Here is a 42,748-nt window from a genome sequence, read left to right on the forward strand (position 1 = left end):
GCCACATGGAGTGGGTTTGTTTATGTCGCTTTCGTGATAGATGTTTTTTCACGATACATTGTAGGTTGGCGTGTATCAACGACAATGCACACAGAGCTTATTCTTGATGCGTTAGAGCAAGCTATTTGGCATCGTGGCAACCCCGAAGGGTTAATTCACCACAGCGACAGAGGCAGCCAATATTTGTCTATACGATACACTGAGCGACTTGCTGAAGCTGGAATTCAAGCGTCTGTAGGCAGTGTGGGTGACTCTTATGACAATGCATTGGCTGAAACAATAAATGGATTATTTAAAACAGAGATTATTCGCAGAAATGGCCCGTGGAAGAATGTTGATGCTGTTGAATACGCAACGTTAGAGTGGGTCAATTGGTTTAATAATCAACGCTTATTATCTTCAATTGGGTATATTTCACCAGCTCAATATGAAACAGACTACTATGATAATTTAAACGAGTCAGGTAAAGTGGCCTGACTTAAACAAACTGGTCTCCGATGAACTCGGGGCGATTCAAAGTTTAAATCGTTTTCTGCATCTGCTTCACCAATAGACATATGCTTCTTAAATATAAAATCTTGTTTAGGACTTTTCGCCATTCTATTTCCATATAAACCTAAGAACCTTCAACCTATATACTTTCACATGTTGAGTAAAACTTAAACTATGTTGATTAAAATAGCTTTAAAATTTGAATTTTTAAAATGAGGCATCATGAGCAATTGTCTCCTCTTTTCTGGGCTTCGCCCATACCCCGCTATGTAGAAGCCTAAAACAGGCTTGCACATAGCGGGGTATGGGCTCTTGAGCATCTTACACGCAGATTTTTATTTGCAGATTGAAATATTAATTAAAGCTGCTAATCTAAATGTTAATCAAGCCTTACGGGCAAGAAAAAAACAGGCGCTTTTCTGCTGCCTTCAACACGATGTTACATTCTCTGTAACCCCCATTTCAGAAGCTTTCAGCTTCATCATAAAACCAAGTCTTTTGATTTTTAGGCGCGATCAGTCCGAGCCTTACGCATGCGTAAAACAGGGGCGAATAGGCGTTAGCCGCTGAGCTTTATCAGCCAGTTTTTCTTACAATCACACCGGAGAATAACTATGACCTTTAATGCTAAAGCAGAAGCATTGCGCCTAAAAAATGAGAAAAAATTGATCAGTAAAAAACGATTTAAGCCATCCAAGCTCGATAAACATAAACAACGACTCCTAGCTCTTTACGAAGAAGATACGAATATAGCCAACCTACAAAGATGGCTCTTGCGTAAAGGAGTGAGAGTACATTGGACAACTGTAAAACGGTGGGTACAAAAGAATGGCTAAGTTCGCAAAACCAGAAACGCAAGCGGAGAAGCTGGCTAAAAACTTATACAAGCACAAAATTATTAAATCTCTAGGTACCGCTCGAAGCTATAAAACAGCACTTATAAAAATAGCTCGGTGGTCAAAGGATATTGGCATTAATGGTGTGCAAGGCATGAGTATTCAGGATGCTTATAAATACCTTGATTATCGCAGTGAGTTTGCAGGCCAAAAAACGTTAGATATGGAACGGCAAGCAATTCAAGCTATGTTTAAACTCAACGGCAAGCTTGGTCCTAAAGAAACACTGACTGTAATAAAATCCGAAAAAGAGATAATCGAAAAGTCTCGCGCCTACACTCCTGCTCAAGCTCATGCTATTAGTGAACATCAAACTAGAAAATATAATTTATCTACACAAATAGCCTACGCAGCAGGATTAAGAGCCCATGAGCTATTAACTATAGCCAGAGTATCAGAGCGAAAAGCAGATAGCCGTCCAGCGCTAGACAGCAAATGGCTTGGTCGAGAAGGTAGTATTTATACAGTGAAAGGCAAAGGTGGCCTAATCCGTGATGTACTAATACCTAACGCACTGGCTTCACAGCTAGAACAAAGGCGCTTAGCACAGTCTATTACCGTTCGTGATAGGGAAATTAACTACTTGCAACGTTATGATATTGGCGGTGGTCATAAATGGTCATGCTCATTCTCAAAAGCATCTAGTCGTACACTATTTTTTTCTAATGGCGGTCATGGCCTTAGGCATAGTTACGCACAAGAGAGAATGAATGAACTAAAAAACTTAGACTTTAATAGGGCAACAGCTCTCGAAACTGTGTCGCAAGAGCTAGGCCATTTCAGGGCTGAGATTACTGAGGTTTACTTGAGATAGAAATTCAGACCGTTAAATACACTTTTGTTTCGTTAAGTTTTGCAGAATTTTAAGTCTTTAAAATCTATTTCCTTTTTTTTCATTACTTTTGCTGACTCAAAGAAAATAAATAGTTTTTTCGATTTATTACTATCAAGAAGTTCCTTTTGCCCCTTCAAACTGAGAAAAGCAACTGATGTAGAATTAGGCTTTACCTCTCTATCTTCGTGCAAGAGATTAAATTTTTGGTTTGTGGCTGTAAAGCCACTCAGCGTATTGCCTTTAAAATCAGCTTGTAGCCTCCGATTCACTTGAGAAATCAGTTCCAAATCTAAAAATTTTCCATCTTCACCAACTACACCAAACCCCTCCACAAAACAACTGGTCTGTCCCGTATTTAAAATAGTAAGCTTTAATGCATCGGCTGGCCCATCTGCTAAAGCCATTAAAACAACACTGTAGTCAATTTCAAATTTAGGCTTACCCCGCCTGTAAGTAAAAGTTGCAAGGGTTGCTCCATACAGCGCAATTGTAAACATTAATATGTCTTTGATTAAAATAGTATCCATACCTGTCCATCCATTTAAAAATTAATTGTTCATTTCTAGCTTAAAACTTATAACACATCTTATATAAAAATTATCAACATGAAATAAAACTTAAGATTCAAGATAAACAATCCATCTGCTATAGTGAAAAGTAGCACAGAGGTAGCACAGGGTAATTTCGGTTAGTAGGTATTTACTTGGAAAGCTTGTAAAAGTGGTGGCCCCTCCCAGACTCGAACTGGGGACCTAACGATTATGAGTCGTGTGCTCTAACCAACTGAGCTAAGGGGCCATTTTATTAGTGTTTTCAGCTATTGAAAAACCAAATTTTGAAGCGTTTAATCTTTATATCGATTAAAGCGGACTGCAGTATAAAAAGTTTTTATCGCCTTGTCACTAGCAAAAACCTTTATTTTAGCAATCAACAAGCTAACTGCTTAAATAGTAATCGCAATGTGGCCAATAATGGAAAAAGAACCTCGCTAAAGGGGGCGATAATAAATCCTAGACAATCACTGAAATTAATAAATTCACTGTAGAAGCCACTTATTCCCTATAGAAACTATAATAAAAGCCTTTTATAAGTAATAATCATTGTATAAATATTTTACGAAATGAAGGAACATATTAGCATGCTATATTTTTGGTACAAGGAGCTCCAAAAGTACCCAAAAGATCACAAAGACTTTTGGCGCACAAAGTTAATAGCCCACACATTATTGGTGGCAACTTGCTATTTTGTAATTTTAACTCTACTAAATATCTTTTACTTTGCAAATTACGATATCGCTTTATTTGATGCTATAGGCCTTTGTATCACATTAAGTATTTATTCATGGTTTAAAAAAACAGATAAAGTAGATTTAGCTGCATGGGCTATTACGCTTATAATATTTAGTTTAATTATGATGTTTGTTATTTCTGCTGGCGGACGTGCACATACTTTATTTTGGGCAACCTTAATTCCCCCTTTAGCATTCTTTTTAGTAGGTAGAAGTTGGGGCAGTACTTTGAGTGGCATTGCTTTTTGTATTTGTGCTTACCTCACATATAAACAACAACAACTAATTATTACCATAGGGCCTGGCTCATTATTTAATGTGATTGAAGTAAGTATTGCTCATATTTTAATTTTTAGATTTTACGAAAAAACCCGCTTTTCAGCCTATCAGCATCTATCCACTCGCAATATTGAAATTCAGTACCTAGCAGAGACAGATAAATTAACGGGCCTTTATAATAGACAAAAATTCGATCATGAACTATCGCAATTATTAGCTAAAAGTGAGGAGCCTAAAACCTCAAATTGCCTAATGATTTGCGATATAGATCACTTTAAAAATATTAATGATACATATGGCCATTTAGTCGGTGATAGTATTTTGACCGAGTTTGCCAACGTACTCAAAAATAAAATGCCAAATAGTTCGCTGATAGCACGTTGGGGAGGAGAAGAATTTACTATTATTTTATCCGAGACTGATTTAACAAATGCAGCAGCACAAGCCTACGAACTAAAAAAATATATTAGCGGACAAAGGTTTGAAGGTTCATCTTTCACTATTAGTATAGGTTTAACAGACGTTCGCTCTGATGATACGGTAAAAAGCATACTAGAACGGGCAGATACTGCACTATTCAAAGCTAAAAATAATGGTCGTAACGCAGTCTATTTTAGCGATAATAACTGTAATATTTCTGTTTACCCGAGCACATAAAACAAGTTTCAGCCAAAAATTATTTAGAGACTTACTCACAAAGTAACTATGAGGCACTACGCTTTAGATAAGAAAATAGAAATAACCTAATGTTGTGCATTTTTACTAGCAATACTGCCCTGCTGCAAAACCACAGCTCCACGAATATTGAAAATTATACCCCCCGAGCCAACCGGTCACATCAGTAACTTCACCAATAAAATACAACCCTTGAGCTTTTTTAGCTTCAAAAGTTTTGGAGCTAAGCTCGTCGGTGTCTACACCGCCTAAGGTAACCTCAGCCGTGCGATAACCCTCAGTACCATTAGGTTTAATTTGCCAGTTATGAATGTAATTAGCGAGCTCATTTATTTGGCTGTGACTAAGCTGGTTTACATTGCAATCAGGAATTGCTTGGCTGTCGTGAAGTATTTCAGTAAAGCGTTTTGGTAAAATAGTCGCGAGACTATTTTTTAAAGATTTTTGCGCTTGGGTTGCTCGCCATTGGGCTATTTGCTCTTTCAAATCAAGATCTGGTAATAAGTTAATAGTAACTGCCTGCCCTGCTCGCCAAAATGAACTGATCTGTAAAATTGCGGGGCCTGATAAACCACGATGGGTAAATAGGATATTTTCTTTAAACTGAGTACCGTCTTCACTACTAACAAGACAAGGAATACTAATACCTGATAATCCTGCAAAGCGGTCTTTATCGTGCTGATGTAAGGTAAAAGGCACAAGTGCTGCCATAGTCGGTAAAACGTTTAAGCCAAACTGCTCAGCAATTTTATAGCCAATTGGAGTTGCCCCAAGTTTTGGCATCGTTAAGCCACCCGATGCAATTACCAGCGACTTGCAAGTAAATAACTCTTGTTCGGTTGTAACCTGATAACCATTTTCGATTTTTTTTACACTTAGCACTTCACTACGAAGCGCAACATTCACGCTTGCCCATTCGCACTCTGCTAATAAAATATCTACGATATCTTGTGCATTATTATCACAAAATAACTGGCCCAGTGTTTTATGGTGATAAGCTAAGCCGTGTCTGTCCACCAGCTCGATAAAGTCATGCTGGGTATAACGACTTAAGCACGATTTAACAAAGTGGGGATTACCACATAGGTAGTTTTCTGGACTGGCATTTTCATTAGTAAAATTACAGCGCCCACCACCGCTAATGAGAATTTTACGACCCGGTTTTTTACCCATATCAAGCACCGTGACATTGCGTCCTCGATACCCTGCTTGTGCTGCACACATTAAACCTGCGGCACCCGCACCGATCACAATTACATCTACTTGGGTCATTTAATATTCTCATCAAAAAATTTTTTAGATTATAACAAAATTTCTTTATTTCATCGTGTGTCAGCACTAATGATAAACCTAAAAAACAAAATAAATAAAATTATCCGCTTGATAAAAGCAATCCTTTAATATTAAAAAAAGGAAGTTGCAACAGAATTTATGCGTATTTAGCCATATACACATCTTGTTATAACCAAAGTAAATTCCAGTAGAAGTAAACGTTACTTCAACAGACTTAACATTTATTTTACATTCACTTACTTCCAGACATTCATCTAGAAGAACATATAACAATCTAGGGATAATTATTATGACAACAAGAAAAAGCTTAAAAAAGTGCGCCGTTGCGTTGGCAATGAGTTCATTATTTGCAACCGATTCTGGTATGGCTAATCCAAATCTAACCCCAACTATGATGGAAACAAGCGCGAAGCTTGAAGGCCAAAATGCTATCGGCACTCAGTTTATTATTAAATATAAAAATAATAATACTGAAATAATGACGCTCTCTGCAACAGAGCAACAACCTACTATGATGAACAAAAAAGCACAGAGCTTTGTTAAAAGCTTTAGCGGTAAAAAAAGCAACGTTAAAGCAAAGTATGTCCGCGCTATGGCTCTCAATAATCATCACGTTATGCGTGCAGACAAAAAGCTAACTGCAGAACAAGCACAAGAGTTCATGCAAGAAATGATTGACTCAGGTAACGTTGAGTACATTGAAATTGACCAAATGCTAAAACCTTTTTCAACACCAAATGATCCACGCTTTGATGACCAATGGCATTATTATGAGCAAGCTGGCGGCTTAAATTTACCTACAGCTTGGAATAGCGCAACAGGCAATGGTGTTGTAGTTGCGGTGCTTGATACAGGTTACCGCCCACATGCTGATTTAAATGCGAATATTTTACCGGGCTACGATATGATTTCAGATCTGTCGGTTGCCAACGACGGTAATGGTCGTGATAGCGATGCTCAAGACCCTGGTGATGCAGTTACAGCCGGAGAGTGTGGTAATAATGGCGCACAGAACTCAAGCTGGCATGGCACTCATGTTGCCGGTACTGTAGCTGCAGTAACCAATAATGGGGAAGGTGTTGCAGGCGTTGCTTATGACGCAAAAGTGGTTCCTGTCCGTGTGCTGGGTAAATGCGGGGGATTAACCTCTGATATTGCAGATGGCATTATTTGGGCATCTGGTGGCTCGGTTACTGGCACATCTGCCAATGCAAACCCTGCTGACGTTATTAATATGAGCTTAGGCGGTAGCGGCTCATGTGGTTCAACAACCCAAAACGCAATAAGCCAAGCACGTAACAATGGCACTGTGGTTGTTATTGCAGCAGGTAACGATAATGACAATTCAGCCAACTATAATCCGGGTAACTGTAATGGCGTGATTAATGTTGCATCGGTTGCTCGTAATGGTGGTCGCGCATATTACTCAAACTACGGCAATAATATTGATGTTGCAGCCCCAGGCGGCGCGCAAAGCTTTGCCAATGACTCTGAAGGTGTTTTATCAACTTACAACTCAGGTTCATCTTCACCTTCAAGTGATAGCTATGCCTTTTCACAAGGTACTTCAATGGCAGCTCCCCATGTTGCGGGTGTAGCTGCGCTTATTAAACAAGCGAAACCTGACGCAACACCTGACGAAATTGAAAGTATTTTAAAATCAACAACACGTTCCTTCCCCGCAGCGTGTGATAACTGCGGCACTGGTATTGTTGATGCAGCTGCTGCGGTAAACGCAGCTTTGGGCACTACAGTACCTCCAACAGGTAATGAACTCACTACTGGTCAAGCTAAAACGGGCTTAAGTGGCGCAACAAACAGTAAAACATTTTATACCATGCAGGTTCCTGCTGGCGCAAAAAATGTCACTTTTACTATGAGCGGCGGCTCAGGTGATGCTGATTTATACGTTCGCGCAGGTAGTGCTCCAACCACATCAAGCTATGATTGTCGTCCATATAAAAATGGCAATGACGAAGTGTGCTCAATCGATAATCCCGCTGCGGGCACTTACCATGTCATGTTAAATGCTTATCAAGCTTACTCTAACGCAAGTTTAATTGGTAATTTAACGTCATCAGGTGAGATAGGTTCCCCTCAAGCCGGCGGTACCACAATTGAAAATATCACCGCAAATACAGGCCAATGGAAACATTTTACTCTTGACGTACCCGCTGGAATGGCAAGCTTTACAGTGACTACATCTGGTGGCTCAGGGGATTCAGATTTATTCGTTAAAGTGGGGAGTCAAGCAACCGCGTCAAGCTATGATTGTCGTCCATATAAAAATGGTAATTCAGAAGCCTGTACATTCAGTAACCCACAAGCAGGGACATGGCATTTAAGTTTAAATGCTTATCAGACATTTTCAGGTGTCACACTTGATGCACAATACCAACCATAAATAAGGGCATTATTTAATTATACTTCCTTAGACCCTTTTATATTTTAGCCGAACAAGAGTTCGGCTAAAATATAGCCCTTAGCCTATAGCTTTTCTAAAATAGCTTCCGCACGACTCACTGCAAACTCTTTATCTTGTTCTATAAATAAACCAGTAACGGTTTGATCCTCAACAATCATAGCGTAACGAGCTGAGCGAATACCACCAAACCCACCAGTGTCTTTATCAAGCCCTAATGCTTTAGTAAAACTGGCATCGCCATCACCTAGCATAGCTATATGTTCAGCATTTTGTGCTTCGCCCCACGCTTTCATCACAAAAGCATCGTTTACTGATACGCAGTAAATAGCATCAATACCTTTTGCTTTTATTTTATCCGCAAGCGCCACATATTCTGGTAAATGAGCATTAGAACAAGTGGGTGTAAATGCACCGGGTACTGCAAATAGCACAACTTTTTTGTCACTGAATAAGTCTTCCGTGGTGTGTGTTTGCATGCCATCATCGGTTAGCTGGCTTAATTTAGCGACTGGTAATTTTTGATCTTGAGCAATCATATTATTTCCTCTTAGAGTAGTTAACGATGATAGATCAGTGTAATGCGGATAAGGCATTAACGCGATGCCTTTTAGATAAAGTAAAAAGTCACAATATAAAATCGCACCCACGATTAACCTGGTAGGAGATAGTTTTAACCAAGAAATGTATTGCGCTTGAGCTTTAAATTATAAAACTCTTCGCGACTAAAGCCACTCCTACAAGCGCCTATACAAAGATTTAGTAAAACATACTTCTTAAATGATTACCCTTTTGCGTGCTTTGCTAAGCGTTGTAATTTTTCTTTTAATGAAGGCGGTGCATCGGCTGCAATGGCATTGAGGTGTTCGGCTGTTTTTTCGCTCATTTTCCGCTTTTTAGGGGCAGCCGCTTGCGCTCCTTTAACACTCATTTCGGGTGCTAAACGTTGCGTAGCTTGTGGGTTAGCGGTAATTTTAACTTGCGCCAACTCCACCATACCTTGGCTGCGAAAGTGCGAAAGTATATCCATTTTTAAGTAATTTAAGCGCAGCGCAATAGGCGCTGATATCGCTTCAATCATTAACGTGCCATCTTGATATTGGCTAACACGACACTTTTTAGACAAGTTTGGTCCTAAAAAATCAGCAAGGGTATTTTGCGGCATATTCAACGCTTCGCTTTTACCTGCGTACGAAGCTAAACGACCCGTTAAGCCCGATATAATATCGTTAAGTGGCTTAGGCGCATATCTATCTTTAGCCATAACTCTCCCCTATTAAAAACGATTTAACCTAAATACACTCAGCTTATTAAGCCACCGTTTGCAAACCAAAAAAATGAGCGATACCATCTAATATATTAGTCACAGCTACTGAGCTTAATATTAATCCCATAATTCGGCTAACAATACTTGCGCCACTATCGCCAATTACTTTATGAACATGAGTCGCTAAAAGTAAAAGCACCAACACAACTAACAGCACTCCTAACATTATTGATGAGGTAATCGCTTGTTCAACCCACGTAAATTCATTATTACTAGTCATCAGTACAGCACCTAACATTGCACCAGGACTAGCAATAGAAGGAATCGCTAACGGAAAAACGGCTGTTTCGGTACTGTCGCGAACACTTTTAATTTCACTTTCAGGTTTACTTTCACCAAATATCATTGACAGCGCAAAAAGTAATAAAACAATACCACCAGCAATTTGAAATGCTGATAAAGGCGTTTTAATCGCGTTAAGCAGAAACTCTCCCGCAAGTACAAAAAACAATAACAACAAAGCCGAAACCGCTACCGCCTTGAGAGCAACTTTACGCTTAAACTTTTCATCATCACCGCGGGTTGCCGCTATAAATACAGGCACCGTCCCGATAGGGTCAATAACAGCAAAAAAAAAGATAAAAATGGCAATTAATTCGTTCATAATATTCCAAGTAAACGCTGCTTAATAAAAACACTGCAACTAGAATACAGTATGTTACCATATCCCCGTAACGTAAAGGATAAGAGAAGATGAATATAGAATCACTCGTTAGTAAGGCCAAAAATGTTTGCGACAATCGCGGTGCGCGGTTTACACCTATTCGTGAAAAAGTTTTCCGCTTACTTGCCAGCGCGCAAGGCGGTGTAGGCGCATACGATTTATTAGAGCAGTTAAAATTAACTGAAGCGGGCGCAAAACCTGCAACCATTTATCGAGCACTCGACTTTTTAGCTGAACTAGGATTTATCCACAAAATTGAAAGCACCAATGCATTTATGCTGTGCCATCACTTTGATCATATACATCCGGTGCAACTGCTTATTTGCGATGACTGCGGTTATATAAAAGAGCTGCATTCTACGGTTATTTCTCATGAGCTAAATAGTTTAGCGGCAGAAAGTGGCTTTATTGTTTCAGGGCAAACAATTGAAGCACACGGCAAATGTGGGAAGTGTAAAGATTAAGAGTTAGGTTTATAGTTAAACGAATATGCATAACAATGCAAAAGTAAGGGAAAAGATTTAATGAATGTAGAATTCATCAATCTTTTTTGTCACCTTTGTTAAACGTGCTTAGTACAATGGCACAAACCAGGTTAAAGCCTGGTAAGCCAAGAATAAAAAAAGATGAAATCGCTTGTGGCAACACATAAGGAGTAATAGGTATGGTAACCGACGGTGCAAAAACTTTAAGTCCATTCACTTCTGATGTAGGTAACGCCAATATAGAAGTAAGCTTCGATAAACTATGAGTTGGCATCAGCAAACCCTACAATTAAAACCTCGCTCACGGGGTTTTCACATTATTGATGATGAAATAATAGCTGCACTACCTGAAATAAAAAATTATAAGGTAGGTTTATTGCATTTATTTATTCAACATACCTCTGCTAGTTTAACAATTAACGAAAATGCCGATCCCACCGTCCGTATGGATATGGAAAGTCATTTTAACCACTTTATACCCGAGCGGCAAAGCTACTATCGCCATGATTACGAAGGTGATGACGACATGCCCGCACACATTAAAACCAGCACATTAGGTTGTGAGTTAAGTATTCCTATCACGAATGGCCGCTTAGCACTTGGTATATGGCAAGGGGTTTATTTAGGTGAACACCGCGACCATGGCACAGCTCGGCTGTATTATAGCTACTTTACAAGGGCAGGTATAAGCCTGCCTTAATAAAGAACAACCTTAACCTCGTAGGAGCGGCTTCAGCCGCGAAGCACTTTATGAAATGTATCAGATGTTACTTAAAATTGCTTTTAGGGTGCTTTTTTTGGCTATAATATCACGGTATAACGTGAGCTGGTTTTGTGCCCGTTGTAGGTTGTGTTTGGGATGCTTAATGGCGAAATAATTGTCGCCATCAATATAATCGGTTAAAAAACGCAGGCCAATCATAAAAGTCATTACTTTGGCGCCTAACCAAAAGCTTTGCTTTTCTTGCTCGGTGATCAACCCCTTTAATGGCTCAACATAGCCTTTTACAATCGCTTCAAAAATCTCTTCGCGAACTTTTACGTTATCAAGATTGGTTGAGTCTTCCTGCTCTGGCGAACAGAAGGTACGCACCATATCACCAAAGTCATAAAGCCAATAACCTGGCATGCATGTGTCTAAGTCAATCACTGCTTTTGCATCATGTGATTTATTACAAAACAACATATTATTGATTTTAGTATCGTTATGGCATGGTCTAACCGGCACATTGCCTTGCAATGCGTTAAGTTCATCAATTAAATCAAACTGCGATAAACAAAAATCAACATCCGCTTGGCAACTTGCTAAACGATTAGCAGGGTCTTGTTTAATAACGTCTTTAAACTTACTGGCACGCATAGCAAGATTATGAAAATCAGGTATAACATGATGAAGCTGCTTAGCGTCAAAATCCTCTAAGGCTACTGCAAATTGGCCAAATGCATTAGCCGCAGTTTGTGCTTGTGAAATGTTTGCTACTACGTCTTCACTATAACTACCGCCAATAAATTCGAGTGCGCGCCACACGCCGTTATCACATTCAACTAAAAAGTTATTATTAAGGGTTGGCACATGACGAATAATATCCAAATTATACTGACCAGCTTTTAACTTTCGGCTAAGGTGGCGTTCAATTAAGCAGGCATTACTAACTAACTGTTCAGGCTTCGGAAATACTTCGGTATTGAGTTTTTGCACAACTAACGATTTTTTAGGCGCACTTAACAACATAGTACAATTTATATGGCCATTACCAATGGGCTTCATACTGACTTGTTCATTACCAAGACCAAACTGCTGTGATAAATAAACCGCAGTTAGATTTGATTTCATATCTACTTCGCTATTACTTTGCCCAACGAGATCTGTTAAAGGCGTTTTTGGTGTAATTTCATCCATGGCGTAACTCATAAAGTTTACTTGCAACTTCCTGTAATTCTGACTTGTAAGTCACTCCATACCATGGCTCTTGAGCGGTATAAACAGTAACCGATTGATTATTATTTTTGATCGCATATTGAATTTGATTAGGTAAATAATACTCTTCTTTGACAGCGGTATCATACTTTTGCAAGAATTCATTAAAACCTGTAGTTAATAATTCAAAAAATTTAGGGGTTAACCCCCAAAAGCTCATAGAGCCTAATGCCCTTTGTGAAATAACTTTGCGTGAACTTGTCGGGCTATCGCCTATAATAATACCGTTTTCATTTTGAATAGCTAAATATTCAACCACGTCAACCAATAAGTTATTTTCGATTTGGCACACGCCACGGTTTACTCCACCTTGAAGTGATAACGTATCTAGAATCGGGTAGCCAACCATTGCCCAGTTACTGTGTTTTTTAAAGTGCTCGCTCAACAGTTTAAATGAGCTTGCACCATAATAATCATCAGCGGTTATAACAATAAATGGGTTATTTATCTGCGTTTTAGCACTAAGTAAAGCATGGCCGGTGCCCCAAGGCTTTGCGCGTTCAGCAACTAAATAACTAAACTCGGCGGGTACGTCAGCAATACGCTGCTCAACTAAAGTAACCTCAAGGTTAGCCGGTAAACGAGGTAAAATGGTTTGCTCAATCTCTGCTCGTACAGCTTGGTTGATTACTAAAACAACTTGAGTCACACCCGCTTTGTAAGCATCTGTAATACTCAGCTCCATAATAGTAAAGCCAAGACCTGGAATTTCAGCTATTTGCTTGTTGCCACCAAAACGGCTTCCTAACCCACCAGCTAGCACCACTAAGCTTAATTTATGCATTATGAACCGAATCGTTATTTAACTAAGAGAAATATTTTATCAGCTTTAATTTGAGTTATCAGTATTAACCGCTAATTCAAAAATCACTAAAGCTGATAATGGATTACATGATAGCGCCTTTAAGGTACTGAAATAATTCTCTATAGCCTCTGGCTGGTTTTTCAGCTTTAACTTCTTTGGCGGCGTTGCGCACTAATTGGCGCATTTTTTGTCGTTCAAGTGTTGGGTATTGCTCAATAGTTTGATTAATTAAATCATCACCCTGCTCAATTAAATCACTACGCAGCTGCTCAATTTTTTTAATTATCACTTCCGCTTGATTATTTTTATTCAGCATTATATCGATAAGCGCTTTAATTTCGTCGATGTTTTCAACAGTACGCAGAGTTTTAGCTATGTAATTTAAGTGGCGACGATAAGCATCGCTTTTGTTGCTAATTTTGTCAGCAACCACCATAGCCTCTTGTAAATCGTCATTAAGGGGTAAACGCTCACGCTGTTTTTTACCCATTTTTGCGATATCAGAACCTAACTGATGCAACTCTTGCGCGTCGCGCTTAAGTTCACTTTTTGATACATAGATAATTTCTTCTTCAATTTCAGCAGGTTTGCCTTTTTTCTTGGCCATGGGGCACTCTTATAATAACGTTAACTACAGCTATTATACGTTATTATTTTACTGATTAATATTAGCTGATGCTAAGCGTTTACTGTGTTAGCATTTACTTAAATTGCACGCAAGATTCGCCTAGGAAAGAATATGACCAGCCACCAGCAAGATCCTATTTATAATCAAATTAGCCAAGTAAAAGATGCCGTAGCCGAAGTACTTGAGCACGCAAAAAAACTGGGGGCAACAGGCGCAGAAGCCGCTATGTCTAGCACTTCGGGGCTCTCGGTTAGTACCCGTATGGGCGAAGTTGAAACAATAGAATTTAATCAAGACGGTGGTTTAGGTATAAGTGTGTATGTGGGTAACCATAAAGGCTCGGCATCAACAGCTGATTTAAACCCTAAAACACTGCGCACCGTGGTCGAAAAAGCCATAGATATCGCAAAGTTCACCTCTGATGACCCACATAATGGCATTGCTGATAAAGAGCTACTTGAGTTTGCTCCACTTGATTTAGATTTATATCACCCTTGGGATGTAACTCCTGAACAAGGTATGGAGTTTTGTCACCAAGCAGAGCAAGCAGCACTTAATGCCGATGACAGAATTGTAAACTCAGATGGCGCAGGCTTTTCATCGCACCAGGGGTTACGTGTTTATGGTAATAGCCACGGCCAAATAGTCGGCTTTCCGCGCACTCGTCATAGTATTAGCACCATGGTAATTGGTAAAGAAGGCGAAAACATGCAGCGCGACTCTGCTTATACTATATCGCGTGAGAAAAGTGATTTAAAAGATGCCGCGGCAGTCGGCCTTGAAGCCGCAACCGAAACACTTGCCAAGCTAAATAGTCAAAAGCTAGGCACAATGAAAGTGCCCGTTATTTTTAGAGCTGATATCGCCAACTCATTATTTGGCCATTTAGTGTCAGCCATTGGCGGTGGCGCATTATACCGTAAATCAAGCTTTTTACTTGATAGCCTATACAAACCCGTATTTAACCCCTGCGTTAATATTACCGAGCGTCCGCATTTATTAAAAGGTTTAGCTTCCTCTCCTTTTGATGCCGAAGGCGTAAAAACGCGTGATTGCGATATTATCAGCGGCGGGGAACTACGCACATACTTATTAGCGAGCTATGCTGGGCGAAAAATGAATATGACCCCAACTGGCCACGCTGGCGGTATTCATAACTGGCTCGTAGAACAAACTCATAACGATTTAACCGCCTTACTTAAAACGATGGGTACTGGATTATTAGTGACAGAGCTAATGGGTCAAGGCGTTAACACCGTAACAGGTGATTACTCGCGTGGCGCAGCTGGTTTTTGGGTTGAAAATGGTGAAATTCAATACCCGGTTAGCGAAATAACCATCGCTGGTAATTTAAAAGATATGTTTAAAGCAGTTGCAGGTATAGGCGGTGATATAGAACGCCGTGGCGGCATTCAAACCGGCTCAGTATTAATAGAACAGATGCAAATAGCGGGCTCGTAAGATATAACACTAAACACATTCTTGGCTAAAGCCATTTCCGACGGGTAACATAAACCACATAGGAGCGGCTTTATCCGTGAAAGAGTTACTCCATCCAGCCTTATTTAAGCGACCCTACATGGGTCGCCACTTTAATCAAGACGCACAAGACACCAAAAAAATTACCCCGTGAGCAAGTGATTCATAACATTGCCGATAAAGACAAACAGTGTGACTGCTATGGTAATGAACTGCATAAAATAAGTGAAGGTATCATCCAAAAGTACGTATTCATATCGCCAAAGGTAAGAGTCATTGAGCATATTAGCCCAAATTACGCCTGCCGTGAATGTGATAAGTCAGGTACGAATAAAAGTATCAAACAAGCCAAAATACCAAACATGCCAGAGTTACTACAGAGGGTGATTTTGATACTATTTTTGCACAACAAGGACAGATGAAAAATGAAACGTAATAAGCCTTGGTCTGATGAGAACCGCTTTCTTGGAGCACGCCCAGCGCTTTGGTTATGTACATTGATTGTTGCCATTTTCATTATTTGGGCTGCGTTTGCAGAAATTGACGAGGTCACTCGTGGAGAAGGTAAGGTAGTTCCTTCTAGTCGCTTACAGAAAATTCAAAGCCTTGAAGGTGGTATCGTCGAAGAACTACTGGTCTCAGAAGGACAATTGGTTAAACAGGGCGAACCCTTACTTCGTCTTGATAAAACACGTTTTTTAGCAGCATATCGTGAGGGGAAGAGCCAAGCATCGTCATTACTAGCATCTATCACTCGTTTGGAGGCTGAAGTGCGTGATAGCCCCACTTTAACCTTTCCTAGCGATTTAGAAATTGACGAAAAAGACCGCTTATTCGAACAAGCTTTATTTGCCGCTCGGCGCAACAACAAACAAGAAACAATTTCCGGATTAGAAAGACACATGCGTATTGTTGAAGATCAACTTAGTATCTTGCAACCCATGATTTCCTCCGAGTCAGTCAGTCAGATGGAGTTATTAAAGGTTGAGAAAGAACTGGAAGATCTGAAAGGGAAGATTATCGAAGTCAGTAACAATTATATGCAAGATGCGTACACCGAACTGACTCAAAAAAAGGCAGAACTCAATGCTCTGAACGAGTCATTGGTTCAACGACAGGATCAACTGACACGCACACAAATTACTTCACCTGTTAAAGGAATGGTAAATGATATTTTGGTAACCACTCGCGGAGGAGTGGTACAGCCCGGAGAAGCAATTCTATACATATTACCTATTGACGAGCAATTGCTGATCGAAGCTAAAATAGCTCCCAAGGACATCGCATTTTTAGCACCAGGAATGAAAGCTAAAGTCAAAATTACCGCGTATGATTTCTCTATTTACGGTGATCTCGAAGGCGAAGTGGTTCAAATCAGTGCTGATACCATTGAGGAAGAAACAGCGCAGGGCAAAGAATATTTCTATCAGATCCTCATTGCTACACAAGGCAATAACTTAGTCAAAAATGGTAAGAGCTACCCTATTCGTCCCGGCATGATTGCGAAAGTCGATGTGTTAGGAGGTAAGCGTACAGTATTAAGTTACTTATTAAATCCGCTCTTAAAAGCTAAACTAAACTAATCAACCTGAATTTGGTTTTAGAAATTGAACTAAATGTCAGCTCCAACCTTTTACGACGTGGTTTAATGGATTCGACTACTCCAGTTAAGAGCTAATCAACTTAACTGGAGGATCTCCACCTAGATATTGATGTTCCAGGGCAATAAGCGTTCAATGTCTCTGCCTCAGACTAAAAAAGCTCGTAAAGGAAATGCATGATGTAATCAAATGGCGTTAAGTCGTTGGACTTCGCAGTTTCAATTTCGCAGTTTCAATGATGCTGTATAGGTCACACACGCTATTGCGCCGCGCAAGGTTTAATTAAACACCCAGTTATTATTACAGCCAGTAATAAATGGTTTACTATCTTTAAAATAAGAGAGAAAACAACAGTAACCTTTAGCTGCCTTTCATCATAGTCGTTTGCAATATTTGATGTAATTGATAATGCATATCGTGTAGTTTGACTTTTAAAGCAAACTTCTACTTTGTTAAAGAAAATAAAAACCTTACAGCCTAAATTAGCTGAGCATTGCCACACTTTTAAACCTTAAAGTTGCACAACGCTCCCAATATAAAGTAACTTTAGCCTTTAGCTTCTTATGTCTAACGCTTTTTATTAAAACTTTATTCGTTAATCACTACCAAACAAATCACGTGTATAAACTTTCTCTGCAATATCGCTGAGCTCGTCAACCATACGGTTTGAAACCACCACATCAGATATTTGCTTAAATTCGTTAAAGTCTTTAATTACCCGAGAATGGTAAAACTCACCTTCATCAAGTACTGGCTCATATACCACAACTTCAATGCCTTTCGCTTTAATACGCTTCATAATACCTTGAATGGATGAGGCTCTAAAGTTATCAGAACCAGACTTCATCACTAATCGGTATATACCCACAACTTTAGGACCTCGTTTTAGGATAGAAGCTGCAATGAAATCTTTACGAGTGGTATTAGCGTCAACGATGGCACCGATAATATTGTTAGGTACATCGGCATAATTTGCGCGAAGTTGTTTAGTGTCTTTTGGTAAACAGTAGCCGCCATAACCAAATGAAGGGTTATTGTAGTGGTTACCTATACGCGGATCTAAACTAACACCTTGTATAATTTGCTTGCTGTTTAAGCCATGCGCTTCAGCGTAGCTGTCTAACTCATTAAAGTAAGCAACACGCATTGCTAAATAAGTATTTGAGAACAACTTAATAGCTTCAGCTTCTGTTGAGTCGGTGAACAGTATTTCAATATCGTCTTTGATTGCGCCTTGCTTTAATAAATTAGCAAATACAATCGCTCTCTCACTCTGTTCGCCCACAACAATACGTGAAGGATACAAGTTATCGTGCAGTGCTTTACCTTCACGTAAGAACTCTGGTGAAAATATTAAATTATCAATATGGAGTCGTTCTTTAATATCCTTTGTAAAGCCTACAGGAATAGTCGATTTAATTATCATGACAGCGTTTGGGTTATGTGTACCCGCATCTTTAATAACAGCCTCTACCGAGCTTGTATTAAAATAATTATTTTCTACATCGTAATCAGTTGGTGTGGCTATAATTATAAAGTCGGCGTTGGTATAAGCCACCATCTTATCTGTAGTAGCTGTGAAATTTAAATCACTACGCGTTAAAAAGTCACTAATTTCGATATCCACTATGGGGGATTTTTTATTATTTAAAAGCGCTATCTTATGTTCATCAATATCCAGCGCAACAACTTCATTATGTTGTGCTAATAACATAGCGTTAGAGAGGCCCACATATCCTGTGCCAACTACTGCAATTTTCATTCTATTCCCTAAAACCACTGGTTTCATTATCATTGAGTTTTCAACTTTAATCACTATCGGATCTCTATTTATACTTGATAGCCGACATCTGACACTTTTTCTTTATTATTTACTTAAATTAACAACATTGCTTACGCTTTCAATATTATCTTTAGATTCATTTTCAAGTCTGGCATTCCATACTAAATCACAAATACCATCAGTGGGGTTAAAGCCAGTTGGTGCATCGAGTAATAGCTGACGTATCTTTTCATGTTCAAAGTTATGACAAGCAATATCAAGCGCATCAATAAATACATTAAGCTCAGTGAGCGGCAGCATTACTTCATGTGCGGTCATTATACGTTCATGCGGTGTTTGCTCTACGTTATCGCCAATTAATAGCTCTTCATACAGCTTTTCACCTGGGCGAAGGCCTGTACATTTTATTTCAATATCACCATGCGGGGTATCATCTGTTTTAATTTCGAGGCCCGACAATCTAACCATTTTAGTTGCCAAATCACTTATTTTTACCGAGTCGCCCATATCAAGTACGAATACATCACCGCCCTTGCCCATAGCGCCTGCTTGTATTACAAGCTGTGCCGCTTCAGGGATGGTCATAAAATAGCGAGTAATATCGGGGTGAGTTAATGTTATTGGACCGCCTTCTTTTATTTGGCGGCGAAATAATGGTACTACTGATCCACTTGAACCAAGCACATTACCGAAGCGTACCATACAAAAACGTGTTTGGTGTTTGGCTCCTTGCTCTTGTGCTAAGCCTTGCAACACTAGCTCGGCCATACGTTTAGTCGCGCCCATTACATTTGTCGGGCGTACGGCTTTATCAGTAGAAATCAATACAAAGGTATCTACGTTAGCCTCAACAGCGGCCTTTGCGGCGTAGTAGGTACCAAATACATTATTACGAACACCTTCTACTACATTGTGCTCAACTAATGGCACATGCTTATAAGCAGCGGCGTGGTAGATGGTTTGCACACCAAAAGTTCTCATTACCGTTTCAAGGCGGTTTACACGTTGTACTGAGCCCATAATGGGGATGAGTTGAATATTTAGTGTATTGTTAGTTATGTATTCACCCAATTCTTTTTCAATTGAATAAAGGGCGATTTCACTGCGCTCAAACAACACTAACTTAGTCGGTTTGAGTTTCACTATTTGTCTGCATAGTTCAGAGCCTATTGATCCACCCGCACCAGTAACCATAACCACTTTATTTTCAATATTCGCAGTCATTAAATCAATATTTGGTTCCACAGGGTCGCGACCAAGTAAATCTTCAACACCCACTTCTGCTATTTCTGCAAGCTTTGCTTTGCCTTCAACAACGTCAGCCATGCCAGGCATTGAAAGTACATTAATAGTTAAAGGCTCTAATTGAGAGAGTATTTCTTTTCGGCGGGAGCGAGTTGCACTTGGGAGCGCTAATAACACTTTACTTACTTTACGCTTATTTACTAACTCGTAAATATCTTTGAAGCACACGACAGGTATGCCCTGAATTATTGAGCCATGCTTAGTTAGGTCGTCGTCAATAAAGGCCTTCACAAAATACTCAGGGCCAGCACCTAAGGCCGTTGCTAGTTGTCGCCCAGCAGAGCCTGCGCCATAAATAATAACAGACTCTTTATTACTGGTTGTCATTTTGCCAATCATCGCGCGAACCAATACACGTGATCCGCCAACGGTTAACAAACATAACCACGCAAATATAAACGGCATTGTACGTGGTATATCAATACCAATAAAAAAAGCGATTAAAACCAAGCTGATAGTTGTTATTACAGTCCCGAGTACAATAGCCCAGATCGCTTGCGAGTTCATGTACCTAAGTACAGCACGATACAGACCTAAACTTATAAATGTATATAAGCTAACCGGTATTAACACTGCTAATAAAAGCCAATTATCTAAACGCTGGAGTGGTTCAAAGCTATCAAGCCTCACAATAAGCGCTAGCCAAAACGCCAATACAATAAATAACGAATCAATACACAATGTAATAATGCGTTTTTTTGCACGCGATGCGTTTAAAATAGAGCGAATGAAACTATCCATAACACGTTCCTTTGTGGTGTAAATACTAGGTCAACCCTGTATCATGTGGGAATTAACAATATGGTAACTATACCAAATAACAAACTAGTGTAATTAGCTTTAAATAAGTTTATTTGCTGAGTAAATAGAAAAAATAAAATAGTAGCGCTTAATAGCAGCGGTTAAAAATTCCATAAATATCATTATTGGTGTAATAAATGATGGTGAAATGTGTCTCATAAATGTCTCAGCATGAGACACATTTTCAAATAACTACTTTTGGATTAGTAAGTTAAAAAATAGAAAAAAACCTCCCCAATATAATATACGATTGGAGAGATTGCGCTTACGCGCTGTAGAACTCTTTATACCAAGTAATAAACTCAGCAACGCCCTTTTTAATGCCTACTTGTGGTTTGTAACCCGTTGCGGCAAATAAGTCTTGGGTATCAGCATAGGTTTGGTATACATCGCCGGGCTGCATTTCACGGAAGTTTTTCTTCGCTTCTATACCCAACTCATCTTCAATCGCTTTCACAAAATCCATCAAGCTAATAGGTGAGCCATGACCTATGTTATATACAGCGTAAGGTGCTGAACTTGAAGCCGGCGTGCCTTGCTCTACAGTCCATTGTTCATCACGACCCGGTACTACATCAGCGATACGTACTACGCCTTCAACAATGTCATCTACGTGGGTAAAGTCACGCCACATATCACCATTGTTATTAATATCAATGGTGTCGCCATCTAATATCTTTTTAGTAAAGATAAACGGTGCCATATCTGGACGGCCCCACGAGCCATACACGGTAAAGAAGCGCAGGCCAGTTGTTGGAATATCGTATAAATGCGAGTAGCTGTGCGACATCAACTCATTGGCTTTTTTAGTCGCTGCATACAACGAAACTGGGTGGTCAACTGAGTCAGAAGTCTCAAAAGGAACTTTAGCATTTAAGCCGTAAACTGAACTCGATGAAGCGTAGATTAAATGCTTCACTTTTGCTTGGCGACAACCTTCAAGAATATTCAGATGGCCAACTAAGTTAGAATCAGCGTAAGCATGTGGGTTTTCAATTGAATAACGTACACCCGCTTGTGCCGCAAGATGAATGACACGGTCAAAATGCTCTTGCTCAAATAAATTAGCCATTGCTGGACGATCTGCTAAATCAACCTTTTTGCATTCGAACAACTCATGCTTAATACGTTCAAGGCGTGCAAGCTTAAGGTTAACGTCATAGTAATCATTTAAGTTATCAATACCGACAACTTGATGTCCTGCAGCAGTTAGTTTCTCTACAACCGCACTACCAATGAAGCCAGCTGCGCCTGTTACTAAATATTTCATAATAATCCTTTATATGTAAAAGGGTAAAGAGGTATCGAACGTCAAAGCAATAAAAACTAGTTACTAGCGAAGAGGCATTTAATTACGTAATAAGCTATGACTGATACATAAAACTGTATATCCAATTTATATAGCTAAGTAACTAATTAGTCACTACCAAATAAGTCGCGCGTATATACTTTATCTGCAATATCATTCAGCTCTTCTACCATACGGTTAGATACCACTACATCTGATATTAGCTTAAATTCGTTTAAGTCTTTAATTACGCGTGAATGATAAAATTCATTTTCTTCAAGTACAGGCTCGTACACGACAACTTCAATACCTTTAGCCTTAATACGTTTCATAATACCTTGGATTGCAGAGGCTCTAAAATTATCAGAGCCAGTTTTCATTACCAAGCGGTAAACACCTACTATTTTAGGTTCACGCTTAATAATTGAATCGGCAATAAAATCTTTACGAGTAGTGTTAGCGTCAACAATGGCACCAATAATATTATTTGGTACATCGGCATAATTTGCGCGAAGTTGTTTAGTGTCTTTAGGTAAGCAATAACCGCCATAACCAAACGACGGGTTATTATAATGGTTACCTATACGTGGGTCTAAACTTACCCCTTGTATAATTTGCTTGCTGTTCAAACCATGCGCTTCAGCGTAGCTGTCGAGCTCATTGAAGTAAGCAACACGCATTGCTAAGTATGTGTTAGAGAATAACTTAATAGCTTCAGCTTCTGTTGAGTCAGTAAACAGTACTTCAATGTCTTGTTTTATAGCGCCTTGCTTTAACAAATTAGCAAATACTTCAGCACGTTCACTTTGCTCACCAACTACAATACGTGAGGGGTGTAAGTTATCGTGCAAAGCTTTACCTTCACGTAAAAACTCTGGTGAAAATATTAAATTATCTACATTTAACTCTGTTTTAATATTTAGAGTAAAGCCGACGGGTACTGTCGATTTAATTACTAAAACTGCATTTGGATTATGTGATACTGCATCTTTAATAACAGCTTCAACTGAGCTGGTATTAAAATAGTTATTTTCTACATCATAATCAGTCGGGGTGGCAATAATGACATAGTCAGCATTTTTATACGCTGCATTTTTATCAGTAGTAGCAGTAAAGCTTAAATCACTACGTGTTAAAAACTCACTAATCTCGGTATCAACAATTGGAGATTTTTTATTATTTAAAAGCGCTATCTTTTGTTCATCAATATCGAGCGCAACAACTTCATTATGCTGTGCTAATAACATAGCGTTAGAGAGGCCTACATATCCTGTGCCAACTACTGCAATTTTCATTTTATTTCCCTAAAACCACTGGTTTCATTATCATTGAGTTTTCAACTTTAATCACTATCGGATCTCTATTTATACTTGATAGCTAACATCTAACAATTATTGTTTACTATTGCATAAAATCCCTTATACCTAGCTTAAGTCCTTTAACTTTAAAACTTGTATTTTTGCCTAAAAGCTTTTCCATTGATGATCTGACCTCGCATCTACTTTATAGGGGGTCTGATCACTTTTATCTTTAATCTTTTACCTTTCACCTTGTACCTTTAAACTTTTACCTCGCACCTATTTGATGCGATCCCCACTACCACTTCCGGTTACTGTCATTAATATATATTTAAAGTAGTTGCTGATAGTTAACGTATCGATCATCTCGCGATCTGTTTTTGCAAGTAACTCTGGGGTAGACATGTCAATTTCATTTACTTGAGCAAGGCCGGTTATTCCTGGGCGTACAGTAAATACATTTTTCGCGTCACGAGCTTGAGTTAACTCATCTTGGTTAAATAAACCAGGGCGAGGGCCTACTAAGCTCATTTCACCTTTTAGTACATTCCAAAGTTGTGGTAGTTCATCAAGCTTAGTTTTACGTAAAAAACCACCAAAAGGGGTTATTGATGCTGTACTTGCTAAGTGGCTCGCAACTGATGCTGTATCAACAGTCATAGTCCTAAACTTAACTAACGTGAATGGCTTTTTATTACGACCAACACGCTCTTGTGTAAATATAGGTGAGCCCGTATCAAACAAACCAATAATGTATAAAATCACTAAAAATGGTAAGGCAAACAACAAACCAAAAAGTGAAAACAAAAAGTCGAGTAAACGTATCATGTATAAATCCATTAATTATTTTGTTGAAGGTTTTTTAGCAGCCAATTTAAAACCATGTTCAACTGAGTATGGCGGTTTCCAGTCAAGGGTATTTTTTGTATGAGTAATGTCTAACTGTAATGAGCCAGTCAACCTATCGATAACATCGCTCTTGTTAAGCAATTTACCTGCTAATTTAAAGCACCAAACTGGCACTGGCAAAGCTAAATTTTTCTTGCCTTGCACTTTTGCCATTAAAGCAACCATTTCAGCGGTTGATAAGTCATGGTCATCACTGGCTAAAAACACTTGGTTCGCCGCCTTAGGGTGAGTAATACATACTTTAATTAAATCAACCAAATTATAAACTGACACTAAACTACGTTTGTTATTTTTCATTAACCTTAATGGTAGTGGCAAGCCTTTGCCCACAAAACGCATAAGTGAAGCAAAATTGGCTTTTACACCTTCACCGTAAACCAACGGTGGCCTAATAATCACAACTTCCATTCCTGTCTGTTTACCAAGCTCTAATAATTGCTGCTCGGCTTCAGCTTTAGATATTCCGTAGGGATCTTCAGGCTTAGGAACATCTAACGCTGTATAAGGGTTTTTACTTGTAGTACTTTCACCATTAACTTTTATAGAACTAACAAAAATAAAGCGCTTAACACCTGCTAGTGCTGCTTGCTTAGCTAAATTAAGTGTTCCATGAGTATTTACGGCCCTAAATTCATTAAGTGGATCACTAGCTGTATCATCCATAATATGGACTCTTGCAGCGCAATGCACCACAACATCAATATTTTCTAGCGCCTCGCTATAAAGTGAACTCGAGTCCAAATTATGCTTAAAAACAGTTCCAAAATTAGATGGCTTTCTTCCTAATAGGTTTAATTGATAATTGCCTTGCAATTGCTCTACTAAATTATTACCAACAAAACCTGAGTAACCAGTGATAAGTATTTTCAATGTAGCTCATCCGATGCCAATGCAATCTTTCGCGCTGCCTGCTCAACAGAAAAATTCTGTTTCAAAAGCTCGAATGAATTTAAACCCATTCGTTTACGCAATTCAATATTTTTCAAAAGCTCAATTGCTCCTCTGGATAGCTCCTCATCATTACCATTTATAAAAGCAAATCCGGATTCAGTATCATTAATATAATCAATTAAATCATTACCTGCATTGACACTACCTAATATAGGCAATGACTGAACCATGTAACCTAAAAGTTTACCAGGAAAATTATGAGCTTGATGGGTTTTTGCCAGAGAAAACAAACCGATGTCAACTTGGGTTAAAATTTCTTTATACTGAGATTGGTTAACCGAAGGTAATATTGTTACATTGTCTAATTTCAACTCGGTTTTTAATCTATTTATTAGTTCAAACTCATCACCTTGACCAACAAATAAGAAATGCGCTTCTGATCTACATTTCAATCTATCAGCTAGTCGAAGTAAATTAGCCATGTCTTGAGCGTGACCAATATTTCCACCGTAAAAAAAAACCACCTTATCTGTAAGATTATACTCCTCTCTCACATCTATCGTATAGCTCTCAAATTTAGACGGTACTAAACAAGCCCAATTTAAAAGTACTTCTGTATTTTTATATTGAGGATTAATAGAAGAAAAATAATCTATATTAGCTTTAGACATTAAGCCAATTTTGTTTGAGGCCTTATAATTTAAGTGCTCAAAATAGCGAAAATACTTAGCAATTAAAGAATCCTCTTTAATCATACCTTCGTCGATTACCCATTGCGGGAATAAATCTCTAAGTACTAAGTAAATATAAGTATCGTATTTACGTCTTAATTTATTTGTTAAGCCACCGAAAAAAATCGTAGGCGAATAATTTACACATAAATCAAATGGAGCTTTGTGAACCTCGGCCTTAATTGCCCCCCAAGCATGAAATGATAGTAAGCTTTCGTTTATTGCTCGCTTAAACTTACCAACACCACGGCGTAATCCTGCGCAAAATCGCCAAACGGTCACCCCATCAATAACCTCAATTATTAACTTTTTATTCTGTTCAGGTAACCCAGGCGTAATAACAACTACATCATGGCCTTGTTTCATGAACTCATGAGCAAGTTCATGAAACATCTTCGCATGTACTAATGTACTGCTAGGTAAGTAGTCATCGGGTAAAAGAGCTATACGCACTATTACTTTCTCCACACAACTCGATTAACATAATCCGTATAACTAATTATTGTTCTTAAAACCTTATCAGAAACATTAGGTGCTATATAATTTTGAACTTTATTGATAAGACGATTCTCGCCTCTTGGTTGCTTATCTAATATTTCGATTGCTTGAAGTATACGATCAACACTCATACCAGTGAACATAACAGCCCCCTCTTCAAATCCTTCTGGCCGCTCTTGCGCATCCCTGATGTTAACAGCAGGAAAGTTTAAAATTGATGACTCTTCTGTGATAGTACCGCTATCGCTAAGTACCACTTTAGCCTCTTTTTGAAGCTTAACATAGTCACTAAAACCAAGAGGTTTCATCAACTTAACAAGTGGATGGAATTGTAAATTAAGCAAGTCTATTTTCTTTCTTGTTCTAGGATGAGTCGATACAATTATCGGATAACCATATTTATCTGCTAAGGTATTTAAAGCTAAAACATAATTATGAATATTCACTTCAGAATCAACATTCTCCTCACGATGAACACTAACAACAAAGTACTCACCTTGATTCAAATCTAATGATGATAGAATATCAGATTCAGCGATTTTTTTACTATAAAAACTCAGCACTTCGTCCATAGGGCTACCGGTTTTGACAATAAAGTCAGGCTTTAAACCTTCAGCGAGTAAATATTCTCGAGCAATATCTGTATAAGGCATATTAACATCTGAAATATGATCGACAATCTTACGATTTATTTCCTCTGGCACTCTCATATCAAAACAACGATTACCAGCCTCCATGTGAAATATTGGTATTTTTTTGCGTTTTGCAGGGATGGCTGCCATTGCGCTATTAGTATCGCCTAAAATAAGTAAAGCATCAGGCATAACATCAGCAAACATAGCATCTGATTTACTTATAACTTGCGCCATAGTCTCAGCCGCAGTAGCGCCCGCACATTCTAAAAAGATATCTGGAGAGCGAATACCCAAATCATCAAAAAAGATTTGGTTTAGTTCATAATCATAGTTTTGCCCTGTATGGACTAGTATATGCTCACAAAACTCATCTAATTTGGTAATAGTTCTTGATAAACGAATAATTTCAGGGCGAGTTCCAACAACAGTTACAACCTTCAACTTTTTCATTTTTTATACCTTTCTACATAATCTGCAAACATAAAGTCAATCAGCTCAGACCAACTCGGTGTAATTAATCCAAGTTCATCTCTAAGTTTATTTGAATTCAAAGATCTATCCATAGTTAGCTTATCTGATGGCTGAATCTCTATATCATGGCTATACACTTTAGATACTAGAGATAAAAGTGTGAACTTATCAATAGGATCAACGGATAGGTGATATAAACCAGACAAGTTGCCTACCGGTAAGATCTTTTCAATTAATAGCTTGGCAATATAGGCAGTGGGCAAGCCAGAAAAAACGGCCTTAGAAAAGCCCTTTACACTGGTTGATTGAGACAAGAACCAATCAACCAAACTTACGTTACTAGATAGCTCATGCCCTATGATAGATGTTCGTAAAGTTAAATGCTCGCCATAATCGACCTCACCTAATCGTTTTGAACTACCATATAAATCTATAGAGTCAGGATTACTATCTTCGGTATAACCCCCATCAGCTCCAGTAAAAACACAATCGGTTGAAAAGTGAATTAACTTAGCACCAGAGGCACTACAAAGCTTAGCTAGTTTATGGGGAAGAAGAGAATTAACATAAATAGCGTCTGTGTGTAGCTTGGAAATATCATGTTGCTTAATCAATCCAATACAATTAATAACAACATCAGGGTTTATATCATTAACTACTGAAATAACGGAATCAAAATCATAAATATCAACGCCAAAGACAAGCTTGTTTGAAGTGTTTTTAAAGTAATCTTCTTTTCCATTTATATTTCTAACAGTACCAAAAACATCAAAATCACTGACTTCCGATAAATTGCTATAAATACTATACCCAAGCATTCCAGTAGCACCAAGAACAAGTATTTTCATGTTACACTCCTTCCGGCACAAATACGTTACCAGCTTCAATTTCTCTAATAAAGTCTAGCTTTCTTAATAGCTGTTTCATTTGCTCTACATTAAGCCGCTCGGTATTGTGAGAGTTATAATCTTCAACTTTTGAGAGGTCCGATTCACCTTCTTCAAAAAATTTAGAATAGTTTAAGTCGCGGTTATCAGCGGGTACTCTAAAATATTCACCTTGTTCCTGAGCAACAAACATTTCTTCACGGCTACATAACGCCTCAAAAAGCTTCTCGCCATGACGCGTACCTATCATATTTACAACATGCTCAGGCTTATTCATTATTTCTAATAAAGCCTTTACCAATACATCAATTGTTGCCGCAGGCGCTTTTTGAACAAAAATATCACCATTATGACCGTTTTCAAATGCATGTAACACAAGATCAACTGCGTCATCTAACGTCATCATAAAACGAGTCATTGTTGGATCAGTAATAGTGATAGGCTGCTCATTGACGATTTGACGAATAAATAAAGGAATAACAGACCCACGCGACGCCATTACATTACCATAACGGGTACAGCAAATAGTGGTATTGGTATGCTCTAAGTTCCGACTTTTTGCAATTATAACTTTTTCCATCATCGCCTTAGAGATCCCCATAGCATTAATTGGGTATACTGCTTTATCGGTACTTAAACATACAACACGGCTAACACCATGGAAAATAGCAGACTCTAAAACATTCTCCGTACCCAAAACATTAGTTTTAACAGCTTCAAGTGGGTAGAATTCACATGAAGGAACTTGTTTTAATGCAGCTGCATGAAACACGTAATCAACACCACGCATAGCTGTAGAAATACTTTGCGGATCACGTACATCTCCAATGTAAAACTTAAGCTTTTCATTATTAAATGCTTTACGCATATCATCTTGTTTTTTTTCATCTCGAGAGAATATTCGAATTTCTTTAATATCTGTATTTAAAAAGCGGCGAAGTACAGCATTGCCAAATGAGCCTGTGCCACCAGTTATTAATAACCTTTTCTCTTTGAACATATTAATACCTATCTAGTCTGTTTAATTCTGTTAATATATTAATTATGGTTTGGTACCTTTCACTCTGAGTTTTATAAAGTGAAGTAATATCCTGTGCTGTATTTGAAAAGTAACTTTTACGTTTGTAATATTGATCTACACAGCTAAATGCACTAACACATGACTCTATAGAGTCAGACTCGTAATATATGGGATAACTTTTACAAATACTTTTACTGAAAGAAAACTCAGGAACGATTAAAGGCATCTTCATTGCAATAGCTTCAATATAAGAAGTTGAAAAGACTTCCAAAACACTAGGTAAAAATACTACGTCATGCATACTATAAAGCCTTGCAGCATCACTATGTGAATATGTACCATGATTGAATATTTGCGCTTCTATAGCTTCAAAGCCCTCTATTCTCTTAAAATTTTCAAAGCTTTCATTGCTAATCGTTAAATAAAACTCGTAACGTTTATTTGAATTATTGTTAAGTAATGTGATGATAGTAGGAATTATTTCTAAATTCTTATGGGGGTAGTAAGCTGAAGGCACAAATACTTTAATAACTTGCTTTGATGAAATATCCTTGAAGTCAGAATTTGGCGCTAAAAAATTATTCGACACCGCATTATGAATAATCGAACATGAACCTTGAGTTACTCTAAGTTTTCTAGTTAGCTCGTTCATAGAAGCTTCGGTTTGCAAAAACCAATGGTTTGCCATTTTAAAGTAATATGCTTGATAAATTGTATGTAATGTTCGTATAAACACCTGCAGTTTTCCACCTAAACAATCAATTGCTTGTTTAGAAGGACCTAAAAAATAAGGATTACTACAACCCATCACATGAAAAGAATCAAATTTAATATATGTAGGGCCAGCAGAGGTATACACTAATTCAGGTTTCATTTTTTTTACTAGTCGTTTAATTTTAAATCGAGATAGAAATGACTTCGCTGGTGATTTAAAAACCGCGCACTTATCATCACAAATAAAACCAGATACTTGCATAAATACTTCTTCACTTAAAATAAAAAACCACTTCCCTTGGTCTTCATTTCTGTAAATTTCCTTAATAAAATTCACCGAATTTTGTACTGCCCCACCAACAATATTTGTTGAACAATTAAATATAAAGGTATTTTCCACAATCACACCCAGTCAATGTAAAAATCTGAAAACGAAGACATCCCATTATTTACACGATAAAATAAATAGATAGTAAAAAGAACAAAGAAAAATATTTTCTTAAATAAAAATTGAGATCTTGAGAAACCTAATATGAAAAAAATATAACCAACATCAAAAAACCAAGATACTCTATACAAAATAGGAAAGTTATAGCCTACTGCCCAAGAGGCTAGGTTTAAAAACAAAAAGGCAAGTAACAATCTTTCAACTGCAGAAATCTCATGAATTATTTTCTTTTCCCTAAATATTAACAAATAGAACAAAGATAAATTAAGAATAAGTCGCCAGTAATAGGGGAACTTACTCCCACTGAAGTCTTCATATTCCAATAAATAAGTGTTATAGCGGCTAAGAAATTTTTCTATAATAAAACTTATAAAATCTGTCACACCTAAAAATGATAAGGGTAAAGTTAATAAAAATAAAACAATAATATGCCTTACAAAAAAATCACGTAGTTTGATAACTATAGGAAAGAATAAAATAATCACCCATACATTGTGTAAAAGAGCACCAAAAATAAAATAAAATAATGATTTTATTTTATTATATCGATCGTCACTCTTATTTAGGTAATAAAAAACTGACACGTACAAAAAAAAACAAGCTGTTGCAAATCGAATTTGTATGTAGACACCTTGATAAAAAAGTGCGACTAAGGCAAAAACTATAAAGTAGTGCATTCTATTAAAAGTTTTTGATAACTTATATATCAAAAAAATACTAGTTGATGCGAAGAATATTAATAGTAATTGATAGGACCCACCAATTGCTTTTATAAGCCCTATTAAAAATAATATTCCATACTCAATTCCATAAGCTTTGTCTCTAGCTTCAGCTAACGTCTCCTCGCTTAAACTAGTTAACGGTGGCGTGTTGTTATAGATATTAAGATAACTTAAGTAGTCAGGATCTATATTACCCTTAAAAGCTGTTAAGTAGAAAAGAAACAATAAACCAACCCCTGAAAAGGATATTTTTATTGCAGTGGTTAACTTATCTTTTTTACAAAAAAAGTCCAAAGCAGCAGATACCATAAGGAAAAACAAAGGTATAAAATAAACCACTACATTCTCTCTTTAATCGATATTGCCATATTCAATTTCAACAAAAATAATGACCCATAAATATGAAAAAGTTTCAAAAAAATTAAATTTGTACCGTATGAAATTTCGATTAGTAATATTTAGTTGAACTATCACATTAATTGACGCGTAATTAGAAAGAGTTTATATTACCACTAAACGCTTGCCATTACTTAGAATTTTCGATACAAAAATTTAAATACTCTTTAGCGATTTTGCTCGAGTCTAACTCACTACTAATTTTTGATGAATTACTTGATAGTTTAAGCCTTAAATCATATGAGGACATTAACTGTAGTAGTCGCTCAGCGAACAGCTCATTGTCTTTCTCGGGAACTAAAAAACCATTATAACTTGAACTTATTAGTTCACTTGGCCCTGTAACACAGTCGAAACTAACACAAGGAAGACCGCAGGACATAGCTTCAGCTAATGCATTTGGGAAGCCTTCGTACTTAGAAGTAAAAGCGAAAATTTGTGAAGTATTATAAAAATCTTCTATTTTTTTACATTCACCTTTAAAGATTACTTCATTTGATAAACCAAGCAATTTCGTATATTCCAATAACTCTTTACGTAATGGCCCATCACCAACAATAACAAGCTTCCAACCTTTTTGTCTATCTACAACCAAATTAAAAATATCTATTAATCTTCTATGATCTTTTTGATCTACTAAACGACCTACATTAAGAATATACTTCTCTCTTGTGTCAGAATAATTAATACTCTCTAACTTTTGTATCGGGTTTGGAATCACCTTTATTTTAGCGTTATATCCATTGTATTCAAGAAAATTTTTAAACGTTTTTGATTGAACAATTATTCCAGTAGAAAAAGAGTAGAAAAACTTTCTAATCCATTCAAAAAATATACTTTTATTTAAATTTGGGCTATTTCTTTCCGAAACAAAAACTCTATTACTTTTAAATAATAATGACAGTATAATAAAAAAATTAACATGACTCAAAAAACCAAGGATAAAATCAGGGGAGATTCTGCTGACTTCTCTTCGAAATAAAAGCATAGATTTAACTATCATATATAACTTTAATAGTCTATTATTTTTTTTTGCCTTAAAGCCAATCCGGTGTACAAATATATTTTTTTCTAACTGATAAACATCAGGAAGATTAGTTAAAATAAAAAGATGTACTTCATAGCCATTCATTTTACTCCACTCATTAGCTAGGACAGAGATTACCCTTTCAGCCCCACCTGAACTCAATGATGGAATAACCAACGCTATTTTTTTCATAAATCACCATTAATAACAAATAAAAATATAGTAAGTCTATAATTTTTATTTTTTGAAATTATACTTTTTATTAAAAACAAAGAACTGTGCATATGTAATTAAACTATTTTTAATATATTCAATCCTACTTTCTTCAAGAGGTTCCGATTCAAATTTTATATCATACATATCGATAAAGTCTGATAACGAAGCAACCCAAATAAGGTACTCATCTATAATTGTAGCCTTTCCTAATCTATTCTTATTTTTTTTCAAGAGTGTTTTAAGCGAGCTCATATTAAAAACATTCATGTTCTTAATATTTCTAGATAGCACTTTACTTTTAATATCATCATAAAGTTCATTACGTATCCATATTCCATAGTCATGATGTTCTTTATCTAAATCATCAGGAGCTTCTTCAAGTTCAGATAAATATTTAACACCAGTCCTTGCCCAAGGGACTTCAAGCAGCTCTGGCTTTGTCAAATTCAATATATTGAGATATAATTTATCATTCCTTAACGTGGGATCTATTGACCAAATTAATTCATAAATACTTTGGGATGTAAAAACTTGATAAACAGGTACACTTTCATTTATATAAGCCATGCATTGATTCAATTGCTTCCTCATATAGTGAATTTGTTTTTCTAACTCACAATATTGGTACTCTTTATCTCTAGGATAAATACTTCTATATCGCTCAATTTCAGAGAAGGCTAATTTTTTATGTTGATCAAAAAGCTTTCTTTTCAATAAATTAAACTTATTCCTTGGTCTAGAATGAAATGATTGAAGTTCTAATACCTTTTTTCCTGAATATTCCCCCCTCCCAATACTATCACCAAAACTACCTGCTAGTATAATATCAACGTCATGAAAACTTCTAATCTTAGGCATTGCGTGTAAGTGAAGAGGTGAATATATTGCTCCCTTCTGTGCGCAGATCTTCATATTAGTTAATAGGTCATCTGGCTTCATTTCAAAGTGCTTCCATTCCCAAGCAAATAATTTTGCAATCCTTTCTGCATAAACTACATCCCTGGAGTTTTTTTTCCCCCAAGTCAATGCTGTTACATTTACTCCTTGAAACTCTTCATCTATTAACGTTTTTAAAACAGCGGCTACGATTCTGCTATCCATTCCTCCAGATAATAAAATGCCAACTCTTTGATTATTTACCAGTTTATTTCTTATTTCCTCTTTAAGTTTTTCATAAAATGAACGTGCAAAATCTCTCTCATTAATATTAAGCTCAGAATGCTTAGGTAAGTCATTATTGTATATCCATGAACTTTCATCTTCAGATAGTTCAGCCATCCAAGGTGATATTTTTATAATACAAAATACGGACGCTGTAGCCTGCCTCAGATAAAATATTAGCATAGTTACAACAAACTCTTTCAGCTCCACCTAAACCAAGAGAATCAATAACTAAATCAATTTCATAATTACTGCTCATTATAATCTTCTCCACAGACTACCCATCCATTTACCATAATAAGGTGAACTAAATAGCTTTCTAATTTAGCCATGAGTAAAACCTTCAATAGTGTAGTGAAAAGCTTTTTGCTTTTGTAACTTTGTAACCTTCCGACACAAAGCAAATTATCTTGTTTTTCCACTTGGGTTAAATCATGCGTTTTTGCGTAGTCTTCAACATGCTTTGCGACTGGGTTGTAAATCACGCTGGTTTTATCGGCCAAATGTGGAAATACCGAAACTAGATCGTCGTGCATCGCTTGGCACTGATTAATTATATGATCACATTTAGCATAAAAATGGTTGATCAGGGGCCTAACAATATAACGAAGCCAAAGCCCTCTTGGCTCCGCTGTGCTTTTTGAAAAAGTATTAATATTTCGAGCAATAATTTTTGTTTTAAAGCGAAATATACTGCGTAACATGACCATAATCACCGCCAACACATAATTAAACACCAATAGCTTTTCGGGTTTGTTATTACGTATATAACGCAATAAAGGCAACGGCGCGTTACGCGCCTGACTTACACCAAGCACGACTAGGTTTACCTTTTGGCTAACGCGCCCTAGATACGCCGCATCATTAATGTTTAATACCAACAAATCAACCTGCCAACCTGCCAACCTGCCAACCATTATCCACCAAACCATTGGCAACGTTAACACACACACCCTCAGCACCACCGCCGGCGAGAGAGCTGATCAGTAGGGTTATTTTTTTACTTTTAGAACCTAAATACATAAATTAATACTTCTTCTATTTAGCTGGATCGCCCTGCCAAAGATTACCAACCCACAAATCATATGCAACTGAAGTAAAAGCTGAGCTACCTGTTCCTGGTGCAAATGTAAGCTCACCAAAATAAATATCACCTGATATATTATAGAAATCAACTCGCACATAGGTAAACTGATCAGCCAACAACTTCGCACTCTCAAGCATTTTATTATAATTTTCAGGAGGCTTTATTGTACTATATACAGAGGGCACAAATGAAGAAAAAGGCAACCAATTCAGGCGTTCATCGAAAAAAGAACGACTATGATTTGAAGTTCTATCAAAGTCAACATGTAATAACACTTTAAAACTGCCATCGTCTTGTTTAAAAACATGAAATTTATAATCTTTGAGATCCTTTTCGCCTTCTTCTGGATAGATGCGTTTTTCAACTAAAACTTGTGGTTTTATATCACTATACCAAGGCTCATTTTGATATTTTCCAAAATCAATGGTTAACTGGTGATTAACATCATCGCATGCTGCTTTGAGTTCATATTCAGTCATATCTGTCGTTAGCAAATACACAGGCCCAGAGTTATGATTCGCTTTTAGTAAACAGTCACCGTGTTCAGTTAACAATGCCTGTATTTGCTCCAGTGTGATACAGCTGCCTGTATATAAGTTAGGAATAATATATTGTTCACCAATCTTAGAAGCGACATATTCCTTCGCAGCTATTTTGTCCGCACAGAGACTAAACAACGGATGATTCGCATTTCTTTTACGATAGTTTACTTTTTCGTTATACGTTTTTGGGTTTTTGAAGTTAGGAATATATCTATTTTTATAAACAAACCGCAGCCAAAAGTGAACCTTACGAATAAATATTATTTCTTTTAATAATTTTTTCATTTTTCACCAATAATAATTTTTTTACATTTGAAATGTCATCAACAAATCTCAAAAATAGCATCTCATCACAATGCATGTTTATAAAATGTTAACTTTATGAAATTAAATTTTTAAGCATAAAAACCAAAGTAACTTTTTTCAGATTTGAGATAAAAAAAGGCTCTCAAAACCTACGAAAAATAACTTTTAGATCAACAGTTAACTTAATAACTACATAAACGAAGATAAGCAAAGAATACAAAGCTAAGTTTTCGTGTGGTGCTCTTCCTTTGAAAAATCAGATTTAGGTATCAGCCTTCGTTAACTGGCAAGATGTTACTTAATCATCTTCTCCCCTTAATTCTTTGTGTTTTAGGTAAAAACAAAACTGAAATATAGCCATTGTTAACCTAGCACCAATCAAAACGATTATAGCTCCCCAAATGCCCCAAAGCGGGATAATGATAAGTGCGATCCCAAAAAAAATTAGCGAGGTATAGAGTGCAATATTTTTAACAAGTCTATCTTTTCCAATAAGCATTAAAAAGTTAGTTCCATAGGTCCTGCTTGTAAAGAGCAGAAAAATGCAAATTGCCAACGATTGGATATATAACGATACTTCGATGTTGTCTGCGCTAAATAATAATTTCGTAATCCAATCCGCCATTATAAAAGTGACGAAAGTTAGCGCCAAACCTGATGTCATCATAATTTTTTGAAAAATTATATGTTTTTTTAAATTGCGCGACAGGTAAGGCAAAAACGTATTTGATAAAATATAGGCAAACGAAATTACAGCATCAATAATTTTTGTCGCAGCTGAATATAAACCTACTATATTGTTGTTAGTAAATAAACCTAGCAAGAAAACAGCTGAGTTGTTATAAAGATTAGGCAATAGTTGACTTACAAATGCATGTTGACCTTTTTGATAAGTAAATTTTAACTCTTGAACTTTGGGCCTAATAAATTGCACTTTGAATTGTTTTTTTATTAATATGATTGCGATGAAAAGCGTTATAAATGCAGAAGTTGCATTGAGCAAAGGAACTAGTATAAAGTCACCTTTTTGTTTAACAAATACAAACAAACTAATAAGAAACATGATGTTAGTACCTAAGCTTAAAAAAGTGATGTACTTCATCCTTTCCATTCCGTGAAAAAACCAGACAGGAAATAGGCTCTGAAAAACAACAAACATCATAGCAAATAGATATAAATGCAAATACTGATTAAACTTATCAAAAAGCATCACTATTAAACTAAATACAACAATACTAAAAACTGCCAACAAAAATGAAGCTGTTAAAGTTACTGAATATATTTGGCTTAGTTTAACTTTATTATCTCTATTGCGTGCTATTTCTCTAGTTGCTGTAATACCAAAGCCAAACTGAATTACAGCGCCAAAATATAAGGCTAATGACAAAGCAAAATTAACTAGTCCAAAATTGTCCAAACCAATAGTTCGCACTAAATAGGGCAACGTGATCAATGGGATCAAGAATTGAAAACCACGTAAAACTATAAGCGAAAAGAAGTTACCGACCAGTCTGCGCTTATCATCTGTATTAATAAATTTACTTATCACCTAACCAATCCCAAACATACAAATTAACTCAATCCTTAAATATATTAATACATGCTGCATGGATTGAATAATAACAATTCATACTTAAGCAAAGAACATTATAATAATTTTAATTTGCAGACGCGGGATAAACCCGCTGCTACGTGTACGCGGCGTAAAGCCCCGCCTACAAAATGTTTTACCACCGAGGGCACCGAGTCGCTTTGCTACACTGAGAAACCATTCGCGGCTAAAGCCGGCTCCTACGTTTTAAGACATAGGTGCTAGATTTTAGGATCAAGTCTCTTTCCTAATACCTTTAATCTAGTACCTTTAATCTAGTACCTTTAATCTAGTACCTTTAGTCTTCGAGGCCTCTGTGGTGAACCTTCCTCTTTTTCGGGCTAAAGCCCGACCTACATAAACCATTTACACAAAAATAAGTGCGCTAGGGTAAACGAGAAGAGATTAACGTATGCTTTACAAAATCTCTTAACGCAATGTCTAACAAACCATTTTTACTATAATAAGCGCGGGATAAACCCGAGCCTACATTTGAAACCAAAGGTTCTAGGTTTTAGGTCCTAGGTCCTAGGTCCTAGGTCCTAGGTCCTAGGTCCTAGGTCCTAGGTCCTAGGTCCTAGGTTTTAGGTCCTAGGTCCTAGGTTTTAGGTCCTAGGTCCTAGGTTTTAGGTCCTAGGTCCTAGAGACTAAATAACTTAAACCTTTCGCGGCTAAAGCCGTCTCCTACGTTTTAATACATAGGCTCTAGGTTTTAGGTCCTAGCTCCTAGTCTCTTCCCTAGAACCTAGTACCTTTCCCTTTCGCGGCTAAAGCTGTCTCCTACGTTTTAATACATAGGCTCTAGGTTTTAGGTCCTAGCTCCTAGTCTCTTCCCTAGAACCTAGTACCTTTCCCTTACTTATCTGACTTATACTCGTAGTTGTAGTAACCGTAATAACCGTAGGCGTTGCTGGCCTTTTTAACTACACCATTAAATACTACGCCTTTTACGTCAGTACCGTTTTGTTCAAAGCGATTACGGGTCAGTTCTATTTCTTTAAGATGGTTTTGGCCAAAGCGGGTTACTAATAACGTAGTACCAGTGTGAGCACTTACAATTGCAGGATCTGTTACTGCAAGAATTGGTGGCGTATCTACAATTACTATATCGTATGCTGCGCTTACTTCTTCCACTAGCTTGCTAAAGTTACTGTGCATTAATAGCTCTGATGGATTTGGGGGTATTTGCCCGCGGGTAATCACGTTCAACCCTTCAACCTGAGTTGATTTAGTGATTTGCTCAAGGTTTAAACGCCCTGATAGGTAATCACTCAAGCCGTCATCCCACTTTAAGCCGAACTGGGTTTGTAGGTAACCTTTACGCATATCGGCATCGATGATCAGTACTTTTTTACCACTTTGTGCCAATACAGCCGCTAAGTTAACCGATACAAATGACTTACCTACACCTGGGCTTGGGCCCGATATAGCAATAATATTATTTTTAGCTTCCATCATCGCAAAGTGTAAGCTAGTACGTAAGCTACGCAGCGCCTCTATTGATAGATCAGCAGGGTTATCAACAGCAAGTAATGACTTTTCATTTACTTCTTTATGCTTCCTTTTTCGTGCTTTAGCAAAACCAGTGAGTTTATCTTGGTGCTCAGAGTAAGGTACACTTGCGTAAACAGGCAGGCCTATAGCCTCAATATCATTGGGGTCTTCAATTCCCTTATGCATCGCTTTTTGTATTAGTACAATCGCGACACTCAGCATCCCCCCTAACATCGTGGCCATAACCACTATTAATGCTTTTTTGGGCTTAACTGGTTTTGAGGTATTTACCTCAGCGTAATCAATAATACGTACATTTCCTACAGTTCCTGCACGTACTATATCTAGCTCTTGAGTTTTAGCGAGTAACATTGTGTAAATTTCGTTACTTACTTCAACATCGCGCTTTAAACGTAGTAGCTCTTGTTGAGTTTCTGGTAGGTTGCCTACTTCACCTACTAGCTCTTGCTTTTGGTTTTCAACTGCTTCTATTTGCTCAAGCATACCTTGATAGGTTGGGTGGTCTTTTTTAAATTTACGACCCAGCTCTAATCGTTTTAGGTTTAGCTCTTGTAGTTTTGTTTCAAGCTCAACAACTTGTTCAAGAACGCCTTGTGTTTCTAGCGTTATATTTATTGATTGACGCTTTATTTGGTAGTCGTTAAAGCGTTGCTCTGCGTACTCTAATTGCTTTTTAATTTCTGGTAGTTGAACTTCTAAAAACTCAAGCGACTTTTGTGCCTCGGCACTATTACGCTCTACATTACGGCGTACGTAAATAGCAGCAACTTTATCAAGCACCTTTTCAGCGTAATTAGGTTTCGTATTTTGCAGGCTTAAATTAATAATTCCTGAGTCTTTACCTTTTTCACTCGCGCCAATAGCACTTTGCAAGTTTAAAATAGTATTTAAACGATCTTTGCGAGCTAAAATAAATTCAGTGCCAGCACGCGCATTCAAACTGCGAATAGTTAAATTAAACTTACTATTAGTAAGTTCTTGGCCAACTTTACCCGTTAAAACTTCTTCGTTATCACCATTAATTAAAGCAATACTGTTATTTTCCTGTGCAACCAGAGTAAAACCTTGGCCAATCGCTGAGCGCGGTACATCAAACCTAAATACATCGATGCTTTCACCGCCCCAAGCATAACTTTTTGCACCTAGGCTTGGCTTTGCAAGTTCACCTTCATTCATAGGGGTAAACTTACGAAATGCACGACTACCAATAAACGGAAACAATTTGGGCTCTGCAGTTATATCAAGCTTTAATGTATCAACCGCTTCACCTATAACTGAACGAGATTTAAGTAGCTCTATTTCGGTTACTGCAGCTGATGTACTTTCGAACATGCCGGCCATATCGTCGAAACCAGGAACTGATGCGCCGCCGTCTTCAACTTGTATCATGGCTGTTGCTTGGTAAACAGGGGTGCTTAATACTGCATAAACAACACCTGCAAACATAAATAACGCGGTTACGGCGACTATAAAATATTTGCGATCGAGCAATGCACCTAGTAGCGCCAGTAAATCAATTTCTTGCGTGGCCTGTGTGTTGTTATTACTTTTATTATTAGGCTGGGTATTCATTAAATTAGCCATTCCTTATAAATACTTTTGCCAAGCGCTACAGGCGCTATCGATTAATGTGTAAACATGCTCAAAGGCCTCTTGGCTTTGGCGGTAAGGGTCGGGTATTTCTTTATCGCCAATCCACTTACCTAGCAAAAAGGTTTTGCCGCGGGCTTCAGGGTAGCGGGTGCATAAGTCGCTTAGGTGGCGTTGCTCCATCACTAAAATCACGCTATTTTGCGCAACTAAACTTGTGCTAATTTGCCTACCTTGATGCTCACTCATGTCAATACCATTAACGGTAGCAATTTGCTGCGCAACTGCGTCAGCAGGTTTGCCTTCAAGGGCGGTTAAACCCGCCGACGATACCGCTACGTTTTTACCTACTAATTTATTTTTTAATACGTATTCAGCCGTAGGGCTGCGGCAAATATTGCCCGCACACACCACTAATACAGAATCAAACATCTTTTATTAACCCTTAATTAGTGTTAGCTACGTCGTTAACTGCATCAACTGTAGAAATTGATGGTAATAGTAAACTAATTACACGGTTCCAACGAGCAAGCGGTGCAGAGGTTACATACACAATATCGTGTGGTTGCAATTCAAATTGCTCGGCTAATACTAGCGCTGCTACATTTTTTGCATGCAACTGATACACATCGGCAATCACGCCGTCAGTTTCAAGGTTGCGTTTACGCAGTACAAATACGCCATTAGCATCGGCTGTATTTTCGTTTAAACCACCAGCATCACTAAGTGCTTGCGCCAAGTTTAAACCATAACGATTAACCCCCACTGTACCTGCGCGTTTAACATCACCTAATACAAACACTTTTTGTAAATCGTTGCGATTTACGTGCACTATATCACCGTGTTGTAGTAAACGATTTTGCGAAATATCACCATGGGCATAAAAATCATCAAGTTTAATAATTTCGGTTTTATCACCACGGGTAAAAGTAACGGTACGCCAATCAGCCGCCGCGGTTAAACCACCGGCTTGGTTTAAGGCATCAATCAATGTAAGTGGAGTTTCAGTTACAGGGTACACACCTGGTTTGGTAACCTCACCTGTTACGTATGCTTTTTGGCTTCTAAAACCAACCACTTTGATATCAACTTGCGGGTCTTCAATCACCCGGCTTAAACGCTTCACTAATTCTTTATGTACTTCGTCTACTGTTTTACCTGCAGCGGGTATATTTGGTGCGTAGGCGAAAGTAATGGTGCCATCAGCTTGCACTCGAAAACCATCAAATTCTGCGGTACGTTGCACTGCAGCAGGAATTGTTAGCTCAGGGTGGTCCCAAACGCCTATTGTTAATACATCGCCTACACCTAGTTTATATTCGTAGTTACTTACGTTCAGACCATCGGTGTTTGAAATTGGTTTGGCTGCTGTACGCGCTTGATTTTGTTTATTTATTAGTTGCGAATCAATTAGTTGAATGTTTACTTTTTCGAGATCTTGTTCGAGGTTTTGTGTTTGCTCGCTTGAGTCTATACCTTCAAAGTGGCTGCCTGGTACTATTGTACAGCCGGTCATGCTTATTATTGCGAGTATTGATGCGAGTGATTTACAGCTTAACGCCATTGTAGAATCCCAAAAATTATAAAAATTATTTTAAATATTGCACTACTCACCAACCTTGGTGGGTACTTGTATTTTTAGCCGGCTAATTAAAGCATGTGCATTATTGTGAAGCAACATCCCTTGCTTTGTAATAAATTTGTAACCAAGCTTTTATTAACACTGACATTATATCAGCATTTTCATAAGGTCTTTATGAATAAATTC

Annotated in this window: 37 protein-coding genes, 1 tRNA gene and 3 pseudogenes; 11 read left to right on the forward strand and 30 right to left on the reverse strand. The window is 37.6% G+C overall.

Annotation, left to right across the window (positions count from 1 at the left end; translation table 11 throughout):
* The 3 genes from ACT3RM_RS04815 to ACT3RM_RS04825 all read left to right on the forward strand — a co-directional run.
* Nucleotides 1-477 (forward strand): IS3 family transposase (locus ACT3RM_RS04815; RefSeq protein ID WP_024601065.1); only part of this gene is annotated, 477 nt, incomplete at its 5' end.
* Between the two features lie 629 nt (nt 478-1,106).
* A complete protein-coding gene (locus ACT3RM_RS04820) occupies nt 1,107-1,328 on the forward strand; it encodes a hypothetical protein (RefSeq protein WP_076924062.1) in 222 nt (73 codons plus the stop codon).
* Complete coding sequence (locus ACT3RM_RS04825; protein WP_441994905.1) at nt 1,321-2,202, forward strand: site-specific integrase; 882 nt, start codon at nt 1,321-1,323, stop codon at nt 2,200-2,202. The genes ACT3RM_RS04820 and ACT3RM_RS04825 overlap by 8 nt, the downstream gene beginning before the upstream one ends.
* Nucleotides 2,203-2,234: 32 nt before the next feature.
* Here the strand turns inward: ACT3RM_RS04825 and ACT3RM_RS04830 are convergent, their stop codons facing one another.
* Both ACT3RM_RS04830 and ACT3RM_RS04835 read right to left on the reverse strand, forming a co-directional pair.
* Entirely contained in the window at nt 2,235-2,750 is a 516-nt protein-coding gene (locus tag ACT3RM_RS04830) for a hypothetical protein (protein ID WP_441994903.1), read from the reverse strand.
* 194 nt (nt 2,751-2,944) lie between these two features.
* Nucleotides 2,945-3,021, reverse strand: a tRNA-Ile gene (locus tag ACT3RM_RS04835).
* A gap of 340 nt (nt 3,022-3,361) precedes the next feature.
* Here ACT3RM_RS04835 and ACT3RM_RS04840 point away from each other — a divergent pair.
* On the forward strand, nt 3,362-4,447 hold the full coding sequence (locus tag ACT3RM_RS04840) for a GGDEF domain-containing protein (protein WP_441994902.1): 1,086 nt from the start codon (nt 3,362-3,364) through the stop codon (nt 4,445-4,447).
* Nucleotides 4,448-4,552: 105 nt separating this feature from the next.
* Here ACT3RM_RS04840 and ACT3RM_RS04845 read toward each other — a convergent pair whose 3' ends face one another.
* Nucleotides 4,553-5,737 (reverse strand): NAD(P)/FAD-dependent oxidoreductase, encoded by a 1,185-nt coding sequence (locus tag ACT3RM_RS04845; protein ID WP_441835720.1) that lies wholly within the window; start codon nt 5,735-5,737, stop codon nt 4,553-4,555.
* Nucleotides 5,738-6,047: 310 nt separating this feature from the next.
* Between ACT3RM_RS04845 and ACT3RM_RS04850 the strand changes: the two genes are divergently transcribed.
* Nucleotides 6,048-8,162, forward strand: coding sequence for a S8 family peptidase (locus ACT3RM_RS04850; RefSeq protein WP_441994901.1), 2,115 nt, complete (start codon nt 6,048-6,050; stop codon nt 8,160-8,162).
* An 83-nt stretch (nt 8,163-8,245) separates the two neighbouring features.
* On the opposite strand, the gene ACT3RM_RS04855 is transcribed toward ACT3RM_RS04850, so the two are convergent.
* The 3 genes from ACT3RM_RS04855 to ACT3RM_RS04865 all read right to left on the reverse strand — a co-directional run bounded on the left by ACT3RM_RS04855 (nt 8,246) and on the right by ACT3RM_RS04865 (nt 10,111).
* The gene (locus ACT3RM_RS04855) at nt 8,246-8,719 is read right to left on the reverse strand and encodes a peroxiredoxin (RefSeq protein WP_441993253.1); all 474 of its coding nucleotides are present in this window, start codon (nt 8,717-8,719) and stop codon (nt 8,246-8,248) included.
* Between the two features lie 245 nt (nt 8,720-8,964).
* Nucleotides 8,965-9,444, reverse strand: a complete 480-nt coding sequence (locus ACT3RM_RS04860; RefSeq protein ID WP_441993252.1) for a DUF721 domain-containing protein — start codon at nt 9,442-9,444, stop codon at nt 8,965-8,967.
* Between the two features lie 46 nt (nt 9,445-9,490).
* Nucleotides 9,491-10,111 (reverse strand): MarC family protein, encoded by a 621-nt coding sequence (locus ACT3RM_RS04865; RefSeq protein WP_441993251.1) that lies wholly within the window; start codon nt 10,109-10,111, stop codon nt 9,491-9,493.
* Nucleotides 10,112-10,200: 89 nt separating this feature from the next.
* On the opposite strand from ACT3RM_RS04865, the gene ACT3RM_RS04870 reads away from it, so the two are divergent.
* The 3 genes and pseudogenes from ACT3RM_RS04870 to ACT3RM_RS04880 all read left to right on the forward strand — a co-directional run bounded on the left by ACT3RM_RS04870 (nt 10,201) and on the right by ACT3RM_RS04880 (nt 11,345).
* The gene (locus tag ACT3RM_RS04870) at nt 10,201-10,635 is read left to right on the forward strand and encodes a transcriptional repressor (RefSeq protein WP_441835725.1); all 435 of its coding nucleotides are present in this window, start codon (nt 10,201-10,203) and stop codon (nt 10,633-10,635) included.
* Nucleotides 10,636-10,695: 60 nt separating this feature from the next.
* A pseudogene (locus ACT3RM_RS04875) lies at nt 10,696-10,820 on the forward strand (chemotaxis protein CheX); the annotation flags it as partial.
* 98 nt (nt 10,821-10,918) lie between these two features.
* A pseudogene (locus ACT3RM_RS04880) lies at nt 10,919-11,345 on the forward strand (secondary thiamine-phosphate synthase enzyme YjbQ).
* Nucleotides 11,346-11,416: 71 nt separating this feature from the next.
* Here ACT3RM_RS04880 and ACT3RM_RS04885 read toward each other — a convergent pair.
* The 3 genes from ACT3RM_RS04885 to yjgA form a co-directional block, all read right to left on the reverse strand.
* Complete coding sequence (locus tag ACT3RM_RS04885) at nt 11,417-12,490, reverse strand: phosphotransferase enzyme family protein (protein ID WP_441994907.1); 1,074 nt, start codon at nt 12,488-12,490, stop codon at nt 11,417-11,419.
* Between the two features lie 58 nt (nt 12,491-12,548).
* Entirely contained in the window at nt 12,549-13,418 is an 870-nt protein-coding gene (locus tag ACT3RM_RS04890) for a nucleotidyltransferase family protein (protein WP_441994900.1), read from the reverse strand.
* 103 nt (nt 13,419-13,521) lie between these two features.
* Nucleotides 13,522-14,046 (reverse strand): ribosome biogenesis factor YjgA, encoded by a 525-nt coding sequence (gene yjgA, locus ACT3RM_RS04895; protein ID WP_441835728.1) that lies wholly within the window; start codon nt 14,044-14,046, stop codon nt 13,522-13,524.
* Nucleotides 14,047-14,178: 132 nt separating this feature from the next.
* Here yjgA and pmbA point away from each other — a divergent pair, with 132 nt between their 5' ends.
* From pmbA to ACT3RM_RS04910, 3 genes and pseudogenes are all read left to right on the forward strand, one after another.
* Nucleotides 14,179-15,528, forward strand: a complete 1,350-nt coding sequence (gene pmbA / locus ACT3RM_RS04900) for a metalloprotease PmbA (protein WP_441835729.1) — start codon at nt 14,179-14,181, stop codon at nt 15,526-15,528.
* Between the two features lie 152 nt (nt 15,529-15,680).
* Nucleotides 15,681-15,914: pseudogene (locus ACT3RM_RS04905) on the forward strand (IS66 family transposase zinc-finger binding domain-containing protein); the annotation flags it as partial.
* A 57-nt stretch (nt 15,915-15,971) separates the two neighbouring features.
* Nucleotides 15,972-17,129: an HlyD family efflux transporter periplasmic adaptor subunit gene (locus ACT3RM_RS04910; RefSeq protein ID WP_441994898.1), complete on the forward strand. Its 1,158-nt coding sequence runs from the start codon at nt 15,972-15,974 to the stop codon at nt 17,127-17,129.
* A 613-nt stretch (nt 17,130-17,742) separates the two neighbouring features.
* Here ACT3RM_RS04910 and ACT3RM_RS04915 read toward each other — a convergent pair.
* The 21 genes from ACT3RM_RS04915 to ACT3RM_RS05015 form a co-directional block, all read right to left on the reverse strand.
* A complete protein-coding gene (locus ACT3RM_RS04915) occupies nt 17,743-18,909 on the reverse strand; it encodes a nucleotide sugar dehydrogenase (protein WP_441994896.1) in 1,167 nt (388 codons plus the stop codon).
* A gap of 105 nt (nt 18,910-19,014) precedes the next feature.
* Complete coding sequence (locus tag ACT3RM_RS04920; RefSeq protein ID WP_441994894.1) at nt 19,015-20,976, reverse strand: polysaccharide biosynthesis protein; 1,962 nt, start codon at nt 20,974-20,976, stop codon at nt 19,015-19,017.
* A 325-nt stretch (nt 20,977-21,301) separates the two neighbouring features.
* Complete coding sequence (locus tag ACT3RM_RS04925) at nt 21,302-22,306, reverse strand: NAD-dependent epimerase (RefSeq protein ID WP_441995856.1); 1,005 nt, start codon at nt 22,304-22,306, stop codon at nt 21,302-21,304.
* A 146-nt stretch (nt 22,307-22,452) separates the two neighbouring features.
* Nucleotides 22,453-23,619: a nucleotide sugar dehydrogenase gene (locus ACT3RM_RS04930; RefSeq protein ID WP_441995062.1), complete on the reverse strand. Its 1,167-nt coding sequence runs from the start codon at nt 23,617-23,619 to the stop codon at nt 22,453-22,455.
* Nucleotides 23,620-23,901: 282 nt separating this feature from the next.
* A complete protein-coding gene (locus ACT3RM_RS04935) occupies nt 23,902-24,450 on the reverse strand; it encodes a sugar transferase (protein ID WP_441995063.1) in 549 nt (182 codons plus the stop codon).
* A gap of 15 nt (nt 24,451-24,465) precedes the next feature.
* Nucleotides 24,466-25,401 (reverse strand): UDP-glucose 4-epimerase family protein, encoded by a 936-nt coding sequence (locus ACT3RM_RS04940; RefSeq protein ID WP_441995065.1) that lies wholly within the window; start codon nt 25,399-25,401, stop codon nt 24,466-24,468.
* Entirely contained in the window at nt 25,398-26,606 is a 1,209-nt protein-coding gene (locus tag ACT3RM_RS04945) for a glycosyltransferase family 4 protein (protein ID WP_441995066.1), read from the reverse strand. Before ACT3RM_RS04945 ends, ACT3RM_RS04940 begins: the two co-directional genes overlap by 4 nt.
* Nucleotides 26,607-26,608: 2 nt before the next feature.
* Complete coding sequence (gene wecB / locus ACT3RM_RS04950; RefSeq protein WP_441995067.1) at nt 26,609-27,736, reverse strand: non-hydrolyzing UDP-N-acetylglucosamine 2-epimerase; 1,128 nt, start codon at nt 27,734-27,736, stop codon at nt 26,609-26,611.
* On the reverse strand, nt 27,733-28,605 hold the full coding sequence (locus ACT3RM_RS04955; protein ID WP_441995069.1) for a dTDP-4-dehydrorhamnose reductase family protein: 873 nt from the start codon (nt 28,603-28,605) through the stop codon (nt 27,733-27,735). Before ACT3RM_RS04955 ends, wecB begins: the two co-directional genes overlap by 4 nt.
* 1 nt (nt 28,606) lies before the next feature.
* Nucleotides 28,607-29,644: a polysaccharide biosynthesis protein gene (locus ACT3RM_RS04960; protein ID WP_441995071.1), complete on the reverse strand. Its 1,038-nt coding sequence runs from the start codon at nt 29,642-29,644 to the stop codon at nt 28,607-28,609.
* Between the two features lies 1 nt (nt 29,645).
* Complete coding sequence (locus tag ACT3RM_RS04965; protein ID WP_441995072.1) at nt 29,646-30,779, reverse strand: glycosyltransferase; 1,134 nt, start codon at nt 30,777-30,779, stop codon at nt 29,646-29,648.
* Nucleotides 30,780-30,781: 2 nt separating this feature from the next.
* On the reverse strand, nt 30,782-31,888 hold the full coding sequence (locus tag ACT3RM_RS04970) for an EpsG family protein (protein WP_441995074.1): 1,107 nt from the start codon (nt 31,886-31,888) through the stop codon (nt 30,782-30,784).
* Nucleotides 31,889-32,075: 187 nt separating this feature from the next.
* Nucleotides 32,076-33,164: a glycosyltransferase family 4 protein gene (locus ACT3RM_RS04975; RefSeq protein ID WP_441995076.1), complete on the reverse strand. Its 1,089-nt coding sequence runs from the start codon at nt 33,162-33,164 to the stop codon at nt 32,076-32,078.
* Nucleotides 33,165-33,209: 45 nt separating this feature from the next.
* The gene (locus ACT3RM_RS04980) at nt 33,210-34,466 is read right to left on the reverse strand and encodes an asparagine synthase-related protein (RefSeq protein WP_441995077.1); all 1,257 of its coding nucleotides are present in this window, start codon (nt 34,464-34,466) and stop codon (nt 33,210-33,212) included.
* On the reverse strand, nt 34,459-34,608 hold the full coding sequence (locus ACT3RM_RS04985; protein WP_441995078.1) for a hypothetical protein: 150 nt from the start codon (nt 34,606-34,608) through the stop codon (nt 34,459-34,461). Before ACT3RM_RS04985 ends, ACT3RM_RS04980 begins: the two co-directional genes overlap by 8 nt.
* Nucleotides 34,598-35,296 (reverse strand): glycosyltransferase, encoded by a 699-nt coding sequence (locus tag ACT3RM_RS04990; RefSeq protein WP_441995080.1) that lies wholly within the window; start codon nt 35,294-35,296, stop codon nt 34,598-34,600. Before ACT3RM_RS04990 ends, ACT3RM_RS04985 begins: the two co-directional genes overlap by 11 nt.
* A gap of 91 nt (nt 35,297-35,387) precedes the next feature.
* Nucleotides 35,388-36,263 (reverse strand): ATP-grasp fold amidoligase family protein, encoded by an 876-nt coding sequence (locus tag ACT3RM_RS04995; RefSeq protein WP_441995082.1) that lies wholly within the window; start codon nt 36,261-36,263, stop codon nt 35,388-35,390.
* Between the two features lie 319 nt (nt 36,264-36,582).
* The gene (locus tag ACT3RM_RS05000) at nt 36,583-37,833 is read right to left on the reverse strand and encodes an oligosaccharide flippase family protein (protein ID WP_441995083.1); all 1,251 of its coding nucleotides are present in this window, start codon (nt 37,831-37,833) and stop codon (nt 36,583-36,585) included.
* A gap of 897 nt (nt 37,834-38,730) precedes the next feature.
* Nucleotides 38,731-40,962 (reverse strand): polysaccharide biosynthesis tyrosine autokinase, encoded by a 2,232-nt coding sequence (locus tag ACT3RM_RS05005; protein WP_444511341.1) that lies wholly within the window; start codon nt 40,960-40,962, stop codon nt 38,731-38,733.
* Between the two features lie 15 nt (nt 40,963-40,977).
* On the reverse strand, nt 40,978-41,412 hold the full coding sequence (locus tag ACT3RM_RS05010; protein WP_192542882.1) for a low molecular weight protein-tyrosine-phosphatase: 435 nt from the start codon (nt 41,410-41,412) through the stop codon (nt 40,978-40,980).
* Nucleotides 41,413-41,425: 13 nt separating this feature from the next.
* On the reverse strand, nt 41,426-42,544 hold the full coding sequence (locus tag ACT3RM_RS05015) for a polysaccharide export protein (protein WP_441995922.1): 1,119 nt from the start codon (nt 42,542-42,544) through the stop codon (nt 41,426-41,428).
* Nucleotides 42,545-42,748: the final 204 nt, after the last annotated feature.

The sequence above is a fragment of the Pseudoalteromonas sp. AOP7-A1-14 genome, assembly GCF_052376275.1.
In the GTDB taxonomy this organism is placed as follows: Bacteria; Pseudomonadota; Gammaproteobacteria; order Enterobacterales; family Alteromonadaceae; genus Pseudoalteromonas.

Excerpts from the sequence above, each read along its gene's own strand:
- ACT3RM_RS04820 (WP_076924062.1), top strand. The coding sequence starts at position 1,107 with ATGACCTTTAATGCTAAAGCAGAAGCATTGCGCCTAAAAAATGAGAAA.
- ACT3RM_RS04825 (WP_441994905.1), top strand. The coding sequence starts at position 1,321 with ATGGCTAAGTTCGCAAAACCAGAAACGCAAGCGGAGAAGCTGGCTAAA.
- ACT3RM_RS04830 (WP_441994903.1), bottom strand. The coding sequence starts at position 2,750 with ATGGATACTATTTTAATCAAAGACATATTAATGTTTACAATTGCGCTG.
- ACT3RM_RS04840 (WP_441994902.1), top strand. The coding sequence starts at position 3,362 with ATGCTATATTTTTGGTACAAGGAGCTCCAAAAGTACCCAAAAGATCAC.
- ACT3RM_RS04845 (WP_441835720.1), bottom strand. The coding sequence starts at position 5,737 with ATGACCCAAGTAGATGTAATTGTGATCGGTGCGGGTGCCGCAGGTTTA.
- ACT3RM_RS04850 (WP_441994901.1), top strand. The coding sequence starts at position 6,048 with ATGACAACAAGAAAAAGCTTAAAAAAGTGCGCCGTTGCGTTGGCAATG.
- ACT3RM_RS04855 (WP_441993253.1), bottom strand. The coding sequence starts at position 8,719 with ATGATTGCTCAAGATCAAAAATTACCAGTCGCTAAATTAAGCCAGCTA.
- ACT3RM_RS04860 (WP_441993252.1), bottom strand. The coding sequence starts at position 9,444 with ATGGCTAAAGATAGATATGCGCCTAAGCCACTTAACGATATTATATCG.
- ACT3RM_RS04865 (WP_441993251.1), bottom strand. The coding sequence starts at position 10,111 with ATGAACGAATTAATTGCCATTTTTATCTTTTTTTTTGCTGTTATTGAC.
- ACT3RM_RS04870 (WP_441835725.1), top strand. The coding sequence starts at position 10,201 with ATGAATATAGAATCACTCGTTAGTAAGGCCAAAAATGTTTGCGACAAT.
- ACT3RM_RS04885 (WP_441994907.1), bottom strand. The coding sequence starts at position 12,490 with ATGAAATCAAATCTAACTGCGGTTTATTTATCACAGCAGTTTGGTCTT.
- ACT3RM_RS04890 (WP_441994900.1), bottom strand. The coding sequence starts at position 13,418 with ATGCATAAATTAAGCTTAGTGGTGCTAGCTGGTGGGTTAGGAAGCCGT.
- yjgA (WP_441835728.1), bottom strand. The coding sequence starts at position 14,046 with ATGGCCAAGAAAAAAGGCAAACCTGCTGAAATTGAAGAAGAAATTATC.
- pmbA (WP_441835729.1), top strand. The coding sequence starts at position 14,179 with ATGACCAGCCACCAGCAAGATCCTATTTATAATCAAATTAGCCAAGTA.
- ACT3RM_RS04910 (WP_441994898.1), top strand. The coding sequence starts at position 15,972 with ATGAAACGTAATAAGCCTTGGTCTGATGAGAACCGCTTTCTTGGAGCA.
- ACT3RM_RS04915 (WP_441994896.1), bottom strand. The coding sequence starts at position 18,909 with ATGAAAATTGCAGTAGTTGGCACAGGATATGTGGGCCTCTCTAACGCT.
- ACT3RM_RS04920 (WP_441994894.1), bottom strand. The coding sequence starts at position 20,976 with ATGGATAGTTTCATTCGCTCTATTTTAAACGCATCGCGTGCAAAAAAA.
- ACT3RM_RS04925 (WP_441995856.1), bottom strand. The coding sequence starts at position 22,306 with ATGAAATATTTAGTAACAGGCGCAGCTGGCTTCATTGGTAGTGCGGTT.
- ACT3RM_RS04930 (WP_441995062.1), bottom strand. The coding sequence starts at position 23,619 with ATGAAAATTGCAGTAGTTGGCACAGGATATGTAGGCCTCTCTAACGCT.
- ACT3RM_RS04935 (WP_441995063.1), bottom strand. The coding sequence starts at position 24,450 with ATGATACGTTTACTCGACTTTTTGTTTTCACTTTTTGGTTTGTTGTTT.
- wecB (WP_441995067.1), bottom strand. The coding sequence starts at position 27,736 with ATGAAAAAGTTGAAGGTTGTAACTGTTGTTGGAACTCGCCCTGAAATT.
- ACT3RM_RS04955 (WP_441995069.1), bottom strand. The coding sequence starts at position 28,605 with ATGAAAATACTTGTTCTTGGTGCTACTGGAATGCTTGGGTATAGTATT.
- ACT3RM_RS04960 (WP_441995071.1), bottom strand. The coding sequence starts at position 29,644 with ATGTTCAAAGAGAAAAGGTTATTAATAACTGGTGGCACAGGCTCATTT.
- ACT3RM_RS04975 (WP_441995076.1), bottom strand. The coding sequence starts at position 33,164 with ATGAAAAAAATAGCGTTGGTTATTCCATCATTGAGTTCAGGTGGGGCT.
- ACT3RM_RS04980 (WP_441995077.1), bottom strand. The coding sequence starts at position 34,466 with ATGGCTGAACTATCTGAAGATGAAAGTTCATGGATATACAATAATGAC.
- ACT3RM_RS04985 (WP_441995078.1), bottom strand. The coding sequence starts at position 34,608 with ATGAGCAGTAATTATGAAATTGATTTAGTTATTGATTCTCTTGGTTTA.
- ACT3RM_RS04995 (WP_441995082.1), bottom strand. The coding sequence starts at position 36,263 with ATGAAAAAATTATTAAAAGAAATAATATTTATTCGTAAGGTTCACTTT.
- ACT3RM_RS05005 (WP_444511341.1), bottom strand. The coding sequence starts at position 40,962 with ATGAATACCCAGCCTAATAATAAAAGTAATAACAACACACAGGCCACG.
- ACT3RM_RS05010 (WP_192542882.1), bottom strand. The coding sequence starts at position 41,412 with ATGTTTGATTCTGTATTAGTGGTGTGTGCGGGCAATATTTGCCGCAGC.
- ACT3RM_RS05015 (WP_441995922.1), bottom strand. The coding sequence starts at position 42,544 with ATGGCGTTAAGCTGTAAATCACTCGCATCAATACTCGCAATAATAAGC.